At 69.8% G+C, this 41,439-nt stretch carries 36 protein-coding genes and 2 pseudogenes; 21 read left to right on the forward strand and 17 right to left on the reverse strand.

All coding sequences use genetic code 11. The annotated features are described in order from the left end of the window. Window positions 1–266 precede the first annotated feature (266 nt). The 4 genes from ACKOB8_RS10750 to ACKOB8_RS10765 all read right to left on the reverse strand — a co-directional run bounded on the left by ACKOB8_RS10750 (window position 267) and on the right by ACKOB8_RS10765 (window position 4,331). Window positions 267–995, reverse strand: a complete 729-nt coding sequence (locus ACKOB8_RS10750; protein ID WP_526377206.1) for a 3'(2'),5'-bisphosphate nucleotidase CysQ — start codon at window positions 993–995, stop codon at window positions 267–269. After that, window positions 992–2,842 (reverse strand): sulfate adenylyltransferase subunit CysN, encoded by a 1,851-nt coding sequence (gene cysN, locus ACKOB8_RS10755; RefSeq protein WP_526377207.1) that lies wholly within the window; start codon window positions 2,840–2,842, stop codon window positions 992–994. The genes ACKOB8_RS10750 and cysN overlap by 4 nt, the downstream gene beginning before the upstream one ends. Continuing rightward, window positions 2,842–3,768, reverse strand: a complete 927-nt coding sequence (gene cysD / locus ACKOB8_RS10760; protein ID WP_526377208.1) for a sulfate adenylyltransferase subunit CysD — start codon at window positions 3,766–3,768, stop codon at window positions 2,842–2,844. The genes cysN and cysD overlap by 1 nt, the downstream gene beginning before the upstream one ends. 71 nt (window positions 3,769–3,839) lie before the next feature. Further along, window positions 3,840–4,331: a beta-class carbonic anhydrase gene (locus ACKOB8_RS10765; protein ID WP_526377209.1), complete on the reverse strand. Its 492-nt coding sequence runs from the start codon at window positions 4,329–4,331 to the stop codon at window positions 3,840–3,842. Window positions 4,332–4,434: 103 nt separating this feature from the next. Here ACKOB8_RS10765 and oppB point away from each other — a divergent pair, with 103 nt between their 5' ends. From oppB to oppD, 3 genes are read left to right on the forward strand one after another with little or no spacing between them, the layout of a single operon-like run. Then, on the forward strand, window positions 4,435–5,412 hold the full coding sequence (gene oppB / locus ACKOB8_RS10770) for an oligopeptide ABC transporter permease OppB (RefSeq protein WP_526377210.1): 978 nt from the start codon (window positions 4,435–4,437) through the stop codon (window positions 5,410–5,412). Beyond that, window positions 5,409–6,329: an oligopeptide ABC transporter permease OppC gene (gene oppC / locus ACKOB8_RS10775; protein ID WP_526377211.1), complete on the forward strand. Its 921-nt coding sequence runs from the start codon at window positions 5,409–5,411 to the stop codon at window positions 6,327–6,329. The genes oppB and oppC overlap by 4 nt, the downstream gene beginning before the upstream one ends. After that, on the forward strand, window positions 6,326–8,161 hold the full coding sequence (gene oppD / locus ACKOB8_RS10780; protein WP_526377212.1) for an oligopeptide ABC transporter ATP-binding protein OppD: 1,836 nt from the start codon (window positions 6,326–6,328) through the stop codon (window positions 8,159–8,161). Before oppC ends, oppD begins: the two co-directional genes overlap by 4 nt. On the opposite strand, the gene ACKOB8_RS10785 is transcribed toward oppD, so the two are convergent. After that, window positions 8,162–8,959, reverse strand: a complete 798-nt coding sequence (locus ACKOB8_RS10785) for a CDP-diacylglycerol pyrophosphatase (protein WP_526377213.1) — start codon at window positions 8,957–8,959, stop codon at window positions 8,162–8,164. Between the two features lie 106 nt (window positions 8,960–9,065). On the opposite strand from ACKOB8_RS10785, the gene oppA reads away from it, so the two are divergent. Then, window positions 9,066–10,718, forward strand: a complete 1,653-nt coding sequence (gene oppA / locus ACKOB8_RS10790) for an oligopeptide ABC transporter substrate-binding protein OppA (protein ID WP_526377239.1) — start codon at window positions 9,066–9,068, stop codon at window positions 10,716–10,718. Here the strand turns inward: oppA and ACKOB8_RS10795 are convergent. After that, entirely contained in the window at window positions 10,708–11,946 is a 1,239-nt protein-coding gene (locus tag ACKOB8_RS10795) for an alpha/beta hydrolase (RefSeq protein WP_526377214.1), read from the reverse strand. The genes oppA and ACKOB8_RS10795 overlap by 11 nt on opposite strands. Before the next feature lie 168 nt (window positions 11,947–12,114). Between ACKOB8_RS10795 and ACKOB8_RS10800 the strand changes: the two genes are divergently transcribed. Continuing rightward, window positions 12,115–13,488, forward strand: coding sequence for a wax ester/triacylglycerol synthase domain-containing protein (locus ACKOB8_RS10800; protein WP_526377215.1), 1,374 nt, complete (start codon window positions 12,115–12,117; stop codon window positions 13,486–13,488). A 21-nt stretch (window positions 13,489–13,509) separates the two neighbouring features. Here ACKOB8_RS10800 and ACKOB8_RS10805 read toward each other — a convergent pair whose 3' ends face one another. Both ACKOB8_RS10805 and ACKOB8_RS10810 read right to left on the reverse strand, forming a co-directional pair. Further along, entirely contained in the window at window positions 13,510–16,122 is a 2,613-nt protein-coding gene (locus ACKOB8_RS10805; RefSeq protein ID WP_526377216.1) for an AAA family ATPase, read from the reverse strand. After that, on the reverse strand, window positions 16,119–17,294 hold the full coding sequence (locus tag ACKOB8_RS10810) for a metallophosphoesterase (protein WP_526377217.1): 1,176 nt from the start codon (window positions 17,292–17,294) through the stop codon (window positions 16,119–16,121). Before ACKOB8_RS10810 ends, ACKOB8_RS10805 begins: the two co-directional genes overlap by 4 nt. A 91-nt stretch (window positions 17,295–17,385) precedes the next feature. Here ACKOB8_RS10810 and ACKOB8_RS10815 point away from each other — a divergent pair, with 91 nt between their 5' ends. Further along, window positions 17,386–17,862, forward strand: coding sequence for a SixA phosphatase family protein (locus ACKOB8_RS10815; RefSeq protein WP_526377240.1), 477 nt, complete (start codon window positions 17,386–17,388; stop codon window positions 17,860–17,862). Window positions 17,863–17,908: 46 nt separating this feature from the next. Here ACKOB8_RS10815 and ACKOB8_RS10820 read toward each other — a convergent pair whose 3' ends face one another. Continuing rightward, entirely contained in the window at window positions 17,909–18,451 is a 543-nt protein-coding gene (locus ACKOB8_RS10820) for a DUF3558 family protein (RefSeq protein WP_526377218.1), read from the reverse strand. After that, window positions 18,448–19,005 carry a DUF3558 family protein gene (locus ACKOB8_RS10825; protein ID WP_526377219.1) on the reverse strand — a complete coding sequence of 186 codons (558 nt, stop codon included), beginning with the start codon at window positions 19,003–19,005 and terminating at the stop codon, window positions 18,448–18,450. Before ACKOB8_RS10825 ends, ACKOB8_RS10820 begins: the two co-directional genes overlap by 4 nt. Before the next feature lie 93 nt (window positions 19,006–19,098). Here ACKOB8_RS10825 and ACKOB8_RS10830 point away from each other — a divergent pair, with 93 nt between their 5' ends. Together ACKOB8_RS10830 and ACKOB8_RS10835 are read left to right on the forward strand one after the other, a co-directional pair. Then, window positions 19,099–20,844: an ABC transporter ATP-binding protein gene (locus tag ACKOB8_RS10830; RefSeq protein ID WP_526377220.1), complete on the forward strand. Its 1,746-nt coding sequence runs from the start codon at window positions 19,099–19,101 to the stop codon at window positions 20,842–20,844. Next, entirely contained in the window at window positions 20,841–22,724 is a 1,884-nt protein-coding gene (locus tag ACKOB8_RS10835; RefSeq protein ID WP_526377221.1) for an ABC transporter ATP-binding protein, read from the forward strand. The genes ACKOB8_RS10830 and ACKOB8_RS10835 overlap by 4 nt, the downstream gene beginning before the upstream one ends. 1 nt (window position 22,725) lies before the next feature. On the opposite strand, the gene abmR is transcribed toward ACKOB8_RS10835, so the two are convergent. Further along, window positions 22,726–23,256: an ATP-binding transcription factor AbmR gene (gene abmR / locus ACKOB8_RS10840; protein ID WP_526377222.1), complete on the reverse strand. Its 531-nt coding sequence runs from the start codon at window positions 23,254–23,256 to the stop codon at window positions 22,726–22,728. A gap of 92 nt (window positions 23,257–23,348) precedes the next feature. Here abmR and ACKOB8_RS10845 point away from each other — a divergent pair, with 92 nt between their 5' ends. Next, window positions 23,349–23,552, forward strand: coding sequence for a hypothetical protein (locus tag ACKOB8_RS10845; protein ID WP_526377223.1), 204 nt, complete (start codon window positions 23,349–23,351; stop codon window positions 23,550–23,552). 9 nt (window positions 23,553–23,561) lie between these two features. Here the strand turns inward: ACKOB8_RS10845 and ACKOB8_RS10850 are convergent, their stop codons facing one another. Further along, entirely contained in the window at window positions 23,562–24,677 is a 1,116-nt protein-coding gene (locus ACKOB8_RS10850) for an adenylate/guanylate cyclase domain-containing protein (protein WP_526377224.1), read from the reverse strand. Beyond that, window positions 24,674–26,065 (reverse strand): amidase, encoded by a 1,392-nt coding sequence (locus ACKOB8_RS10855; protein WP_526377225.1) that lies wholly within the window; start codon window positions 26,063–26,065, stop codon window positions 24,674–24,676. The genes ACKOB8_RS10850 and ACKOB8_RS10855 overlap by 4 nt, the downstream gene beginning before the upstream one ends. A gap of 32 nt (window positions 26,066–26,097) precedes the next feature. Here ACKOB8_RS10855 and ACKOB8_RS10860 point away from each other — a divergent pair, with 32 nt between their 5' ends. Next, window positions 26,098–26,520, forward strand: coding sequence for an HIT family protein (locus ACKOB8_RS10860; protein ID WP_526377226.1), 423 nt, complete (start codon window positions 26,098–26,100; stop codon window positions 26,518–26,520). Continuing rightward, window positions 26,517–26,969, forward strand: coding sequence for a nitroreductase family deazaflavin-dependent oxidoreductase (locus ACKOB8_RS10865; protein ID WP_526377227.1), 453 nt, complete (start codon window positions 26,517–26,519; stop codon window positions 26,967–26,969). Before ACKOB8_RS10860 ends, ACKOB8_RS10865 begins: the two co-directional genes overlap by 4 nt. Here ACKOB8_RS10865 and ACKOB8_RS10870 read toward each other — a convergent pair. Then, a complete protein-coding gene (locus ACKOB8_RS10870; protein WP_526377228.1) occupies window positions 26,938–27,750 on the reverse strand; it encodes a uracil-DNA glycosylase in 813 nt (270 codons plus the stop codon). The genes ACKOB8_RS10865 and ACKOB8_RS10870 overlap by 32 nt on opposite strands. A gap of 11 nt (window positions 27,751–27,761) precedes the next feature. Between ACKOB8_RS10870 and tap the strand changes: the two genes are divergently transcribed. From tap to ACKOB8_RS10895, 5 genes and pseudogenes are all read left to right on the forward strand, one after another. Further along, window positions 27,762–29,006, forward strand: coding sequence for a multidrug efflux MFS transporter Tap (tap, locus tag ACKOB8_RS10875; protein WP_526377229.1), 1,245 nt, complete (start codon window positions 27,762–27,764; stop codon window positions 29,004–29,006). Between the two features lie 62 nt (window positions 29,007–29,068). Then, entirely contained in the window at window positions 29,069–30,433 is a 1,365-nt protein-coding gene (locus tag ACKOB8_RS10880) for an FAD-binding oxidoreductase (RefSeq protein ID WP_526377230.1), read from the forward strand. A gap of 145 nt (window positions 30,434–30,578) precedes the next feature. Further along, entirely contained in the window at window positions 30,579–30,809 is a 231-nt protein-coding gene (locus ACKOB8_RS10885) for a ribbon-helix-helix domain-containing protein (RefSeq protein ID WP_526377231.1), read from the forward strand. After that, window positions 30,796–31,143 (forward strand): type II toxin-antitoxin system PemK/MazF family toxin, encoded by a 348-nt coding sequence (locus ACKOB8_RS10890; RefSeq protein ID WP_526377232.1) that lies wholly within the window; start codon window positions 30,796–30,798, stop codon window positions 31,141–31,143. The genes ACKOB8_RS10885 and ACKOB8_RS10890 overlap by 14 nt, the downstream gene beginning before the upstream one ends. Before the next feature lie 212 nt (window positions 31,144–31,355). Next, window positions 31,356–32,570: pseudogene (locus ACKOB8_RS10895) on the forward strand (cytochrome P450); the annotation flags it as partial. A 293-nt stretch (window positions 32,571–32,863) separates the two neighbouring features. Here ACKOB8_RS10895 and ACKOB8_RS10900 read toward each other — a convergent pair. Both ACKOB8_RS10900 and ACKOB8_RS10905 read right to left on the reverse strand, forming a co-directional pair. Beyond that, window positions 32,864–33,997: an acyltransferase family protein gene (locus ACKOB8_RS10900; RefSeq protein ID WP_526377233.1), complete on the reverse strand. Its 1,134-nt coding sequence runs from the start codon at window positions 33,995–33,997 to the stop codon at window positions 32,864–32,866. Next, on the reverse strand, window positions 33,997–35,673 hold the full coding sequence (locus ACKOB8_RS10905) for a DEAD/DEAH box helicase (protein WP_526377234.1): 1,677 nt from the start codon (window positions 35,671–35,673) through the stop codon (window positions 33,997–33,999). Before ACKOB8_RS10905 ends, ACKOB8_RS10900 begins: the two co-directional genes overlap by 1 nt. A gap of 71 nt (window positions 35,674–35,744) precedes the next feature. Here ACKOB8_RS10905 and ACKOB8_RS10910 point away from each other — a divergent pair, with 71 nt between their 5' ends. Together ACKOB8_RS10910 and ACKOB8_RS10915 are read left to right on the forward strand one after the other, a co-directional pair. Next, window positions 35,745–36,377, forward strand: a complete 633-nt coding sequence (locus ACKOB8_RS10910) for an LppP/LprE family lipoprotein (RefSeq protein ID WP_526377235.1) — start codon at window positions 35,745–35,747, stop codon at window positions 36,375–36,377. 29 nt (window positions 36,378–36,406) lie between these two features. Then, window positions 36,407–37,726: an FAD-binding oxidoreductase gene (locus ACKOB8_RS10915; RefSeq protein WP_526377241.1), complete on the forward strand. Its 1,320-nt coding sequence runs from the start codon at window positions 36,407–36,409 to the stop codon at window positions 37,724–37,726. Here ACKOB8_RS10915 and ACKOB8_RS10920 read toward each other — a convergent pair. Then, window positions 37,686–39,050, reverse strand: a pseudogene (locus ACKOB8_RS10920) (DHA2 family efflux MFS transporter permease subunit); the annotation flags it as partial. The gene ACKOB8_RS10915 and the pseudogene ACKOB8_RS10920 sit on opposite strands and share 41 nt — an antisense overlap. 110 nt (window positions 39,051–39,160) lie before the next feature. Here ACKOB8_RS10920 and ACKOB8_RS10925 point away from each other — a divergent pair. The 3 genes from ACKOB8_RS10925 to ACKOB8_RS10935 all read left to right on the forward strand — a co-directional run. Next, the gene (locus ACKOB8_RS10925) at window positions 39,161–40,264 is read left to right on the forward strand and encodes an Rv2629 family ribosome hibernation factor (RefSeq protein ID WP_526377236.1); all 1,104 of its coding nucleotides are present in this window, start codon (window positions 39,161–39,163) and stop codon (window positions 40,262–40,264) included. Between the two features lie 105 nt (window positions 40,265–40,369). After that, window positions 40,370–41,173 (forward strand): hypothetical protein, encoded by an 804-nt coding sequence (locus ACKOB8_RS10930; protein ID WP_526377237.1) that lies wholly within the window; start codon window positions 40,370–40,372, stop codon window positions 41,171–41,173. 84 nt (window positions 41,174–41,257) lie between these two features. Continuing rightward, window positions 41,258–41,439 (forward strand): 2-oxoglutarate dehydrogenase E1 subunit family protein (locus tag ACKOB8_RS10935; RefSeq protein ID WP_526377238.1); only part of this gene is annotated, 182 nt, incomplete at its 3' end.

A 41,439-nucleotide genomic window follows, 5' to 3' on the forward strand; every position in this document is an offset into this window, starting at 1 on the left:
ATCTGGGAACGAAGGGAGATCTGCATGGGAATTCCTTCTGCTGGGTGCTCGACCGGGTGGTCGGCTGGGGCTGGTTGCGTCGTCGGACCGTCAGGCATTCATCGTCGGGTCGTTGCCTCACGTTACCTGAGAAAAGCCTTAACGCAAACTTTTCGGGCGGCAGTGTCCGAAAGTCATAGCAAACTGCAGGTTGGGCACTCTGGACGGCAGCCATGTCTTTCCATCAGCGAGTTCACCGTCCGCCCTGATCTCGGCCAGTGGACTGGTTAGCGCAGCGCCGCCAGGACGGCATCGGCCCACTCGGCGCGGCACACCACCAGGTCGGGCAGCAGCGGGTCGGGCTGGTTGTACCGCAGCGGCGAGCCGTCGATGCGCGAGGTGTGCAGTCCCGCGGCCCGGGCGATCGCCACCGGCGCGGCGGAGTCCCACTCGTACTGCCCGCCGGCGTGCACGTAGATCTCGGCCCGGCCGGTGATCACCGCCGCCACCTTCGCCCCTGCCGAACCCATCTCGACCAGTGTGCCGCCGACGCTCTCGCGCACCCGTGCGGCCACCGCCGGCGGACGGGAGCGTGACACCAGGATCCGCGGGGCCGCCGGGCCGGGCGCCGGGCGCGCCACCGCGGGGGTGGCCAGGGTGATTCCCTGGGCGGGCAGCGCGACCGCCCTGGCGGCCAGCCGGCCGTCCTGCCAGAGCGCGACGTGCACCGCCCAGTCGTCGCGACCTGTTTCGGCGAACTCGCGGGTCCCGTCGAGCGGGTCGACGATCCAGACGCGTTCGGCGACCAGTCGGGCTGAATCGTCGGCGCCCTCCTCCGAGAGCACCGCGTCCGAGGGTCGCGCGCCGGCCAGCCGCTCCATCAGGAACCGGTGAGACACGCTGTCGCCCTGTGCTTTTCGCTCGGACTCGGGCGCATCCGCCAGCTCTCGCCGCACTCGCAGCAGCAGGGCTCCCGCTTCGGTGGCCAGGCCGGCGGCGAGATCGTGATCGTTCACGCCCGCGACTCCAGCAGGTCGATCACCTGCTGGGCGAGCTCGGCGGCGGTGTGCTCGGGAGTCAGCCGCAGATCCGGGTTCTTCGGCCGCTGATACGGGCTGTCGATGCCGGTGAAGTGGGTGATCTCCCCCGCCCGGGCCTTGGCGTAGAGACCCTTGGGGTCGCGCCGCTCGCAGTCCTCCAGCGGGGTGTCGACGAACACCTCGAAGAACTCGATGCCGGCCGCGCCGTGGACCGTCCGGGCGAGGTCGCGATGTTCGGCCAGCGGGCTGATCACCGGAACCAACACCGTCAGCCCGGCATCGGCCATCAGGGTGGCGACGTGGGCGAGCCGGCGCAGGTTCTCGGCCCGGTCGGCCATCGCGAAGCCGAGGTCGGCGTTGAGCCCGTGACGCAGGTTGTCCCCGTCCAGGATGTAGGCGGGCGAGCCGTGTTCGAGCAGCATCTGCTCGACGAGGACCGCGATCGAGGACTTGCCCGATCCGGACAACCCGGTGAACCACACCGTGCGGCCCTTCGTCAGCCGGTCGGCGGCACTCACCAGCGATCGGTGGCGCACCGTGTTCGGCGACGCCGACCGGCCGGAGACCGGCACGGTGTCGCGCACCATGCCGGCCGCCACGGTCACGTTGGTATCCGGGTCGATGAGGATGAACGAACCGGTCGCGGCGTTACGGGTGTACTCGTCGAGCAGCAACGGCACGCGGGTGCGCAAGCTGACCCGGCCGAGTTCGTTGAGCTTGAGCGCCGTCGCGCTCTTGTCCCGGTGCAGGGTGTTCACGTCGAGGCGATAGTCCAGCGCGGTCACCCGCGCGCGGGTGGTGCGGGTGGTCTGTTTGATCACGTAGTCGCGGCCGGGCTCGCAGGATGCGTCGTCGGCCATCCAGCACAGGGTGGCGTCGAACTCGGTCGTGGCGACGGGCTGGTTCTGCGGGCGGGCGAGCATGTCGCCGCGGGAGACGTCGATGTCGTCGACGAGGCTCACCGACACCGCCATCGGCGGGAAGGCCTCCGTCAGCGGCCCGGAGGGGCCCTCGAGGGCGGCGATCCGGCTGGTCTTTCCGCTCGGCAGCACGACCACCTCGTCGCCGGGCCGCATGATGCCGCTGGCGACGGTGCCGGCGTAGCTGCGGTGGTCGGCGTGCTCGTGGGTCTGCGGGCGGATCACATACTGCACCGGGAAACGCACGTCGATCAGGTTGCGGTCACCGGCGATGTAGACGTCCTCCAGGTGGCTGAGCAGCGGCGGTCCGTCGTACCACGGCGCGTGGCCGGACTTCGTGACCACGTTGTCGCCGTGCAACGCTGAAACGGGGATGGTGGTGACGTCGTGAACGTCCAGACGGGCCGCGAAGGCGTGGAACTCTTCGCGAATCCAGGTGAAGCGCTCCTCATCCCAGTCGATCAGGTCCATCTTGTTGACTGCGAGCACGACGTGGCGCACCCCGAGCAGCGCGGCGAGAAACGCGTGCCGGCGCGACTGCTCCAGTAGGCCGTGGCGGGCGTCGACGAGCACGATCACCAGCTGCGCGGTGGAGGTTCCGGTGACCATTTTGCGCGTGTACTGGATATGGCCCGGCGTGTCGGCGATGATGAATTTCCGCTTGGCGGTGGCGAAGTAGCGGTAGGCGACGTCGATGGTGATGCCCTGCTCGCGCTCGGACCGCAGACCGTCGGTGATCAGCGCGAGGTCGGTGTAGTCGTTGCCGCGTTCGGCCGAGGTGCGCTCGACGGCGGCAAGCTGGTCTTCCATCACCGCCTTGGAGTCATACAGCAGCCGGCCGATGAGGGTGGACTTGCCGTCGTCGACGCTTCCCGCGGTGGCGATCCTCAGCAGCGTCGCCATCAGAAGTAGCCCTCCCGCTTGCGGTCCTCCATGCCGGCTTCGGAGATGCGGTCGTCGGCGCGCGTAGCGCCGCGCTCGGTGAGCCGCGACAGCGCGGTCTCGGCGATCACCTCCTCGACGGTCGCCGCGGTGGACTCCACGCAACCGGTACAGGTGACGTCGCCGACGGTGCGGAACCGCACGGTGGTCTCGAAAACCTCCTCGTCGGCGCCCGGCCGCATGAATTCGTGGACCGCCAGCAGCATGCCGTCGCGCCGGAACACCGGGCGGCGGTGGGCGTAGTAGATGGCGGGCAGCCCAATGCCCTCCGCGCCGATGTAGGCCCAGATGTCGTACTCGGTCCAGTTCGACAGCGGGAATACCCGGATGTGCTCGCCTTTGCGGTGCCGGCCGTTGTAGAGGTTCCACAGCTCCGGGCGCTGAGCCTTGGGGTCCCACTGGCCGAATTCGTCGCGGAAGCTGAACACCCGTTCCTTGGCTCGGGCCTTCTCCTCGTCGCGCCGTGCTCCGCCGAAGGCCGCGTCGAAACGGTGCTCCCGCAGCACCCGCAGCAGGGTCACGGTTTGCAGCGGGTTGCGCGACGGGCCGTTGTCGACAACCCGGCCGGCGGCGATGTCGTCCTCGACGCTGGCGATCACCAGACGCAGTCCGTGCGCCGCGACAAGCTCGTCGCGGGTGGCGATGACCTCGTCGAAGTTGTGGCCGGTGTCGACGTGCATCACCGGAAACGGCAGCCGGCCGGGGGCGAAGGCCTTGATGGCCAGGTGCAGCATCACGATGGAGTCCTTGCCGCCGGAGAACAGCAGCACCGGCCGCTCGAACTCGGCCGCCACCTCACGGATGACGTGGATCGCCTCGGCTTCCAGCGCGCGCAGCTGGGTCAGCTCGTACTGCCCCGCCGCAGGGGTGAGGCTCTGAGGGGCCATTATTTCCTCGCAAAGTTGGTAAGTTCAACCCAATTTACCCCGCTCTGCAAAGGGCGGTCAAGCGATGCGGCTTAGAGCGTGATCTCGTGCAGTTTCCCGGTCGCGACGTCGAAGACGAATCCCCGCAGCGAGGTGTGCAGGGTGACGAACGGGCTGTTCTGGATGCGGCGCAGCGACTGCCGGACGTCCTCCTCCACATCCCCGAAGGCCTCGGCGGCCCACTGCGGCTTGACCCCGGTCTCGGCCTGGATGTCGCGCTTGAAGTCGTCGTCGGTGAAGGTCAGCATGCCGCAGTCGGTGTGGTGGATGAGGATGATCTCGCGGGTTCCGAGCAGCCGCTGGCTGATCGCCAGCGAGCGGATCTCGTCGTCGGTCACCACGCCGCCGGCGTTGCGGATCACGTGCGCCTCACCCTCGGCCAGTCCGAGGATGCCGTAGACGTTCATCCGGGCATCCATGCAGGCGACCACGGCGACATGTTTGCTCGGCGGCAGCGGCAGCGGGCCGGAGAAGGTCTTGGCGTAGGCGGCGTTGTTCTTCAGGTACTCGTCGGTGACAGTCACGGCCGCTGATGCTACCCACCACCGCTCGCCCGCGCACGAGGGTGAATCAGCCTGAGCGGAAATGCCCTAACGTGTGCTGCATGCGACGCTCGCGCAGGCTCCGATGACCCGGTTCCTGGCGCGCCGGTTCGGAAACTACCTGGTGCTGTTGGCGCTGGCGTCCTTCCTCACCTTCACCCTGACCTCCTACACCTTCACTCCACTCAACAGCCTGCTGCAGCGCAATCCCCGACCACCGCAGGCGGTGATCGACGCCAAAGCCGCTGAATTGGACCTCGACAAGCCGGTGCCGCTGCGCTACGCGCACTGGGTCTCCGGTGCGGTGCGCGGCGACTTCGGCACCACGGTCGGCGGGCAGCCGGTCAGCGAGGAACTGTGGCGGCGCATCGGCGTGAGCCTTCGGCTGTTGGTGATCGGCTCGGTGCTGGGCACCGTGATCGGCGTGGTGGTCGGGGCCTGGGGCGCGATCCGCCAGTACCGACTGTCCGACCGGGTGATCACGCTGCTGTCGCTGCTCATCATCAGCACGCCGTCGTTCGTGATCGCCAACCTGCTGATTCTTTCGGCCCTGCGGGTCAACTCGGTACTGGGAGTGCAGCTGTTCGAGTACACCGGCGAGACGTCGCCGAACGTCGCCGGCGGGGTGTGGAACCAGTTCCTCGACCGGCTGCAGCACCTGGTGCTGCCCACCCTCACCCTGGCGCTGATGGCGATCGCCGGATACAGCCGCTACCAGCGCAACGCCATGCTCGACGTGCTCGGCCAGGACTTCATCCGCACCGCCAGGGCCAAGGGACTGACCCGACGGCAGGCCCTGTTCAAACACGGGCTGCGCACCGCGCTGATCCCGATGGCGACACTGTTCGCCTACAGCGTCGCCGGCCTGGTGACCGGCGCGGTGTTCGTCGAGAAGATCTTCGGCTGGCACGGCATGGGTGAGTGGGTCGTCCAGGGCATCGCCACCCAGGACACCAACATCGTCGCGGCGATCACGGTCTTCTCCGGGGCGGTCGTATTACTGGCCGGTCTGCTCTCCGACGTCATCTACGCCCTCCTCGACCCGCGGGTGCGGGTGACATGAGCTCGCCCACCGCACCCTCCGACGGGACGGCCGAGCCGGCCGAGTTCGTCTCCCGACGCACACTGGTCGCGCGGCGTTTCGTCCGCAACGGGCTGGCGGTCGGCGCTCTGGTGGTGCTGGCGGTGCTGTTCATCGGCTGCTACGCGTTGCCGCCGCTGCTGCCCTACTCCTACACCGATCTGGACTTCTCCGCCCTGCAGTCCCCGCCCACCACCGAGCACTGGTTCGGTACCAACGCCATCGGGCAGGACCTGTTCGCGCAGGTCCTGCGCGGGATGCAGAAGTCGATGCTGATCGGCGTGAGCGTGGCGGTGATCTCGACGCTGATCGCGGCCACGGTGGGCTCCATCGCCGGCTACTTCGGCGGCTGGCGGGACCGGGTGCTGATGTGGGTGGTCGATCTGTTGCTGGTGGTGCCCAGCTTCATCCTCATCGCGATCACCAGCCCGCGGACCAAGAACTCGGCGAACATCGCGCTGCTGATCGTGCTGCTGGCGGCATTCAGCTGGATGATCTCCTCCCGCATCGTGCGCGGACTGACGATGAGCCTGCGCGAGCGCGAATTCGTCCAGGCCGCGCGGTACATGGGCGTGCCGAACCGGAGGATCATCGTCCGCCACATCCTGCCCAACGTCGCCTCGATCCTGATCATCGATACCGCGCTGAACGTCGGGGTCGCGATCCTGGCCGAAACCGGTCTGAGCTTTTTGGGTTTCGGCGTTCAACCGCCGGACGTCTCGCTGGGCACGCTGATCGCCGACGGCACCAAGTCGGCGACCACCTTCCCGTGGATCTTCCTGTTCCCGGCCGGCGTGCTGGTGACGATCATCCTGTGCGCCAACCTGATCGGCGACGGACTGCGCGACGCACTGGACCCGGGCAGCGCGCACCTGCAGCGGCGGAAGACCCAGCGATGACGCTGCTCTCGGTGACCGACCTGTCGGTGACCTTCCCGACCGATGACGGCGACCTGCACGCCGTGCGCGGCCTGAGCTACCAGATCGCACCGCGCGAGGTGGTGGCAATGGTCGGTGAATCCGGCTCAGGTAAGTCGGCGGCGGCGATGGCGGCGATCGGCCTGCTCCCCGAATACGCCCGCGTGAGCGGTTCGGTGGGATTGGACGGCGAAGAGCTGCTCGGCATGCCCGACGAGGAGATGTCGAGGATCCGCGGCCGGCGCATCGGCACGGTGTTCCAGGACCCGATGTCCGCGCTCACCCCGGTCTACACCGTCGGCGACCAGATCGCCGAGGCGATCCGGGTGCACCACCCCGAGGTCGGCAGGCCCCAGGCCCGACAGCGGGCCGTCGAGCTGCTCGAACTGGTCGGCATCGCCCAGCCGCAGCAGCGGGCGCGGGCCTTCCCGCACGAACTGTCCGGCGGCGAGCGCCAGCGGGTGGTGATCGCCATCGCGATCGCCAATGATCCCGACCTGATCATCTGCGACGAGCCGACCACCGCGCTCGACGTCACCGTGCAGGCCCAGATCCTTGAGGTACTCAAGACCGCCCGCGACGTCACCGGCGCCGGGGTGCTGATCATCACCCACGACCTGGGCGTGGTCGCCGAGTTCGCCGATCGGGCGCTGGTGATGTACGCCGGGCGGGCGGTCGAGGTGGCCGGTGTCGAGAGCCTCTACACCGACCGCCGGATGCCCTACACCGCGGGTCTGCTGGGGTCGGTGCCCCGGCTGAGCGCTCCGCGCGGCGAACGCCTGGTGCCGATCCCCGGGGTGCCGCCGTCGATGGTGGCGCTGCCGCCCGGGTGCCCGTTCGCGCCGCGCTGCCCGCTGGTGATCGACGACTGCCGCGCCGACGAGCCCGCACTGGCGAGCGTCGGGCCGGGGCATCGGGCGGCCTGCATCCGCACCGATCGGGTCACCGGGCGCAGCGCCGCCGAGATCTACGAGGTGGCCACCACGGCGCCGACGACGGCACACGACGGGGACGCGGATGTCGTCGTGCGGGTGCGGGAGCTGTCCCGGACCTACCGGCTCACCAAGGGGGTGGTGTTCCGCCGACAGATCGGCGAGGTGCGCGCGGTCGACCGGATCTCTTTCGAGGTGCAGCAGGGCCACACCCTGGGCATCGTCGGCGAGTCGGGATCGGGCAAGTCGACCACCCTGCACGAGATCCTGGAACTGCGCGCCCCGCAGTCCGGCTCGATCGAGATCCTCGGCAACGACGTCGCCACCCTCACCGCGGCGCGGCGCCGGGAGTTGCGTCGCGACCTCCAGGTGGTGTTCCAGGACCCGGTGGCCTCGCTGGATCCCCGGCTGCCGGTGTTCGACCTCCTCGCCGAACCGCTCGGCGCCAACGGTTTCGACAAGGCGGCCACCGATGACCGGGTGGCCGAACTCTTGGAGATCGTCGGTCTGCGCCGCGCCGACGCCAGCCGCTACCCCGGCGAGTTCTCCGGCGGCCAGAAACAGCGCATCGGCATCGCCCGCGCGCTGGCCCTGCAGCCCAAGATCCTCGCGCTCGACGAACCGGTATCAGCGCTGGACGTCTCGATTCAGGCCGGCATCATCAACCTGCTGCTGGATCTGCAGCGCGAGTTCGACCTCACCTATCTGTTCGTCTCCCACGACCTGTCCGTGGTCAAACATCTGGCCCACCGGGTGGCGGTGATGCACCGGGGGGCGATCGTCGAGTACGGCGACAGCGAGGACGTCTTCGCCAACCCGCAGCATGAGTACACCCGCCAACTGCTGGCCGCGATCCCCCAGCCGGACCCGTCCCGCCGCTAGTCACTTCGCAGTGGACGGACCCGCCGGCAGCGGTGCGGGGCAGGACGTGTGATCCTGCAGATCCTCTGCACCGACCGCGGTCTCCGGGCGCTCGGCGGTCGCGGCGAGAATCAGAAACCCCGGAGCGCCGTCAGCGCGGTCGACTCCGACCACGGCGAGGGTGTGCCGACCCATCTCGTCGAAAGCTCCCGGCAGTCCCTCGGCCAGCAAGAGGAACGGGTTGTGGCCGTCAAGATCCTCACCGGCGACGGTCATCGCACTGAAGGTCTGCCCGGCCAGGGGAACCGGGAAGAACACCCAGGTCGGGCCCACCTGGTCGGCGTAGCGAACCACAGCGTCATGCACATCGGCCCGCAGGCAGTCGATGTGGATGTGCAACTGATCCTGGGAGCGTGAGACCGCGGAATTGACGGCAAGGCTTAGCCAGTGCCGCGGCAGCGTCCCGCCTGCGACGGCCTCGGTGAAGGAACGCGCACGCCAGGCGATGCCGAAATAGTTCGGGGTGGCCGGATCGAGTAGCGCCGGGCTTTCGATGCCGGCGATGCGGGCGGTGGGAATCAGCAGAAACTGCCGGGCTCCCTGGAGGTCCTTGACGATCGCATAGCCGCGATCCTCCCCCGCCGTCAGATCGAGCGCCGCACAGGGAGCCGGATCGGAGGTGCGCACGAACGCCGGGACGCACTGATCGTGCACGAGTCTCCACAGGACATCCGGGTCGGCTGCGGCCGGGCTCGCAGGGCAGCAACCGAGCATCACCACCACGGCGAGGGCTACCGCCGAGCAGCGCCGAGATCGCACCGACCGACGATACGTCGGGGCCGGAGGTGACTAGCATTTGACCGACCGATCGGCCGACACCAGGAGACGACCCGTGATTGAGACTCTTCGCCGCCGGGCCAGCCGGATGGTAGCCCTGACAGCGGTCACGACCGCCGTGCTGGCGGGCTGCTCCGCGCCCGACCGCGACGCCGGGTCGACCGGCGGCAACGCCGAACTCGGCTCGGCCAGCGACACCAACCCGCAGGATCCGGCGACCCTGCAGCAGGGCGGTGATCTGCGGCTGTCGGTCGGCGCGCTGCCGTCGAACTTCAACACCCTCAATATCGACGGCAATGAGGCCGATACCGCCTCGATGGTGCGGCCAACCATGCCGCGTGCATTCGCCATCGCACCCGACGGATCGATGAAGGTCGACACCGACTACTTCACAGCCGTCGAACTCACCAGCACCGAACCACAGGTGGTCACCTACACGATCAACCCGAAGGCAACCTGGTCCGACGGAACACCGATCACCTGGGAGGACATCGCCGCCCAGATCAACGCGACCAGCGGCAAGGACGACGCGTTCGCCATCGCCTCCCCCAACGGCTCCGATCGGGTCGGGTCGGTGACCCGCGGCGTGGATGACCGTCAGGCGGTCGTCACCTTCGCCCAGCACTATCCGGAGTGGCGCGGGATGTTCGCCGGCAACACCATGCTGCTGCCCAAGAGCATGACCGCCAACCCGGATGTCTTCAACAAAGGACAACTCGACAAGCCGGGCCCGTCGGCCGGGCCGTTCGTCGTCTCCGCGGTGGACCGCACCGCGAAGCGGGTGACGCTGACCCGAGACCCGAAGTGGTGGGGCACCCCGCCACTGCTGGACACCATCACCTACCTGGTCCTCGACGACGCCGCCCGTATCCCCGCGCTGCAGAACAACACCATCGACGCGACCGGCATCGCCAGCCTTGACGAGCTCACGATCGCCCAGCGCACCGAGGGCGTTTCGATCCGTCGCGCGCCCGGCCCGTCCTGGTATCACCTGACGTTCAACGGAGCGCCGGGTTCGATCCTCGCCGACAAGGCCCTGCGCCAAGCCGTCGCCAAAGGCATCGACCGCCAGGCGATCGTCAACGTCAGCCAGCGCGGACTGGTCGACAACCCGACGCCGCTGGGCAACCACGTCTTCGTCGCCGGCCAGGAGGGCTATCAGGACAACAGCGCGGTGGTGGCCTTCGACCCGGAGAAGGCCAAGGCCGAACTGGACGCCCTGGGCTGGAAACTCAACGGCGAGTTCCGCGAGAAGGACGGCAGGCAGCTGGTGATCCGCAACGTGCTCTATGACTCGCAGAGCGGTCGACAGGTGGCGCAGGTCGCGCAGAACAGCCTGGCCCAGATCGGGGTCAAGATGGAACTGGACGTCAAGGCCGCGGACGGCTTTTTCAGCCGCTACGTCACCGTCGGCGACTTCGATGTCACTCAGTTCTCCTGGGTCGGTGACGCGTTCTCGCTGTGCTGCCTCAACCAAATCTTCACCACCGGCGCCGAGAGTAACTTCGGCAAGATCTCCAGCCCCGAAATCGACGCCAAGGTCGAGGAAGTCCTCGACGAGCTGGAACCGGTCAAAGCCCGCGCGCTGGCCAACGAGGTCGACGCCATGCTGTGGGATGAGGTCTTCAGCCTGGCGTTATTCCAGTCCCCGGGCAACGTCGCGGTGCGCAGCAAGCTGGCCAATTTCGGACCTGCGGGACTGGGCGACCTGGACTACAGCACGATCGGGTTCATGAAGTAGGAAGGCGCAGCCCCGGCAGCGCGGCTTCCAGCCTGACGGCGGCCCCGATCGCGGTTCGGGTCAGGCGCATCGCAGGCCGGCCGGGCAGCGCGTCGAGCGCGGCGCCCTGCGACGGCAGGTCGGCCGCGTGTCCGGCGTGCACCGCGGCAGCGACCCGCAGCGCGGCGCGCTCGCGGGTGTCGAGCACGCTGTGGCCCGCGGTCGGCAGTCGCACCAGGGCCGCCCCCGGCACCAGCGCGGCGACGCGTTCGGCCACCGCGGGCGGGGTGGTCAAGTCCCGCCCGCCGGAGAGCACCACCGTCGGCCAGCTGAACCCGGGCAGCGCGGCGATCAGGTCGAAGGGCTCGCCCTGGAACGGAATGTCCCCGGCCGGGTGTTCCCGCATGGCGATCGCCGGATCCAGCGGCTGCCCGTCGGGGACGCCGCCGAAGTTGAGTTCACGGAAACCGATCGGCCCGACCAGGTCGGCCTCGAAACGGTAGGGCGCGGTGTGGTTGGCCATCCGCCGGCCAATGCGCTCCAGCGCCGTCCACAGCAACCGTCGGCCGCCCAGCAGCAGGTCGAAGTGGGCGCTGAGCAGCCGCGGCCCGCCGATGCCGTAGACGGTGGCGGCCAGCTGGGCATCCGCCGGCGTGAGCTGGCCGTGATCGACCAGCCGGCGGACCTTGGCGGCCAGCTCTGCGGTCCCCGGGTCCTCGCCGTGCCAGAGCAGCGCACGCAGGGCGCGGCGGACGATCTCGATGTCGACACGCCCCAGCACGGGCGAGTCCAGAATCATCGCGCGCACCCGGGCCGGATGGCGCACCCCCAGTCCCGCTGCCAGATAGCTGCCGTAGGACGTGCCGTAGACCACGGCCTGAGCGACCCGGGCGTCGTCGAGGACGGCGGCGATGTCGTCGATGACCTGCTCGATGGTCAGCGCCTCAGGAGGCAGGTCGGCCCCCGAGGCGTCGCGGCGCGACAGGCCGACGCCGCGGTGCTCGACCATGATGACGTCCAGGCCGGCCGCCGCCGCGCGCCGTCGCAGTCCCTGATAGGGACCGATCGAGGCCATGCCGGGTCCGCCGGGGACGATCACGATCGGGTGGGTGCTCTTACGCCCGACGCGCACGTAATAGAGGTCGAAGCCGGGGCCGTCAGCGCCGGGGGCCGCGGGGCGGCGGACCGCCCGCACCCCCGGCAGGGCGGCGAGACGGCCGTGCGCGCGGCGGCGCGCGGCGCTACTCATCGGCTCATCAGCGACCCTGCCATCTCCCGATTGTGACCGGCGCGCCGAGTGCCGCGCGGGGCGGGGCGGTGGATTGGGGAATGCGTGAGGGGATGGATTAGGGGAGAAAGTCACCACTTGCCGCCAACCCGTGACGCGGCGCTTCGACGGCTTTACGTTGGAGGGGAGATGACCGAGTTCATGCGTCAAGGTGACGCCTTCACCTGGTCGATGGAGACCGATCCGCGGCTGCGCTCCACCGTGGTCAGCGTGATCCGGCTGGAGGCGGCGCCGGACTGGGACGTGGTGCGCTCCCGCTTCAGGGTGGTCAGCCGCACGCTGCCGATGTTCCGCCGTCGGGTGGTGGACTCCCCGCCCCCGGCACCCCCGCGCTGGGAAGTCGCACCCAACTTCGACCCCGACTTCCACCTGCGCCGGGTTTCGGCGCCCGCGCCGCGCACCTTCGACGCTGTTCTGGAGATGGCCAGAGTGGCGGCGATGGACGACTTCGACCGGGCGCGGCCGCTGTGGGAGGTGACGCTGATCGACGATCTGGTCGATGGCGGTGCCGCCGTGCTGTGCAAGTTCCACCACGCCCTGACCGACGGTGTGGGCGGGGTCCAGATCGCGATGACCCTCTTCGACCTGACCGCCGAACCTCGCGACGTCCAGGAGGTACAGACCTCCGCGGATTCGCCGGCGGTCGAGCAGCGCGGACTTCTCGGCGACTACGTCGAGACGGTGCGCTACGACCTCGGACTGCTGCGCCGGGCCGTCACCGAGACGGTGACCGGTGGCCCGAAACTGCTCTACAACTCCGTCCGCCACCCGTTGCAGACGGCCGCGTCGGCAACCGAACTCGCGGCGTCGGTGTACCGCACGGTGCGTCCGGTCAGCCATCCCGGTTCGCCTCTGATGACCCAGCGTTCGCTGCTGCGCCAACTCGGTGTGCACGAGGTCCCACTGGCGGGGTTGCGCGATGCCGCGCATCGCAGCGGCGGGTCGCTCAACGACGCCTTCGTCGCCGGTATCGCCGGCGGGCTGCGGCGCTACCACGAGAAGCACGGCGTGACCGTGGGCGAACTGCATCTGACGATGCCCGTCAGCCTTCGCCAGGACGGCGACGACATGGGCGGCAACCGGATCACCCTGATGCGCTTCGACGTCCCGGTCGGCGTCGCCGACCCCGCTGAGCGGATCAGTGAGATCCACGAGCGCACCGACCGGGTGCGCCACGAGAGGTCGATTCCCTACACCCAGATCATCGCCGGCGCGCTGAACCTGATGCCCCGCTGGTACATCGGATCCATCCTGCGCAACGTCGACTTTCTGGCCAGCGATGTGCCCGGGATTCCGGTGCCGGTGTATCTCGGCGGCGCGAAGGTGTTGGTGCAGTACGCCTTCGGCCCGACCATCGGCTCGGCGGTCAACGTCACCCTGCTGACCTATGTCGACACCTGCGCGCTGGGCATCGACGTCGACACCGGCGCGATCCCGGACTTCGACGAGTTCCGCGACTGCCTAATCGCCGGTTTCGACGAGGTACTCGCGCTCGCCACCTAGCCCGACTACCCGCACCCCTGTTCAGGCGCTGAGTTCGATGACCTCGGCCTGGGCGATTCCCCGGTAGCGGCTGGGCTGGCAGGTCAGCACGATCACCTGACCGCGGTCGCCGACGGTGGAGAACACGGTGCCCATCCGGGTCAACCGGTCGGGGTCGCTGAAGCCGAGCGCGTCGTCGATGACCACCGGGACGGTGTCGTCGGCGGAGACCAGGGCGGCGCCGGCCAGCCGCGCCAGGATGCCCAGCTGCTCTTTGGCCCCGCCGGAAAGCGATTCGTAGGGAACCGTCTTCCCGTCGAGGGTGCGGCTTCGGATGACCAGGTCGGTGTCGATCTCGACTTCGAAGCTGGAACCGAAAACGACCCGGCCCAACCGCTCCAGCTCCGCGCGGTAGGGCCGCACGTAGCGCTGCCGGGTGTCGTCGCGATGGCGGGCCATGGTCTCGCGGAGCAGTTTGGCGGCGTGGGCCCGCGCGGCGACACGGTCGTGCTCGGCGCGGACTCGCTCCAACTCGCTTTCGGCCTCATCGAGCTGACCTTGGCGGCCCTCGGTGCCGATGACCTCGAGCTGCGCCGACAGCGCATCGAGGTCTTTCTCGACCGCGGCCAGTTCGCCGGTGATCAGGTCCCGGGCATTGGTGGCGGCGGCGAGTTCGGCCTCGACCTGGGACGGGTTGGCTGCCTCGACGCGCTCCGCCAGCGCCGCAGCGGTCTCGGCGGTGCGGCGCTGGGCCTCGGCGGCCGCCTGCGCGGCGGCGGCGACAGCCTCGTCGGAGGCCGCGGCCCGCGACGCGTGCAGAAGCTCGCGCACCCCCGTCAGCTCCGCTTCCGCGCAGCGGTGCCGCTCGGTCGCCAGGGTCACCGCGGTGCACTTCTCGGTCAGCGCACCCGTGGCGGCGGTGAGCGAGAGCTGACGGGCCTCGGCGTCGGCCCTGGCCTGATCGAGAGCCTCCTGCGCGCTGCGCGACGCGGCGGCGGCAGCGGCGGCGTCGATCTCGGGGCCGCTCGACGCCGCGCGCAGCTGGGCGAGCCGGGTTCGGAGGTCCTCGGCATCCTCACCGAGGCACAGGGCGGCCAGGGTCGCGCTGAGCTCCGCGCACGAGCCCACCAGGGAACGACGCTGCTCGGCGACCCGTCGCGCGGAGGCGAGTCCGGCCACCCCGCCCCTGGCCAGCGCGTGCGTCCTGGCCTGCGTCGCGTCCTGGAGCTGGACGCGCAGCGCGGCGGTGCCCGCACCGGGATCGACGCGCACGCTCAGCACATCCGGCAACGCCACGGTCAGTGGCACCGAGGGCGGCACCGTCCATGACTGGCCCGCCGCCAGGACCAGCGGCTCGCCGTCGACGGTGAGCTCAAGGTCCGCGGCGGCGGTCAGCTCGACGGTGCCGGCATCGGAGTTCAGCTGCGCCTCCAGCTGGGTCACCAGTGCGCAACTCTGCTCGATCTCGGTCAGCACCTCGTCGGTGAGCGTGAGACCGGCGAGGTGGTCCTGCATCTCCTGCAGACGACGCTGCGTGTCATCGATGCGCTCCACCCGGGTGGCCAGCCGGACGGCCTGCTCGCGCGCCTCGCACGCCGCGGCGGCGGCCTGGGCCGCATCGAGCAGCTCCCGGGCGGCAGACACCCGGGCCTCCGCCTGATCGCGGGCCAGCACCGCAGCCTCCGCGCTCTGCTGCGCGGCGGCCTGCTCGGCGACGGCGGAAGCCAGGCTCGGGGCGAGGTCGGCGACGGCGGCGGCGCGCCGGTCGAAGTCGGCTTTGAGTTTCGCGCGCAGCGCCAAAGCCGAGGCGGCCGCCGCACCGGTGGCCGCGGCGGCCTCGGCTACCAGCCGTGCCTGGGACCACTGCTCGGCCAGAGCCTGCACGGCCGCCTGGGCCTGCTGCGCGGCGGTGAACCTCGTCGCGGCCGGACCCAGCTGCGCAGCCAACTCTCGGCGGACACTGCTGAGCCGTTCGTGCTCAGCGACCCGCTCCTCCACATCGGCGACGGCGTCCCGGCACCGTTGGGCCTCGCGCTCGGCGTCCTGCCGGGCGGCGATCGCTTCCTTGTATTCCCGCGCCGGACGGCCGGCCGCCGGGGTGTAGTACCGCTCGAACTCGGCGTCGATCCGGTCGATGAGCAGCGACTCCGCGCCGGACGGTGCGGCGACGGCACCGGCGGCGGCGTCCAATGCGCGCGACAGTGCATCGCAGCCGGAGAGGTCGACCGCACCGGTGGCCGCCGACTGCAGCACCCGCTGGGCTTCCCACAGCTTGGTATCGACCGTCTCGGCGAGCATGGCGTGCACTTTCTCGTGCGCCTCGTCGCCACTGAGTTGCGCGCGCGCCGGTGCGATGAGCGTCAACTCGGTGCGGTGCTTCTTGTGGAACCGCTTGCGGTAGACGAACCGATAGGGGCCGGTACTGATCTCAGCCTCCACCTCGGCGCCGACGTCGGCGTGCGTCGGCTTGACGCTCATGACCTTGTGGCGGGTGGAGCGGTCCTTGTGCTCCAGCAGCAGATCGAGTGCCTCGAGGACGGATGACTTGCCGACCTCATTCGGACCGCACACCACCACCACACCGGTCTGCGGGAAAACGATCTCGCGGTCGGCCACGCCGCGGAAGTTGGTCAGCCGCACCCTGTGCAGAATCATGCGACACCGTGCTGGTGTGCGGCACTGTCCACGTCGGCGCGCAACCGCAGCAGCAGAGCCAGCGCTGCGCGGGCGGCGTCAGCCTCGTCTGCCTGCGAACCGCGGGCGACCTCGATCAGTTCGGCGACCGCGTCCGCGGCGAATCCGCCGATGTCGAGGTCGTCGAACTCGTCGTCGGCCGGCATCACCACCAGATTGGTGTGCCGGTCCCAGGTGTGCAGCGCGGCGAAAAGCCGGTCGTATTTGTCCAGGCAGGCGTCCAGCGCCGCCCGATCGGTGACGGTGAGCGTGCCGGCGAGCGCGAGTTGGACCACGGTGCGGTCCTTGTCCGGCAACTCGTCGAGATTGAGCCCGAGGTCGGTGATGTCGCGGCCGGTGTTGAGTTCGCGGCTGAGCGTGACGAATCGCCAACTGCCGACCCGATGGGATTCGACGGTCACCGGGTGTTCCGGGTCGGCCAGATCGATGTCGACGAGCAGGACGTGACCGGAGTCGGCTTCGCGGTGGTCGTAGTTGGTGACCTCAGGCGCACCGGAGTACCAGACCCGGCCGCTGTCGCCGACGGCCGTTCGCGAGTGCTTGTCGCCGAGTGCCACGTAGTGCACCGCTGAGCGGCGCAGCGCCTCGGAAAGCCCAGCCATCCCGATCAGGGCGGGGTTGGTGGGGTCGGGGTCGAGCACATCGACCGCGCCGTGCGCGACCAGGATCCGGGCGGTGCCGTCGGCGGGCAACTCGGAGAGCACGCCCGCCGTCAGGTCGGTCGTCGGCCGCTTGGAGCGCCACGGCGCGGCGACGATCTGCAGACCGGCCCGCACATCCCAGCTGCCGGCGCGGTCGAGCACCGTCACATTGGCGGGGCATTCCTGCAGGAAAATCGCGCTGGAGTACACCGACGCGGCATCGAGCGGATCATGATTGCCCGGCAGCAGATACACCGGCACCTCGATGGCGCGGACGGCTTCCAGCGCCTGGCTGACGACCCTGGGCGCGAGCTGGTTGGCGTCGAAGACGTCGCCGGCCACCACCACGAACTCGGCACCGGTCTGCGCGGCGAGCGGCCCGAGCGCGGCGACGGCGTCACGCCGGGCAGCCGCGAAGCGGGCCTGGGCCTCGGGGTCCAGGAAGCTGCGGGTCATGCCCAATTGCCAGTCCGCGGTGTGCAGGAATCTCATCGTCCGGCGAGTGTAGGGCGGTGCTCCGACAACTCCGGGGACCCGTCGCGGCGAGTGCCTTAACCTGGTACGGGTGAGGACCCTGGTGCTGATGCGACACGCCAAGTCGGGCTATCCCGAGGGCGTGGCCGACCACGACCGCCCGCTGGCGAAGCGGGGGATCCGGGAGGCCGGCCTGGCCGGCGACTGGCTGCGCAGCAACATCGGGCCGATCGACGCCGTGCTGTGCTCCTCGGCGGCGCGGACCCGCGAGACGCTGACCCGGTCCGGTATCGCCGCACCGGCGAGGTATCTCGACCAGCTCTACGGGGCCACCCCGGCGACGATGATCGGCGAGATCAGCGGCGTGGGCGACGAGGTGACGACGCTGCTCGTCGTTGGCCACGAGCCCACCATCAGCCGGGTCGCACTCGCGTTGGCCGCCCGTCCCGGCAGCGACGACGAGGCGCTCGAACGGATCGCCATGAAGTTCCCGACCTCGGGGCTGGCGGTGTTGCGGATGTCCGGCGGGTGGGCCGACGTGACCCTCAGCAGAGCCGAGTTGGTGTCGTTTCACATTCCACGCTGAGCGCCCGAGCCCGACCGGCACCGGACCGGCTCCGGGCCGGTGGCGGTCAGGAGTTGGTGGCCAGCGTCAGTTCCATCAGCTTGATGGCCTGACCGCACGCATCGATACCGGGCGCCTGCGGATTGATCCACCAGCCGACCACACCGGCCGCGTCGCTGGCCACCCCGCAGCCGCCGTTGGGATCACCGGTCCGCATCACGATCGAGGTGACGCCGGCGATCGTGCGGTTCTCGATCTGATACTTCAGCGACTCGGCGGTCCGACGTTCGTTGTCCAAACTGCCCTGCTCGAACCACAACCGGGTGATGTCGATCAGGCCAGCCGGGTTGGCCGCCTGCCAGCGGCAGACCGCTCCGACGAAGGTGCTCTGAATGTCGAGCGGATCGGCACCCACGGTCTTGGCGAGCACGTCGGTGGTGAGGACGTCGCATTCCTTGAGCAGATTCGGGTACTGCTGAGCCGAGTTGTCGTTGCGCGGCGTGCTGCCCGAACCGGATTTCATCGCGGTTCCGTCCACGGTGCGCGCACAACCGGTCAACACCGCCAGCGCACACACGGCGGCCAGCCCCGCCCGCGTCCCCCGGCTCACTTCGCGTTCACAATCGACTGCCGGGTCAGCTCCTTGGCCACGTCGCAGGGCGGCGGGAAGGGCTTTTCGGCGTAACTGACCGACCACTCGATGAAGTCGTCGTCGAACTGGATCCCGATCTCGCACAGGTTGTCCCCGATGATCGGATCGGTACCGATCGCGATGAACCCGCTGTGACCCTCGATGGTGACGTCCTCGACGCTGGTCCGGGACAGTTCCTCGGTTTTGCGTTCACGCCCGATCGGACTGCCGCGGAACCAGGTGAACGAGAAGTGCGGCCCCAGGATCCCGCCGCCGACCAGCCACTGGCATCCCACCGAATTCACCGCCGTGTTGACCAGGCCGCCCACCTCGGTCAGCTGACCGATCGCCTCGTCGCTGACTCCCCCGCACTGGGTGAACATCGGGCCGTGTTTGACGCCCATCGACACCGGCGCGTCCTGGCCACCGCCGCTGCCCGATTGCGCCGCACCCCCCTCGGAGCACCCGCCCGCGGCGAGCGCCGCGACGACCGCGATCACCACAGCCGTCGGAATTCGCCCCGCGTGCCTCACAGGATGCACTGTAGCGGCAGCCGGGGAGTGACCCCCTCGCAGGCCAGTTGACCTGCCCTTTTACCCCGGCCGCAGGTATGGGACAGTAGCGGGATGCTCCTGGCGGTGCTACGGCAATTCGTGCACCCGTACCGGTGGCCGGTCGCGGCGGTGATGGCGTTGCAGACCGTCAGCGCGCTGGCATCGCTGTATCTGCCCACCGTCAACGCGGCGATCATCGACGACGGAGTCGCCCGGGGTGACACCGCGCTGATCGCCCGACTCGGGCTGGTGATGCTGGCCGTGACCGCCCTGCAGGGCCTGTGCGCGATCGGGGCGGTGTTTTTCGGATCGCGGACCGGGATGGGCTTCGGCCGTGATCTGCGGACCGCGATGTTCCACCACGCCACGGGATTCTCCGAACCCGAGATCGACCGATTCTCCGCCGCGTCGCTGCTGACCCGCACCACCAATGATGTCCAGCAGATCCAGCTGCTGGTGCAGACCACCGCCACCGTCCTGGTGACCGCACCGATCATGTGCGTGGGCGGCGTGGTGATGGCCCTGCGGGAGAACGCCGGCCTGGCCTGGCTGCTGGCGATCAGCGTGCCCGTCCTGGCGATCGGCAACTATCTGATCGCCGCACGGATGCTGCCGATCTTCCGCAGCATGCAGCGCCTCATCGACGGCCTCAACCGGGTCGTGCGCGAACAGCTCTCCGGCATCCGGGTGATCCGCGCCTTCACCCGCGAGCCCCTCGAACGGGAACGCTTCGCGGTCGCCAATTTCGCCCTGGCAGACACCGGCCTGGCCGCCGGCCGGGTCCAGGCCCTGCTGGTTCCGGTCACCACGCTGACGATCAACATCTCGACGGTCGCACTCATCTGGTTCGGCGGCCTGCGTATCGACGCCGGCCAGATGCAGGTCGGTTCGCTGATCGCCTTCCTGTCCTATTTCATGCAGATCCTGATGGCTGTACTGATGGCCACCCTGGTCCTGGTGATCCTCCCGCGGGCCTCGATCTGTGCCGAGCGAATCCTCGACGTGCTCAACACCGCTCCGGCGATCACCAGTCCGCCGTCCCCGCACCACCCCGCGACGGGTATCCGCGGCGTGGTCACACTCGACGGTGCCGGTTTCTCGTATCCGGGTGCTAAACGTGCTGTGCTGGAAAGGATTTCGTTCACTGCGGCTCCGGGGTCGGTGACCGCTGTGGTCGGCGGAACGGGGTCGGGCAAGACCACCCTGGTCTCGCTGATCTGCCGGCTCTACGACGTCAGTGCCGGATCGATACGCGTCGACGGAATCGACATCCGCGACTACGATCTCGACGACCTTTGGTCGGCGGTCGGCCTGGTGCCCCAACGCGGCTATGTGTTCAGCGGCACGGTCGCCGACAACCTGCGCTACGGAAAGCACGACGCGACCGAGGACGAGATGTGGGCCGCCCTGCGGGTTGCCGACGCCGACGGATTCATCGGTGCCCATCCCGATGGACTGGCGATGCGGGTGGCCCAGGGCGGGGTCAACTTCTCCGGCGGACAGCGCCAGCGGCTGACGATCGCCCGGGCGGTGATCCGCCGACCGGCCGTCTACATCTTCGACGACTCCTTCTCCGCCCTGGACGTCCACACCGACGCACGGGTCCGCGCCGCGCTGCGCGAGGCGACCGGCGACGCGACGGTCATCATCGCCACTCAGCGCATCTCCACCGTCGTCGACGCCGACCAGGTGATCGTCCTCGACGGCGGAACGATGGTCGGTGCCGGAACACACCAGACGCTGCTGGCCCGGTGCCCCGCCTACGCCGAGTTCGTCGACTCCCAGACCGTGGGCACCGGTGTCGGGGGCGCGCCGTGACCGCCCCCCGCCCGGCGCTGCTGAGTCCCGACCGCGCCCGGTCGCAAGATTTCAGGTCATCAGCGCTGCGCCTGCTCGGCTGGCTCGGTCCGCAGCGCCGATACGCCGCCGCGGTGACCGCACTGACGGTCGGCGGCATCGCGATCTCGGTGATCGGACCGCGCATCCTCGGTCACGCGACCGACCTGTTGTTCAACGGATTCATCGGCCGCCGGCTGCCCGCCGGGCTGACCAAGGAGCAGGCGGTCGCCGCCGCCGAGGCCCGCGGCGAGAGCAACTTCGCCAAGATGCTGTCCGGGATGGACGTCGTACCCGGGCGCGGGGTGGACTTCGCCGCGGTCGGTCGCACGCTGCTGCTCGCGCTTGCGCTGTATCTGCTTGCGACCCTGCTGATCTGGGCGCAGGCCCGACTGCTCAACATCATCGTGCAGCGCACGGTGGCGATGCTGCGGACGGAAGTCGAGAACAAGATCCACCGGCTGCCGCTGTCCTACTTCGACTCCCGCCAGCGCGGCGAGGTACTCAGCCGGCTCACCAACGATGTCGACAACGTCGCCACCTCGCTGTCGATGACGATCAGCCAGTTGCTGACCGCCATCCTCACCATCGTCGCGGTGCTGGCGATGATGCTGGTCATCTCACCGCTACTGGCGCTGGTCACCGTCGCGACGGTGCCGCTCTCGCTGTGGCTGACCAGCTCGATCGCCCGGCGATCACGCAGGCTCTTCGTCGCGCAGTGGGCCAACACCGGCCGGCTCAACGCGCACATCGAGGAGACCTACAGCGGTTTCGCCGTGGTCAAGACCTTCGGACACCGCGCCGCCGCGCAGCAGCGCTTCGACGAACTCAACACCGACGTCTATCACTCCAGTCTCGGGGCCCAGTTCCTGTCCGGTTTGGTGTCCCCGGCGACCATGCTGATCGGCAACCTCAGCTACGTCGCGGTGGCGGTCATCGGCGGCTACCAGGTGGCCACGGGCCAGGTGTCCCTCGGCGGCATCCAGGCCTTCGTCCAATACGTCCGCCAGTTCAACCAGCCGCTGACCCAGATCGCCGCCATGTACAACGCCCTGCAGTCCGGGGTGGCAAGCGCCGAGCGGGTCTTCGAGTTCCTCGACGAGCCGGAGGAGTCCCCCTCGCCCGCCGCGGAGTTGCCGCCCGGCGGCGGCCGGGTCGAGTTTGAGAACATCCGGTTCGGCTACCTGCCCGGCCAGACGGTGATCGACGACCTCTCACTGGTCGCCGAACCGGGCAGCACGGTCGCCATCGTCGGCCCGACCGGAGCCGGGAAGACGACTCTGGTCAATCTCTTGATGCGGTTCTACGACGTCGACGCGGGCCGGATCCTGCTTGACGGCGTCGATATCAGATCGGTGAGCCGACACAGCCTGCGCGGCCGGATCGGGATGGTGCTGCAGGACACCTGGCTGTTCGCCGGCACGATCGCCGAGAACATCGCCTACGGTCGGCCCGGTGCCAGCGACGCCGACGTGCTTGCGGCGGCGCGTGCGGCCTACGTCGACCGCTTCGCGAGCTCGCTGCCCTCGGGGCTGGAGACTCCGGTCGGGTACGACTCCGCGGCGCTCAGCGCCGGTGAACGCCAACTTATTGCGATCGCCCGCGCGTTCCTCGCCAGACCGCAATTGCTGATCCTCGATGAGGCGACCAGCTCGGTGGACAGTCGCACCGAGCTGCTGATTGCGCAGTCCATGGCCGAACTTCGCAGGGGCCGAACGAGTTTCGTCATCGCTCATCGGCTGTCGACGATCCGGGACGCGGATGTGATCGCAGTCCTCGAGGCGGGCAGGATCGTCGAGGTCGGCAGCCCCGCCGAGCTCCTGGAACGCAAGGGCGCCTACTGGCGGATGACCCGGGCCTGAGTCAGCTCTCGGGCCCCTGGGCGCGCAGGTCGTCGACGTGCGCCATCGCTTCGCGCAGTCTGGCCAGCCAGTCCTCGGCGTGCTGTCCGACCAGACGCACCGACCAGGCCAGCGCGTCCGAGCGCGAGCGGGCCACTCCGGCCTCGACCAGGGTGTCGAGCACCTGTCGCTCGGGCTGCTTGAGTCGGGTCATCACCGGAACCGCGAGGTGGGTGAACAGGACGCGCTGAGCTTGCTCGCCGGTCTCACCTCCCACCTCCAGGCCCCAGGAGACCTTGCGGCCGTATCGCTGCTGCGCCTCGTCGGCGATGCGCATCCGTTCGGCGCGGGTCTCCTCCCGGAACCGGGCCACCCGGCCCGCGGCGCGGGCCTGAGTCTCCTCGGCCTCGGGGAGTCGCCCCAGGACGGTGATCTCCTCGCGGTCCACCGTGACCACGGGGTCCCCGGCGAACCAGTCCTCCGGCAACCGGCCGGCGAACCATTCCGCGGCGTCGGAGGCGTCGGGGTGGGCGGATTGCTGCCAGTGCTTCATGAATTACATGATTACAATGAAATCGCGGGTTCGCGGGGAATTTCGCCCAGCGCGTAATGCCCATCGCGGCCGGACCACCGGATAATGGCGCTATGGCAGGAAAAGAGCTCGACCCCCAGCGCGCCCGCGCGGCCCGCGACGTCGTTCGTCAGCACCCGGCGATGACGGTCTTCGCCCTCTCCCCGGTGCTGATCGCGGCCGGTGTGCTGTGGTGGCTGGCCGGCGCCGGCTGGGCAATCGTGCTGCTGATCGGCACCGCCGTCGTCGCCGGCGCCGCCGTGCTGCGCGGGCGCTGAACAACCGGCTCAGCCTTCGCCGGCCCGGCGGGCCCGATACACCCTGACCTCGGCGCTGATGTTCTTGAGGCGCTTGGCGCCCGCGAATGACCATTGGAATCGCTGGTCGTCACCGATCTGCTCACGGGCTCGCTCCGAGACCAGCACCGCACCCGGCCGGGCCGCCGCGGTCAGCCGGCTGGCCAGGTTCACCGGACGGCCGAACCAGTCACCGGCGCGGCTTACCGCCCACCCGAAGGCGAGGCCGGCCCGCAGCCGCGGCAGGGTCGCATCCGACGCCGCGGCGTCGACGAGATCCACGAGCGCCTCCAGGAGCGCCCCGGTGTCCGCGGACACGAACATCACCGCGTCGCCGATCGTCTTGATGAACCGCACCGGCGGCGCAGCGACCTCGTGGGCCAGCTCCGCAAGCCGATTCGCCAGCTGTTCGAGTTGCTCCGCAGGCAACTCCTCCCCGAGTGCGGTGAAGCCCACCAGATCGGCGAATGCCGCGCCGATCGGCTTGGCCTCCGGCCGGGGTTCGCCCGTCGCGCGCTGGCCCGCATTCACCGCCTCGGTCTCCAGCGTGCGCCGCAGTTGGAGCAGCAGCAGATCGTTGATCATCGGACCGAGCAGCGGGACCGCGGCACTCACCAGGTCGTGGGTGGCCTTGGCGAGGTCGAGCTCGCTGGCACCCGGCCGCAGTACGGCAGCCAGAGCGGCGACGTTCATCACCTCGCACGCATTAGCCAGACCGTGTGCCAGCACCCGCACGATGTTGAGCATCAGATCGGGGTCGATACCGATGCCCAGGAATTGCTTGATGTGCTCGGCGGTGTCGGCGTCGTTGCGCATGAATATCCGCGCGTCCGGGTCGTTGACCGCGGGAAGCCCGGCGGCGCGCTGAAAGCGGATTAACTGGTCGAGGTCGAGCCCGGTCCGCTCACTGATCTCCCGGACCGAGGTGACGTGACCGTCATCGCCGAGCACCCGCCGTGCCGGCAGCAGCATCGGGGAGAACGACGAGCGGATCTCCTCCGGTGCGAAGCCCTGCTCGAGCAGCCAGGCCACCAGTTCAGCGCGTTCGGCGCGGGATTCCCCGGTCAGGCCCTCGAGCAGGCCGGCGGATTCGATCTCCGAGGTCACGACACTGCCGGGCGTCGATCAGACCACGGTCGTGCGGTCTCGATCTGGGTGCTCAGCGACAGCAGGGTCGCCTCGTCGGAGGGTCGCCCGACGAGCTGGATCGACAACGGCAGGTGCTCGCCCTCCAGGAACCACGGCACCACGGCCGCCGGCTGGCCCGTCGCATTGAGGATCGCGTTGAACGGCACCCGCGCCGCGACGAGGGCCAGGGTGCTCAGTCCGCCGCGGTTCTGGTACTGCCCGACCCGCGAGGGCCCGGTGGCGGTGGCCGGGGTGATCAGCACGTCGACGTCGTCGAAGACCGCCTGAACACGGGCGGCCAGAGCCGATTCGGCGGCCCGGACCCGGGCGATCTGGCGTTCGGAGATCAGACTGCCCAGCCGGGCGATCGCCCGGGTGCGCGGCTCCAGGCGCTCGGGATGCGGCAACTGTCGCGTCGCGGAATGGACCCCGTGCCACATCCGGGGCAGCACGTGTCCGTACACCGCCCACCCCGGATAGTCCGGATCGCGCCAGGACACCTCGTGGCCGAGTTCTCGCAGCAGACTCTCCACTCCGTCCAGGGCCCGCTGCTGAGCGTGACCGACCCGTGCCACCATCGCCCGCGGCAGCTTGGCGCTCAGCGCGATGCGCAACCGGCCCGGCGCGCGCGCGGCGGCCTTGACGAATCCACCGCGGGGCGCCTTCTGGGTGTTCGTCACGTCCAGGAAGAGCGCGGCGTCCTCGACGGTGCGGCTCAACGGTCCGTAGACGCTCAGCCCGCACCAGGTGTCTGACTCCGGACCGAGGGAAACCCGGTCGCGCTGGGGTTTGAGCCCGAACACCCCGCACCAGGCGGCCGGGATGCGGATCGATCCCGCGCCGTCGGAGCCCAGCGCCAGCGGCGCCAGCCCCGCCGCCACCGCCGCGCCGCTGCCCCCGCTGCTGCCGCCGGGGGTGTAGGCCAGGTCCCAGGGGTTGCGGGTGGCGCCGAAGGCGACCGTCTCGGTGAACGGCCACAGCATCATCTCCGGGACGCTGGTCTTGCCGAGGATGACCGCGCCCGCCTCGCGCAGCCTGCGCACCACGTCACTGTCGGCGGTGGCGGCCTGGTCGTAGGCGCTGCTGCCGAAGCAGGTGAACTCCCCGGCGACGTCGGCGTCGTCCTTGATGGCGACCGGAACGCCGAGCAGGGGCAGGCGTTCGCCGGCGTCCAGGCGCGCCTGGGCGGCCAGCGCGTCCCGCCGCGCGGTTTCGGCCATCACCACCCGGTAGCTGCGGACCTCCCGGTCGATGCGCCCGATGCGATCCAGGTAGAGCTCCACCAGGGCCGGTGCGGTGACGGTGCCCGCGGCGAGCAGGCGGGCCTGCTCGGCGGCGCCGGCGAAGGCGAGGTCGGTGGCGTCCACCCTGCGCAGCGTAGCGGCTATAGGGTGGCCCGGTGGCCTGTGTGTTCTGCGCGATCGTCGCCGGGACCGCACCGGCGGTGCGGGTTTTCGAAGACGCCGACTTCCTGGCCATCCTCGACATCCGCCCGTTCACCCGCGGGCACACGCTGGTGATCCCCAAGCAGCACACCGTCGACCTGACCGACACCCCGGCCCCGACGCTGGCCGGCATGCTCGCGATCGGCCAGCGGATCGCCCGGGCCACCCGCTCCTCGGGGCTGTCGGCGACCGGCAACAACGTCGCGATCAACGACGGCAAGTCGGCGATGCAGTCGGTGTTCCACATCCACCTGCACGTCATTCCGCGCCGTGACGGCGACCGGGTGTCCTTCGTCACGGGCATGCTGCTGCGCCGCGACCCGGACCGCGAGGCGACCGGTCGGATTCTGCGCGACGCGCTCGCGGCGCTGCCGTGAGCGCGCTGGGCGACTGGGCGCTGGGTGCATTCGTGCGCGCGCACGACACGGTGTACCGGGGCACGAACGGCTGGATAGGACACCGCATCCCGGGCGCGCCCAACAGCCTGCTGCTGCACACCGTCGGGGCGAAAACGGCTCTGCCCCGCGTCAACTCGCTGTCCTACGCGCGCGACGGGGACGACTACCTGGTGGTCGCCTCCAACGGCGGCGACCGGCGCGCACCCGGCTGGTATCACAACCTCAGGGCCCAGCCGTCCCTGCAGGTGCAGGTGGGCCGGCGCCGTTTTGCCGCCGAGGCGACCACGGTGCTGCCCACCGACTCCGACTACCTCCGGCTGTGGCAGATCGTCAACGCCAACAACGCCGGCCGCTACGACGGCTACCAGGCGAGGACCACACGGCCGATCCCGGTGGTCAGACTGCGGCCAACCGCTTCGCCTCGCTGAACACCCCATCGAGCATCGCCGGCGTGAGCCGGCCGGTGAACATGTTCTGCTGGCTGGGGTGATAGCACCCCAGCAGCACCAGTCCCGACGGCAGCTCGGCGATCTGGCCGTGGCCGAACTTCCGCTGCCCGCCGGGTTTCTCGTCGAGCATTCGCAGCGCCGCCTGCCACGCGAAGCCGCCCAGAGCGACGATCACCCGCACCGACGGGGCGATCAGTCGCCATTCGGCAGCAAGCCACGGCTCGCAGGCGGCGCGTTCGGCGGGTGTGGGAGCGTTACCCGGCGGCGCGCAGCGCACGGCCGCGGCGACCCGGATTCCGTTGGCCCGCAACCCATCCCCTGCATCCACGCTCAACGGTTGATTCACCAGACCGGCGCGGTGCAGCGCGGCGAACAGCTGATCGCCGGAGCGGTCCCCGGTGAACACCCGGCCGGTGCGGTTACCGCCGTGGGCCGCCGGGGCAAGGCCCAGCAACAGAATCCGCGGATTCACCGAACCCCAGCCCGTCACCGGCCGACCCCAGTAGGGCTCCTCGGCGAAGGCGCGCCGCTTGACGCGGGCCACCTCCTCGCGCCAGCCGACCAGCCGGGGGCAGGCCCGGCACACACTCACCCGGGCACTCAGCTGTTCGAGGTCGGTCACGCCGGCCGCGAGAGCGGCCACCTGTGGTGCGTCCGCGGCGACCGGGGTTGCCGCGGTGGCGGGGTCATCAGGCCAGCCGGCTCCCGGCGGCACCGGCGAGTCGAACGGGGCGTCGGTGCGCGGATGGGGCAGGGCCACAGCGCGAATCTATGCTGCCTGAAGTGAGTACCTCCCGCGGGCCCGCGCTGCTGATCCTGGTGTCGGCGTTCCTGGCCGCGGGGGCCAACGGCATCTCGATGGTGGCGTTTCCGTGGCTGGTGCTGCAGCGCACCGGCAGCGCGGTGGACGCCTCGATCGTCGCCGCGGCGGCCACCGCACCGTTGCTGTTCGCCACCCTGGTGGCCGGCACCGCCGTGGACTTCCTGGGCCGCCGCCAGATCGCGATGCTTTCCGACATCATGTCGGCCCTGTCGGTCGCGGCGATCCCGGTGCTGGCACTGACACGAGGCACCGACGCGGTCAACGTGGTGGTGCTGGCCGGTCTGGCTGCGCTCGGCGCGTTCTTCGACCCGGCCGGGATGACCGCGCGACTGTCCATGCTGCCCGAGGCGGCGGGCCGGGCCCGTTGGACGCTGGATCACACCAACAGCCTCTACGAGGCGGTGTTCCACCTGGCCTACATCATCGGTCCCGGCATCGGCGGGGTGCTGATCGCCACCGTCGGCGCCTACAACACGCTGTGGGTCACCGCGGTCGCGTTCGGCGTCTCGATCCTCGCGGTGGCGGCGGTGCGCCTGCCCGGCGCCGACCGCCCCGAACTCGGCCAGCGGCCCGCGGGGGTGTTCTCCGGCGTCGTCGAGGGTCTGCGGTTCGTCTGGCGCAACCGCGTCCTGCGCACCCTCGGCCTCATCGATCTCGCGATCACCGGGCTGTATCTGCCGATGGAGAGCGTGCTGTTCCCGAAGTACTTCTCCGACCGAAACGAGCCCGCGCACCTTGGCTGGGTGCTCATGGCGCTGTCCATCGGCGGACTGATCGGGGCGCTGAGCTGGACGGTGGTCTCCCGGTTGGCCACCAAGCGCGCGACCGTGGTGACCGCCACGCTGACGTTCGGCCTGGCGTCGCTGGCGATCGGATTCCTGCCGCCGCTGCCGGTGATCCTGGTGCTCGCCGCCGTCGTCGGCCTGGTCTACGGGCCGATCGGACCGATCTACAACTCGGTGATGCAAAGCCGCACCCCCGAGGAGTTGCGCGGGCGGGTGGTCGGGGTGATGACCTCCATGGCATACGCGGCCGGGCCGGTGGGCTTCGTCCTGGCCGGCCCCCTGGTGGAGGCGTTCGGACTCACCCCGGCTTTCCTGGTGCTGGCGGTGCCGATCCTGCTGATCGGGCTGGCCTGCCCGTGGATCCCGGCGCTGCGCGAGCTGGACCGGGTTCCGGCCCAAAGGCCCTGACGGTGCCTGACCGCGACAGTGCGCGCCGCCTCGGGGTTGCGACGCGGCCCTAGTATTGACCGATGACCCCCGCGCTCGACGGACTGCTCGCCGAACTGCCCGACGGCGTCGTCGTCACCGACCCCGACATCCTCGCCTCCTACCGGCACGACCGGGCTGCCGATCCGGCCGCCGGCACCCCGCTCGCGGTGGTGCGGCCCACCAAAACCGAAGAGGTTCAAGCGGTTCTGCGCTGGTGTACCGCCCACCGGGTGCCGGTGGTGCCGCGCGGCATGGGCACCGGATTGTCCGGTGGAGCGACCGCTGTCGACGGCGGCATCGTGCTCTCCACCGAGAAGATGCGTGCCATCACCGTCGATCCGGTCACCCGCACCGCGGTGGTGCAACCGGGGCTGCTCAACGCGGAGGTGAAGAAGGCGGTCGGCGAGTACGGGCTGTGGTACCCGCCGGACCCGTCGTCGTATGAGATCTGCAGCATCGGCGGCAACATCGCCACCAATGCCGGCGGGCTGTGCTGTGTGAAATACGGCGTCACCACCGACTACGTGCTGGGCCTGCAGGTGGTACTCGCCGACGGCACCGCGGTGCGCCTCGGCGGCCCGCGGCTCAAAGACGTCGCCGGTCTGAGCCTGACCAAGCTGTTCGTCGGCAGCGAGGGCACCCTCGGGGTGATCACCGAGGTCACCCTGCGGCTGCTTCCCCCGCAGCACGTCGGGTCCACGGTGGTCGCGACATTCGATTCCGTCGAGCGGGCCGCGGGCTCGGTGGTCGCCATCACCAACCGGATCCGGCCCTCGATGCTGGAGTTCATGGACGCCGCGACGATCAACGCCGTCGAGGACAAATTGCGGATGGGGCTCGACCGCGACGCCGCGGCGATGATGATCGCCGCCTCCGACGACCGCGGCGCGGCCGCCCGCGACGACGCGGAGTTCATGGCAGGGGTGTTCCGGGACGCCGGCGCAACGGAATGCTTCTCGACCTCCGACCCCGTCGAGGGCGAGGCGTTCGTGGCGGCACGGCGCTACGCGATCATCGCCGTCGAGGACAAGGGTTCGCTGCTGCTCGAGGACGTCGGGGTGCCGCTGCCCAGGCTGGCCGATCTGGTCGGCGGGGTGGCCAAGATCGCCGCCGAGGCGGGCCTCACCATCGCCGTGGTGGCCCACGCCGGCGACGGCAACACCCACCCGCTGATCGTCTACGACCCCGCCGATGCGGCGATGACCGCCCGCGCAGAGAAGGCGTTCGGCGACATCATGGACCTGGCGATCTCCCTCGGCGGAACCATCACCGGCGAGCACGGCGTGGGCCGGCTGAAGAAGCCCTGGCTGGCCGGCCAGATCGGGCCGGAGGCGATGGAACTCAACCGCAGGATCAAGAACGCATTGGACCCGGACGGGATCTTGAACCCCGGTGCGGTGGTGTAGACCGGCGCCCAACACCGCGAACGCGGTAGCCGGGTAGACGAGCGGCGGGCACTCCTTAGTTGCTCATGACCGCGGTGATTGCTGGCAACAGTAATTGCTGGCAACCGCGTGTACTACTAAATTGCTACTGTGGTAGCATCACACTGTGAAGCTCAGCGTGAGCCTTTCCGAGGATGAGGTGGCGGTGCTGGACGCCTACGTGCGGAGCGCCGGACTGCCATCACGATCAGCCGGCATCCAGCGAGCCATTCGCTTGCTCCGCTTCCCCGACCTCGAGCAGGACTACCGGGATGCCTGGACGGAATGGTTGGAATCCGGCGACGAGGAGATCTGGGACGCGGCGAGCGGTGACGGATTGACCGATGCTGCGCGGTGATATCTGGCTTGTCGATCTCGACCCGGTGCGGGGCAACGAGGCCAACAAGAAGCGCCCCGCCGTCGTCGTCAGCAATGATCGGGCCAATGCGACGGCCGCCGCGTTGGGCCGTGGAGTCGTGACAGTGGTACCGCTGACGAGCAAGGTCACGAAGATCTACCCATTCCAGGTCTCGCTAACAGCCGTAAGTACCGGCCTGCCGGTCGATTCCAAGGCGCAAGTCGAGCAGGTGAGATCCGTTACCGTCGAGCGCTTTTCGCGCCAGATAGGCCGGGTATCCCCGGCGGATCTGAGCCAACTCGACGACGCGTTGCGCCTACATCTCGATCTCTGACAGGTCCATTCCCAGACCGGCTGCGTACGCGGCGCAATCATCGAAACCCTCCGGATCACCCGTCAGCTGTGAGAGCGGGGCGATGTCGTGGGCCGCGGGGATCCGCTGTCGCTGCGATTTTTCAGCTTCCCCCGTGGGCACGACGGTAGCGCTTTGCATGAAAACCGCCGCCGCTACTGGCCGAGGCGTGGGGATTGCCGTACACATGACCTATGGCGACCGACGTCTCCCACGCCGCCCACTTCGAACTTCGGGCCGGCGACACCTGGGCCGATCCGTGGCCGATGTACAGCGCACTGCGCGATCACGACCCGGTGCACCACGTCGTTCCCGGCAATCCGGCCCACGATTACTGGGTGCTCTCCCGGCACGCCGACATCTGGGCGGCGGCCCGCGATCACGAGACCTTCTCCTCCGCCGCAGGCCTGACCGTCAACTACGGCGAACTCGAACTCATCGGCCTTGCCGACAACCCACCGATGGTCATGCAGGACCCGCCCGCGCACACCGCCTTCCGCAAGCTGGTCGCCCGCGGGTTCACCCCCCGCCAGGTCGAGGCCGTCGAACCCGAGGTGCGCGAGTTCGTCGTCGAACGCATCGAGCGGCTGCGCGCCGCCGGCGGGGGGGACATCGTCGCAGAGTTGTTCAAGCCGCTGCCGTCGATGGTCGTCGCGCACTATCTCGGCGTGCCGGAGGAGGACCGCGCCCAGTTCGACGGCTGGACCGAGGCGATCGTGGCCGCCAGCGCCGAGCCCAGCGGGCTGGCCGGCGCCGGTGCAGCCCTGATGTCGATGACCGGCTACTTCACCGAACTCATCGAGCGCCGCCGCCGCGACCCCGGCGACGACACGGTCTCGCACCTGGTGTCCGCGGGCGTCGGTGCCGACGGCGACACCGCCGGACTGCTGTCGATCCTGGCGTTCACCTTCACCATGGTCACCGGCGGCAATGACACCACCACCGGACTGCTCGGCGGCGCGGTGCAGCTGCTGCACCGCAACCCCGATCAACGCAGGCTGCTGGCCCGCGATCCGGAGTTGATTCCCGACGCCGTCGAGGAGTTCCTGCGGCTGACCTCACCGGTGCAGGGCCTGACCCGCACCGTCACCCGCGACGTGACCCTGCACGGCGTCACGATCCCCAAAGGCCGCAAGGTGCTGCTGCTCTACGCCTCGGCCAATCGCGACGAACGCCAGTACGGACCTGATGCCGCCGAGCTGGATGTGCGTCGCCGCCCGCGCAACATCGTGACGTTCAGCCACGGCGCACACCACTGCCTGGGCGCGGCGGCCGCCCGGATGCAGGCCCGGGTGACGCTGAGCGAACTGCTGGCCCGTATCCCCGCGTTCGAGGTCGACGAAGCCGGAGTCGTCTGGGCGGGCGGCAATTACGTACGACGGCCGCTGAGCGTGCCGGTCCGGGTGACGCTGCACGACGAGACCTGGTCGTGGCGATTGAATCAGACCCCGGCTGGACTCGTGCTCGACGTGCTGTGCGGCACGGTCGGTGTCTACAACAGGACGATCGTCCTCGAACCCCACGAAGTCCAGATGTGGGAGGACGGCGGCGCGGCCGGCCTGGAACCCCTCGTCGAGGCCGTCCGCAATGACGTCACCGGTGAGCAGTTCGGCGCCCGGCACCGCCCCGACCTGAGCCCGTGAGCCGTCCCTGCGCGCGACTCTCGCCGAAAGTGGAGCCTAGGGACAGATCGGGGTGACGGTCAGGAACGCACCCGGGTGAACCGGTGCAACACCCACGCCACCGGGATGCTCAGCGCCATGGTGACGACGAACAGCGCCGGCATCGACCCGGTGTAGACCGGCCAGCGCAGCACCTCGACCATCGCGATCTCCAGCACGATGAGGTGCACCAGGAAGATCTCGTAGGAGATCTCCCCCAGCCACACCATCGGCCGGCTGGCGAGGAACCGGGTGTACCAGCCGGAGTCACCGAGAGCGGGCGGGGCGATGATCAGCGCGGCGATCGCCGCGTAGAAGCCGACCTTGACCAGCGCCTGGGCCAGCCCGCTCGGTGAGGTGGTCGGCTCACCGGCGATCGGCGTGGACACGATGAGGAAGCACAGCAGCGCCAACGGCACCGCGACGAACCCGTAGCAGCGCGCCCCCGTCGCGGCGAGCACGCTGAGCATCATCCCGCCGGTGAACCACGCCAGATAGCCGGGCAGCCAGAGCTTGGAACCATCAGGCAGGACGTCGGTGGTGTGCACCAGCACCATCCACGCCGGGCTGATCAGGGTCAGCCCGGCAAGCCACGCCAGGACCAGTCCGGGCCGCCACTGCCGCCGGCAGACCACCACCAGCAGCAGAGAGGCCAGCACCGGCAGCGCCGCGTAGAACGCCACCTCCACCGCCAGGCTCCACATCTGGGTCAGCCCCTGATGCAGCAGGGCGAACGCGTAGTTGTCGGTGTAGATCTGGGTCAGGGTGAGGTTGCGCAGCAGCCCGTACCAGCTGTGTCCGGGGTTGGGCCCCGCGGTGCGGAAGTGGTAGAGCAGGTAGGCGGCGAGCACGGTGACGGCGTAGGCGGGCATGATGCGCCGGAATCGCCGCCAGGCGTAGCGCCGCACCGACGGGTCGGGCGCACCCGCCTTGGCCGCGGCCACCCACGGTCCGAACAGCAGGAAACCCGACAGTGCGAAGAAGATCGGCACTCCGATCTCCATGCGCGAGTACACCAGTCCGGCGTAGCCGTGGGTGTACTTGCCGGTGGTGTAGGCGGCGTGGGTGGCCACCACCAGCGTGGCCGCCAGCGCGCGCACCCCGGTGAGCGCGGGAATCCGGTCGACGGCGGAGACGGCCTCCAGACCGCCCTGGTCGACCTGGCCGGCGGTCATCAGTCGGCGCGCCGGGACTTCCGGCCGTGATCGGGTTTGAGATCGATCAGCACACCCGAAATCCTGGTCTTGGCGAGCTTCTTCCAGGTTTCCTTCGGCAGCCGGGCGGGCAGTTCCACCAGCGAGAAATCGCCCTTGATGGTGATGTGCCCGAAGTCGCTGCGGTGCAGGCCGCCCTCGTTGGCCAGCGCGCCGACGATCGAGCCCGGACCCACCCGGTGGCGCTTGCCGACCGCGATGCGGTAGGTGGCGAGGTCGTCACGGCGGGGCCGCGGCGCGCCCTCACGCTCGCCGCGTTCCTTGCGCTCCCGCTTGGCCGGCGGCGGCTCGGTCATCAGGAACTCCGCGCCGTCGCGGTGCAGCACCGCCAGCGCGGCGGCGATGTCGGCCATCGGCACGTCGTTGTCGTGCTCGTAGGCTTCGACGAGCCGGCGGAAAGTGTCGAAGCCCGGCCCGCCGAGTGCGTCGGTGATGGAGTCGCGGAACTTCTCCACCCGCTGGGCGTTGACGTCTTCCACGCTCGGCAGCGCCACCTCGGTGACCGGCTGGCGGGTCACCTTCTCGATGGACTTCAACAGGTGGCGCTCGCGCGGCGAGACGAACAGCAGCGCGGTGCCCGCCCGTCCGGCCCGCCCGGTCCGGCCGATGCGGTGCACGTAGGACTCCGGGTCGTGCGGGATGTCGTAGTTCAGCACGTGCGAGATACGTTCCACGTCAAGGCCTCTGGCGGCGACATCGGTGGCGACCAGGATGTCGATCGTCCCGTCCCGCAGCGCGGCGATGGTGCGCTCCCGCACCGCCTGCGGGATGTCGCCGTTGATGGCTGCCGCGGAAAACCCCCGGGCGCGCAGCTTCTCGGCGACCTCCTCGGTGGCCTGCTTGGTGCGCACGAACACGATCATCGCCTCGAAGTCCTCGACTTCGAGGATGCGGGTCAGTGCGTCCATCTTGCGCGGCCCGGCCACCTGCAGGTAGCGCTGCTCGATGTTCTCCGCCGTCGCGGTCTTCGTCTTGACCGCGACCTCGACCGGGTCGTGCAGGTATTTGCCGGTGATCTTGCGGATCGCCGGCGGCATGGTGGCGGAGAACAGCGCGACCTGCTTGTACTCGGGGGTCTCGGCGAGGATTCGCTCGACATCCTCGGCGAAACCCATCTGCAGCATCTCGTCGGCTTCGTCGAGGACCAGGTAGTCCAGGTGCGAGAGATCCAAAGTGCCGCGCTCAAGGTGGTCGATGACCCGCCCGGGCGTTCCCACCACCACCTGGGCCCCGCGGCGCAGCCCGGCCAGCTGCACGCTGTAGGACTGCCCGCCGTAGATCGGCAGCACCGCGAGGCGGGCCAGGTGCGCGGCGTATCTGCTGAAGGCCTCCGAGACCTGCAGGGCCAGTTCGCGGGTCGGTGCGAGCACCAGCGCCTGGGTGTGCTTGCTGGCGGTGTCGATGCGCGACAGGATCGGGATCGCGAAGGCTGCGGTCTTGCCGGTGCCGGTCTGGGCCAGTCCGACCACGTCGGAGCCGGCCAGCAGGGCGGGGATGGTGGCCGCCTGGATGGCCGAGGGCGTCTCGTATCCCACGTCGGTGACGGCCTGCAGCACCGCGGGGTGAATCTGCAACTCGGCGAAGGAGTGCGGGGAAACGACGGCGACGTCGGCTGCGCCGGCTTCCGGGGATGTCATTGCCGCTCAAGTCTAGTGCCCACGCGGGTCGCGGCCGGCCGGCCGGGGCACTGCCGGTAGCCTTCTGCGGTGTGCGAGGGCGGTCGGCGTCGGCGGTGGCGAGCGGCGCGCTGGCGGTAGCCGCAGCGCTGGCCGGCTGCAGTGCCGGAGACTCGACGGTGTCGAAAACCCCGATGCCCAGCACCGAGACCAGCACCGAGACCAGCACCGAGACCAGCACCGAGACCAGCACCGAAACCAGCACCGAAACCAGCACCGAAACCAGCACCGAAACCAGCACCCCGGCCGGCAGCCCGGCGCAGGCCGCTCCCCCGCCCCCGCAAGCCTGTGCGGTCAACCTCGCCGCACCTGAGATCGCGCGCGCGGTGGCCCAGCTGCCCCGCGATCCCCGCAGCCGTCAGGGGTGGAACCCCGAGCCGATCGCCGGCAACTACAACGAGTGCGCCGCGCTCTCCGCGGTGATCGTGAAAGCCAACACCAATGCGGAGAACCCGAACACCCGGGCGGTGCTGTTCCACCAGGGCAAGTACATCTCCTCGGGGGCGCCGGACACCTTCGGGTTCACCGGGATCGACGCGGCCCAGAGCGCCGGTGACACCCTGGCGTTGACCTTCGGCGGCGGGCCGGGGCAGGGCGGCCTGCAAAGCGTGGTCCGGTTCCGCTGGAACGGCAGCGGCGTCGAACTGATCGGCAACACTGAGTAGCGCCCTCCTACAGTGGGCCCATGGTCACGCTGGCCGATCAACTCCGCGCCGTCGTCGGCGCCGAGCACGTCAGCAGCGATCCCGACGTGCTGGCCGCCCGCAGCGTCGACTGGACCGGGCGCTATCGGGGCCAGGCCGCAGTGCTGGTTCGGCCCGCCGACGCCGATCAGGTGGGCGCGGTGCTGCGGGTCTGCCGCGCCGCAGGGGCGCCGGTCACCGTGCAGGGCGGACGCACCTCGCTGGTGGCCGGCACCGTACCCGAGCACGGCGACGTGCTGCTGTCCACTGAGCGGCTGCGCGGGCTGGGCGAGGTGGACCTCTCCGAACGCCAGGTGCGTGCCGGCGCCGGGGTGACGCTGACCGAGGTCCAGCACGCGGCAGAACGCGCCGGGTTGTGCTTCGGTGTCGATCTGGCGGCGCGCGATTCGGCCACCATCGGCGGCATGGCCGCCACCAATGCCGGCGGGCTGCGCACCGTGCGCTACGGCAGCATGGTCGACCAGATCGTCGGCCTGGAGGTCGTCCTGCCCGACGGATCGCTGCTGCGCCGGCGGTCGCGGGTGCGCTCGGACAACACCGGCTATGACCTGGTGGCCTTGTTCGTCGGCGCCGAAGGCACCCTCGGAGTCATCACCGAGGTGGAGCTGCGTCTGCACCCGGTGCCGGCGCATCGGGTGACCGCTGTGTGCGGTTTCGCCGATCTGGGCCCGCTGGTGTCGGCGAGCCGGATCTTCCGCGACATGTCCACGATCGCCGCGCTGGAACTCGTCGACGGACGCGGCGCTGCGCTGACCGGTACGCCACCGGCACCCGGTGACTGGCTGCTGCTGGTGGAGTTGGCCGGCGACACCGATCAGACCGGCCCACTGGCTGACGCGTTGGACGGTCTGTGCGCCGAACCGGCGGTGGGGGTCGACGCCGCCACCCGCGCGCGGCTCTGGCAGACCCGCGAGTCCATGGCCGAGGCGGCCGGCCTCTTCGGTCCGCCGCTGAAATTCGATGTGGCGCTTCCACTGTCGGAGATTGCCGGATTCGCCGATCGCGCCGATGCCCTGCTCGCCGAGTACGCCCCGGGCTCGGTCCGACTGCTGTTCGGACACATCGGTGAGGGCAATCTGCATCTCAACGTGCTGCGCTGCGACACCGACGCCGAGCGCCGCGTCTACCCCGCGATGATGGATCTCATCGCCGCCCACGGCGGCAACGTCAGCTCCGAGCACGGCGTCGGCAGCCGCAAGCGTGCCTATCTGCCGATGTCGCGGGAACCGGCCGACATCGCCGTGATGCGCGCCGTCAAGGCAGCGCTGGATCCGGCGGGCTTGCTGAACCCAGCGGTGCTGTTCGATTGACGCGCGCCGGACCGACCACGAAGGCCGCCACCAGCACCCCGGTGGCGGCGACGGTGGCGGGCAGCAGCGTCGACTGGGCCAGCGCGGTCGCCAGGGGCACGCCGGAATGGATGCGCTGACCCATCAGCGCGGCCATGCCGGCGCTGCCCAACACGGCGCCGACCTGACGGGTGGTGTTGTAGACGCCCGAGCCCGCACCGGCGAGGAGCAGCGGCAGGTTGCGGGTTGCGGTGGCCCCCAGCGGAGCCCAGATCATGGCCATGCTCATTCCGACTGCGATGAGCGGCAGCACCAGCCGCCAGATCGGCGTCGTGGGCGTCATGTCGCGGGACAGCCAGATCAGCGCGACCGCCAGCAGTGCGAAGCCGCACACCAGTATCGGCCGCGGATGCGCCTTGTCGACGATCCGGCCCACCACCGGGGCGAGAATTCCTGACGCGAACGCCATCGGGGCGATCAGCAGCGCAGCCCGGGTCGAAGTGAGTCCGCAAACCGTCTGTGCATAGAAGAACAGCGGCAGCAGAAAGGCGGTCACCGTGAAACTGACGATCGCGACGCCCAGATTGCACAGGCTGAAATCCCGGTCGGTGAACATCGCCAGCGGAATCAGCGGCTCGCGCGGGTTCCGCGCCTGCCATCCGAGGAAGGCCACCATCAACCCGATGCCGCCGGCGATCACCGCCCAGATCATCGGCTGCCAGTGCAGCGTCTGACCCTCCTGAAGACCGAAGACGATCAGGAACAGTCCCGCACCGGAGAGCACCACGCCGAGGACGTCGAAGCGGTGCGGGTGGGTGGGTAGCGCCGGGATCAGACGCACGGCCAGCACCAGTCCGATCAGGCCGATCGGCACGTTGATGAAGAAGATCCACGCCCAGCCGAGGCGGTCGACGAGCACACCGCCGGCCAGCGGGCCGACCAGCGTCGCCACCCCGGCGGTCGCGCTCCAGATGCTCAGCGCCACCCCCCGCCGCTCGGGCGGGAACACGCGGGTGATCGTCGTCAGCGTCTGCGGCGTCAACAGTGCCGCCCCCACACCCTGCACGACCCGCGCCGCGATCAGCGTGCCGATCGTGCCGGACAACCCACAGCACAGCGACGCGGCGGTGAACAGCGCCAGTCCGGCGATGTAGAGGTTCTTGGGGCCGTACCGGTCACCCAGTCGTCCCGCCAGCAGCAGTGGCACCGCGAAACCCAGCAGGTAGGCGCTGGTCACCCAGATGACAAGGTCGTAGTCGGCGATGCGCAGTGCGGTCATGATGGCGGGATTGGCCACCGCGACGATCGTCGAATCGACCAGGATCATGAAGAAACCGACCAGCATGACCCACAGCGCGCGCCAGGGATTGGCGATCTGGGTGGGCGTGCCGGTCACGGTCTCTGATGCTGCCAGCCGGGGAGGTCGGACCGGACGAGACCCGTAAGGTTGGTCGTATGCAATCTCAGCGGTTCCGCCCGCTGGTGGACACCACCGGGCCTTTCGTATCGGTCTATTTCGACGACACCCACGACACCCAGGATGCCGCCGCCCAACTCGACGCCCGGCTGCGCGATGTGCGCAAGCACCTCGAGGAGCAGTCGGTCAGCGCCGCGGTGATCGAGGCGATCGACACGGCCGTGCGTGCGGCCCACCCGCCGGTCGGGCGCAGCGGCCGGGGGGTGATCGCCGCCGGTGAGCGCATCGTCTTCGATGAGCACCTCATCCGCCCGCCGGTGAGCACCGTCGTGCGTGTCTCCGAACTCCCCTACCTCGTGCCGGTCATCGAGCACGGCGTCTCGCACGCCTCGTATCTGACGGTGGCCGTCGATCACACCGGGGCCGACATCGCTCTGCATCGCGACGGTCGGGCCGGCGCGGAGACCGTGACCGGCTCGGGGCACCCGGTCCACGCCGCGCACCGTGCCGAGACCTCCGGGTACGGCGGTCCGCAGGGGCGCGTCGAGGAGGCCGTACGCAAGAACATCCGCGAGGTGGCCCACCGCGTCACCGAGCTGGTCGACGAGACAGCACCGGACATCGTGTTCGTCACCGGCGAAGCCGGCGCGCGCGCCGAACTGGTGTCGGAGCTACCCGAACGCGTCACCGCGATGACCGTCCAGCTGCACGGCGGCGGGCGCACCGGTGGAATCGACGAGGACGAGGTTCGCCACGAGATGAGCGCGGAGTTCGCCCGGCGCCGACAGGCCGCGACCGACGACGCCGCGGCGCACTTCGCCGCCGGGCGCGGCACCGGGTTGGCGGTCGAAGGCCTGGCCGACGTGGCGGCCGCGCTGCGCGACGGAGCGGTCGCCACCCTGATCATCGGGGACCTCGGCGAGGCGATCCTGGTCGCCGACCATGACCGGCTAATGGTCGGCACGGATGCCGCGACCGTCTCGGATCTGGGCGGCTCCCCGGACCGGGTCGTGCGCGCGGACGAGGCGCTGCCGCTGCTGGCGGTGGCCACCGGAGCGGCTCTGGTCAGCGCCGGCGGGCAGCTCGCGCCGGCCGACGGGATCGGGGCGGTGCTGCGTTATCCGGACGTCGGCGCCCGGTGAGCGGCCCGGGACTGAGGCCGAGTTTGAGAGCGTGATCACGCTGCGGCACTCGGCGGGCGCGCCGTTCGTTAGCCTGGCGTCACGCCATCCACAGGAGGCTCGGCCATGAGGCTTCACCGCAAACAGACCCCGGCCCAACCGGGCGCCGGCCCCGAGGAGGCCGGGATTCCCGCGCGGGTGCTCTCCCACATCCTCGAGGTCAGCAGCCGAGCGCAGGCTCCCGCCGTCAAGGCCTACGTCGCGCGGCTGCGTCGGGCCAATCCCGGCGCGACCCCGGCCGAGATCATCGCCAAGCTGGAGAACCGGTACCTGGCCGCGGTCATGGCCAGCGGTGCGGCCGTCGGCTCGGCGGCGGCCTTCCCCGGTATCGGCACCCTGGCCGCGCTGTCGGCGGTCGGCGGGGAGACCCTGGTGTTCCTGGAAGCGACGACGGTGTTCGTCCTGGCGGTCGCCGAGGTGCACGGCATCCCGCTGGAGCAGCGCGAACGCCGCCGCGCCCTGGTGCTGGGGGTGCTGGTCGGCGAAGACGGCCGGGGTGCGGTCGCGGAGCTCGTCGGCGCCGGGCGGACCAGCGGGGCGTGGCTGGTGGAGGCCGAGCTGCTGCCCCTGCCGGCGCTGTCCCAGCTCAATTCCAAGCTGATGAAGTTCTTCGTCAAGAAATACGCGCTCAAGCGCGGTGCCATGGCGTTCGGCAAGATGCTGCCGGTGGGCATCGGAGCGGCCATCGGCGGCGGGGGCAACCGGTGGATGGGCAAGAAGATCATCGCCAATGCCGACAAGGCGTTCGGCCCCCCGCCCAACCGGTGGCCGGTGACGCTGCATCTGCTGCCCTCGGCCCAGGGGGCCCTCGAAAGCGGCCCGCGGGGCGGCCTGCAAGACGCCCCGAAAGACGCGGCCAAAGACGCGTGAGTCTCGGCCTCGACTCGCGCTAGCCTCATACGTGTCGCCCCGAAGACGGCGCGACCGGGCCCAGAATCGAGGCGAGCGAGTTTCGTGAGCAGCACGAATTCACCATTCGGCCAGAACGAGTGGCTGGTCGAGGAGATGTACCGCAAGTTCCGCAACGACCCCTCGTCGGTCGACGAGAGCTGGCACGAGTTCCTCCGTGGCTACCTGCCCGAATCCGCCGAGTCCCCGGCCCCGAGCGCAGACCCCGGCAACGGCCGGCCCGCCCC

The organism is Mycobacterium sp. (assembly GCF_046091765.1).
Lineage (GTDB): Bacteria > Actinomycetota > Actinomycetes > Mycobacteriales > Mycobacteriaceae > Mycobacterium.

Coding starts and splice junctions, on each gene's coding strand:
- cysN (WP_526377207.1), bottom strand. CDS start 2,842: ATGGCGACGCTGCTGAGGATCGCCACCGCGGGAAGCGTCGACGACGGC.
- cysD (WP_526377208.1), bottom strand. CDS start 3,768: ATGGCCCCTCAGAGCCTCACCCCTGCGGCGGGGCAGTACGAGCTGACC.
- oppB (WP_526377210.1), top strand. CDS start 4,435: ATGACCCGGTTCCTGGCGCGCCGGTTCGGAAACTACCTGGTGCTGTTG.
- oppC (WP_526377211.1), top strand. CDS start 5,409: ATGAGCTCGCCCACCGCACCCTCCGACGGGACGGCCGAGCCGGCCGAG.
- oppD (WP_526377212.1), top strand. CDS start 6,326: ATGACGCTGCTCTCGGTGACCGACCTGTCGGTGACCTTCCCGACCGAT.
- oppA (WP_526377239.1), top strand. CDS start 9,066: ATGGTAGCCCTGACAGCGGTCACGACCGCCGTGCTGGCGGGCTGCTCC.
- ACKOB8_RS10795 (WP_526377214.1), bottom strand. CDS start 11,946: ATGAGTAGCGCCGCGCGCCGCCGCGCGCACGGCCGTCTCGCCGCCCTG.
- ACKOB8_RS10800 (WP_526377215.1), top strand. CDS start 12,115: ATGACCGAGTTCATGCGTCAAGGTGACGCCTTCACCTGGTCGATGGAG.
- ACKOB8_RS10805 (WP_526377216.1), bottom strand. CDS start 16,122: ATGATTCTGCACAGGGTGCGGCTGACCAACTTCCGCGGCGTGGCCGAC.
- ACKOB8_RS10810 (WP_526377217.1), bottom strand. CDS start 17,294: ATGAGATTCCTGCACACCGCGGACTGGCAATTGGGCATGACCCGCAGC.
- ACKOB8_RS10815 (WP_526377240.1), top strand. CDS start 17,386: ATGCGACACGCCAAGTCGGGCTATCCCGAGGGCGTGGCCGACCACGAC.
- ACKOB8_RS10830 (WP_526377220.1), top strand. CDS start 19,099: ATGCTCCTGGCGGTGCTACGGCAATTCGTGCACCCGTACCGGTGGCCG.
- abmR (WP_526377222.1), bottom strand. CDS start 23,256: ATGAAGCACTGGCAGCAATCCGCCCACCCCGACGCCTCCGACGCCGCG.
- ACKOB8_RS10845 (WP_526377223.1), top strand. CDS start 23,349: ATGGCAGGAAAAGAGCTCGACCCCCAGCGCGCCCGCGCGGCCCGCGAC.
- tap (WP_526377229.1), top strand. CDS start 27,762: ATGCTGCCTGAAGTGAGTACCTCCCGCGGGCCCGCGCTGCTGATCCTG.
- ACKOB8_RS10880 (WP_526377230.1), top strand. CDS start 29,069: ATGACCCCCGCGCTCGACGGACTGCTCGCCGAACTGCCCGACGGCGTC.
- ACKOB8_RS10890 (WP_526377232.1), top strand. CDS start 30,796: ATGCTGCGCGGTGATATCTGGCTTGTCGATCTCGACCCGGTGCGGGGC.
- ACKOB8_RS10900 (WP_526377233.1), bottom strand. CDS start 33,997: ATGACCGCCGGCCAGGTCGACCAGGGCGGTCTGGAGGCCGTCTCCGCC.
- ACKOB8_RS10905 (WP_526377234.1), bottom strand. CDS start 35,673: ATGACATCCCCGGAAGCCGGCGCAGCCGACGTCGCCGTCGTTTCCCCG.
- ACKOB8_RS10925 (WP_526377236.1), top strand. CDS start 39,161: ATGCAATCTCAGCGGTTCCGCCCGCTGGTGGACACCACCGGGCCTTTC.
- ACKOB8_RS10930 (WP_526377237.1), top strand. CDS start 40,370: ATGAGGCTTCACCGCAAACAGACCCCGGCCCAACCGGGCGCCGGCCCC.